Source organism: Veillonella sp. CNR 79/14 (assembly GCF_003992185.1).
In the GTDB taxonomy this organism is placed as follows: domain Bacteria; phylum Bacillota; class Negativicutes; order Veillonellales; family Veillonellaceae; genus F0422.
In genome coordinates, this window is record NZ_RQVH01000010.1 from 1 (window position 1) to 57,671 (window position 57,671).

Annotated in this window: 49 protein-coding genes (1 of these 49 running past the window's edge); 8 read left to right on the forward strand and 41 right to left on the reverse strand. The window is 39.7% G+C overall.

Translation table 11 applies throughout. The annotated features are described in order from the left end of the window. Positions 1 to 5: 5 nt before the first annotated feature. From EO119_RS04745 to EO119_RS04780, 8 genes are all read right to left on the reverse strand, one after another. Complete coding sequence (locus tag EO119_RS04745; protein WP_126940848.1) at positions 6 to 383, reverse strand: hypothetical protein; 378 nt, start codon at positions 381 to 383, stop codon at positions 6 to 8. 169 nt (positions 384 to 552) lie between these two features. Next, the gene (xerC, locus tag EO119_RS04750; protein WP_126940849.1) at positions 553 to 1,761 is read right to left on the reverse strand and encodes a tyrosine recombinase XerC; all 1,209 of its coding nucleotides are present in this window, start codon (positions 1,759 to 1,761) and stop codon (positions 553 to 555) included. Between the two features lie 29 nt (positions 1,762 to 1,790). Then, positions 1,791 to 2,537 (reverse strand): hypothetical protein, encoded by a 747-nt coding sequence (locus EO119_RS04755; protein WP_126940850.1) that lies wholly within the window; start codon positions 2,535 to 2,537, stop codon positions 1,791 to 1,793. A 3-nt stretch (positions 2,538 to 2,540) separates the two neighbouring features. Then, complete coding sequence (locus EO119_RS04760) at positions 2,541 to 3,470, reverse strand: relaxase/mobilization nuclease domain-containing protein (RefSeq protein WP_126940851.1); 930 nt, start codon at positions 3,468 to 3,470, stop codon at positions 2,541 to 2,543. Beyond that, positions 3,419 to 3,754, reverse strand: a complete 336-nt coding sequence (locus EO119_RS04765; RefSeq protein WP_126940852.1) for a hypothetical protein — start codon at positions 3,752 to 3,754, stop codon at positions 3,419 to 3,421. The genes EO119_RS04760 and EO119_RS04765 overlap by 52 nt, the downstream gene beginning before the upstream one ends. A 116-nt stretch (positions 3,755 to 3,870) precedes the next feature. Then, positions 3,871 to 4,074, reverse strand: a complete 204-nt coding sequence (locus EO119_RS04770) for a hypothetical protein (protein ID WP_126940853.1) — start codon at positions 4,072 to 4,074, stop codon at positions 3,871 to 3,873. Further along, positions 4,055 to 5,047, reverse strand: a complete 993-nt coding sequence (locus tag EO119_RS04775) for a toprim domain-containing protein (RefSeq protein ID WP_126940854.1) — start codon at positions 5,045 to 5,047, stop codon at positions 4,055 to 4,057. Before EO119_RS04775 ends, EO119_RS04770 begins: the two co-directional genes overlap by 20 nt. 300 nt (positions 5,048 to 5,347) lie before the next feature. Next, complete coding sequence (locus EO119_RS04780; RefSeq protein ID WP_126940855.1) at positions 5,348 to 5,539, reverse strand: helix-turn-helix domain-containing protein; 192 nt, start codon at positions 5,537 to 5,539, stop codon at positions 5,348 to 5,350. A gap of 189 nt (positions 5,540 to 5,728) precedes the next feature. Between EO119_RS04780 and EO119_RS04785 the strand changes: the two genes are divergently transcribed. Then, on the forward strand, positions 5,729 to 6,652 hold the full coding sequence (locus EO119_RS04785) for a helix-turn-helix domain-containing protein (protein WP_126940856.1): 924 nt from the start codon (positions 5,729 to 5,731) through the stop codon (positions 6,650 to 6,652). Positions 6,653 to 6,699: 47 nt separating this feature from the next. Next, positions 6,700 to 7,290 (forward strand): hypothetical protein, encoded by a 591-nt coding sequence (locus EO119_RS04790; RefSeq protein ID WP_126940857.1) that lies wholly within the window; start codon positions 6,700 to 6,702, stop codon positions 7,288 to 7,290. Positions 7,291 to 7,646: 356 nt separating this feature from the next. On the opposite strand, the gene EO119_RS04795 is transcribed toward EO119_RS04790, so the two are convergent. Further along, a complete protein-coding gene (locus tag EO119_RS04795) occupies positions 7,647 to 8,105 on the reverse strand; it encodes a low molecular weight protein-tyrosine-phosphatase (RefSeq protein WP_126940858.1) in 459 nt (152 codons plus the stop codon). Between the two features lie 67 nt (positions 8,106 to 8,172). Beyond that, a complete protein-coding gene (locus EO119_RS04800) occupies positions 8,173 to 10,416 on the reverse strand; it encodes an autotransporter outer membrane beta-barrel domain-containing protein (RefSeq protein ID WP_126940859.1) in 2,244 nt (747 codons plus the stop codon). A 588-nt stretch (positions 10,417 to 11,004) separates the two neighbouring features. On the opposite strand from EO119_RS04800, the gene aroF reads away from it, so the two are divergent. From aroF to EO119_RS04830, 6 genes are all read left to right on the forward strand, one after another. Further along, positions 11,005 to 12,012 carry a 3-deoxy-7-phosphoheptulonate synthase gene (gene aroF / locus EO119_RS04805; protein ID WP_126940860.1) on the forward strand — a complete coding sequence of 336 codons (1,008 nt, stop codon included), beginning with the start codon at positions 11,005 to 11,007 and terminating at the stop codon, positions 12,010 to 12,012. A gap of 9 nt (positions 12,013 to 12,021) precedes the next feature. After that, complete coding sequence (gene aroB / locus EO119_RS04810) at positions 12,022 to 13,077, forward strand: 3-dehydroquinate synthase (protein ID WP_126940861.1); 1,056 nt, start codon at positions 12,022 to 12,024, stop codon at positions 13,075 to 13,077. Positions 13,078 to 13,216: 139 nt separating this feature from the next. Further along, entirely contained in the window at positions 13,217 to 14,482 is a 1,266-nt protein-coding gene (aroA, locus tag EO119_RS04815; RefSeq protein WP_126940862.1) for a 3-phosphoshikimate 1-carboxyvinyltransferase, read from the forward strand. A 26-nt stretch (positions 14,483 to 14,508) separates the two neighbouring features. Beyond that, positions 14,509 to 15,633, forward strand: a complete 1,125-nt coding sequence (aroC, locus tag EO119_RS04820; RefSeq protein ID WP_126940863.1) for a chorismate synthase — start codon at positions 14,509 to 14,511, stop codon at positions 15,631 to 15,633. Beyond that, positions 15,634 to 16,869 carry a shikimate kinase gene (locus EO119_RS04825; RefSeq protein ID WP_126940864.1) on the forward strand — a complete coding sequence of 412 codons (1,236 nt, stop codon included), beginning with the start codon at positions 15,634 to 15,636 and terminating at the stop codon, positions 16,867 to 16,869. A 379-nt stretch (positions 16,870 to 17,248) separates the two neighbouring features. Continuing rightward, entirely contained in the window at positions 17,249 to 18,622 is a 1,374-nt protein-coding gene (locus EO119_RS04830; protein ID WP_126940865.1) for an amino acid permease, read from the forward strand. Between the two features lie 1,124 nt (positions 18,623 to 19,746). Here EO119_RS04830 and uvrC read toward each other — a convergent pair. The 31 genes from uvrC to hypD all read right to left on the reverse strand — a co-directional run. Continuing rightward, positions 19,747 to 21,561: an excinuclease ABC subunit UvrC gene (gene uvrC / locus EO119_RS04835; protein WP_126940894.1), complete on the reverse strand. Its 1,815-nt coding sequence runs from the start codon at positions 21,559 to 21,561 to the stop codon at positions 19,747 to 19,749. Between the two features lie 68 nt (positions 21,562 to 21,629). Then, positions 21,630 to 24,494, reverse strand: a complete 2,865-nt coding sequence (uvrA, locus tag EO119_RS04840) for an excinuclease ABC subunit UvrA (protein ID WP_126940866.1) — start codon at positions 24,492 to 24,494, stop codon at positions 21,630 to 21,632. An 8-nt stretch (positions 24,495 to 24,502) separates the two neighbouring features. After that, positions 24,503 to 26,611 carry an excinuclease ABC subunit UvrB gene (gene uvrB, locus EO119_RS04845; protein WP_126940867.1) on the reverse strand — a complete coding sequence of 703 codons (2,109 nt, stop codon included), beginning with the start codon at positions 26,609 to 26,611 and terminating at the stop codon, positions 24,503 to 24,505. 460 nt (positions 26,612 to 27,071) lie between these two features. Beyond that, positions 27,072 to 27,470 carry a hypothetical protein gene (locus EO119_RS04850; RefSeq protein WP_009353142.1) on the reverse strand — a complete coding sequence of 133 codons (399 nt, stop codon included), beginning with the start codon at positions 27,468 to 27,470 and terminating at the stop codon, positions 27,072 to 27,074. Positions 27,471 to 27,476: 6 nt separating this feature from the next. Next, on the reverse strand, positions 27,477 to 28,397 hold the full coding sequence (gene ftsY, locus EO119_RS04855; RefSeq protein WP_009353136.1) for a signal recognition particle-docking protein FtsY: 921 nt from the start codon (positions 28,395 to 28,397) through the stop codon (positions 27,477 to 27,479). Beyond that, a complete protein-coding gene (smc, locus tag EO119_RS04860; protein ID WP_126940868.1) occupies positions 28,387 to 31,950 on the reverse strand; it encodes a chromosome segregation protein SMC in 3,564 nt (1,187 codons plus the stop codon). The genes ftsY and smc overlap by 11 nt, the downstream gene beginning before the upstream one ends. A gap of 162 nt (positions 31,951 to 32,112) precedes the next feature. Then, positions 32,113 to 33,180: an elongator complex protein 3 gene (locus tag EO119_RS04865; RefSeq protein WP_126940869.1), complete on the reverse strand. Its 1,068-nt coding sequence runs from the start codon at positions 33,178 to 33,180 to the stop codon at positions 32,113 to 32,115. Between the two features lie 57 nt (positions 33,181 to 33,237). Further along, positions 33,238 to 33,969 (reverse strand): ribonuclease III, encoded by a 732-nt coding sequence (gene rnc, locus EO119_RS04870; RefSeq protein WP_009353573.1) that lies wholly within the window; start codon positions 33,967 to 33,969, stop codon positions 33,238 to 33,240. A gap of 2 nt (positions 33,970 to 33,971) precedes the next feature. Then, positions 33,972 to 35,216: a beta-ketoacyl-ACP synthase II gene (gene fabF / locus EO119_RS04875; protein ID WP_126940870.1), complete on the reverse strand. Its 1,245-nt coding sequence runs from the start codon at positions 35,214 to 35,216 to the stop codon at positions 33,972 to 33,974. Between the two features lie 24 nt (positions 35,217 to 35,240). After that, positions 35,241 to 36,197, reverse strand: a complete 957-nt coding sequence (locus EO119_RS04880; RefSeq protein ID WP_126940871.1) for a nitronate monooxygenase family protein — start codon at positions 36,195 to 36,197, stop codon at positions 35,241 to 35,243. Between the two features lie 70 nt (positions 36,198 to 36,267). Then, positions 36,268 to 36,498, reverse strand: a complete 231-nt coding sequence (locus EO119_RS04885; RefSeq protein ID WP_009353552.1) for an acyl carrier protein — start codon at positions 36,496 to 36,498, stop codon at positions 36,268 to 36,270. A gap of 44 nt (positions 36,499 to 36,542) precedes the next feature. Further along, complete coding sequence (gene fabG, locus EO119_RS04890; RefSeq protein ID WP_009353560.1) at positions 36,543 to 37,286, reverse strand: 3-oxoacyl-[acyl-carrier-protein] reductase; 744 nt, start codon at positions 37,284 to 37,286, stop codon at positions 36,543 to 36,545. 1 nt (position 37,287) lies between these two features. Continuing rightward, entirely contained in the window at positions 37,288 to 38,226 is a 939-nt protein-coding gene (gene fabD / locus EO119_RS04895) for an ACP S-malonyltransferase (protein WP_126940872.1), read from the reverse strand. A gap of 15 nt (positions 38,227 to 38,241) precedes the next feature. Continuing rightward, on the reverse strand, positions 38,242 to 39,186 hold the full coding sequence (gene fabK / locus EO119_RS04900) for an enoyl-[acyl-carrier-protein] reductase FabK (protein ID WP_126938133.1): 945 nt from the start codon (positions 39,184 to 39,186) through the stop codon (positions 38,242 to 38,244). 10 nt (positions 39,187 to 39,196) lie between these two features. Further along, positions 39,197 to 40,192 (reverse strand): beta-ketoacyl-ACP synthase III, encoded by a 996-nt coding sequence (locus EO119_RS04905; protein WP_126940873.1) that lies wholly within the window; start codon positions 40,190 to 40,192, stop codon positions 39,197 to 39,199. Next, positions 40,176 to 41,204 carry a phosphate acyltransferase PlsX gene (gene plsX / locus EO119_RS04910; RefSeq protein WP_126940874.1) on the reverse strand — a complete coding sequence of 343 codons (1,029 nt, stop codon included), beginning with the start codon at positions 41,202 to 41,204 and terminating at the stop codon, positions 40,176 to 40,178. The genes EO119_RS04905 and plsX overlap by 17 nt, the downstream gene beginning before the upstream one ends. Before the next feature lie 9 nt (positions 41,205 to 41,213). Beyond that, the gene (gene fapR / locus EO119_RS04915) at positions 41,214 to 41,768 is read right to left on the reverse strand and encodes a transcription factor FapR (RefSeq protein ID WP_126940875.1); all 555 of its coding nucleotides are present in this window, start codon (positions 41,766 to 41,768) and stop codon (positions 41,214 to 41,216) included. A gap of 103 nt (positions 41,769 to 41,871) precedes the next feature. Next, positions 41,872 to 43,020, reverse strand: coding sequence for a hypothetical protein (locus EO119_RS04920; protein WP_126940876.1), 1,149 nt, complete (start codon positions 43,018 to 43,020; stop codon positions 41,872 to 41,874). Positions 43,021 to 43,204: 184 nt separating this feature from the next. Then, entirely contained in the window at positions 43,205 to 45,466 is a 2,262-nt protein-coding gene (locus EO119_RS04925; RefSeq protein ID WP_126940877.1) for a TonB-dependent receptor, read from the reverse strand. Between the two features lie 143 nt (positions 45,467 to 45,609). Beyond that, positions 45,610 to 45,876: a 30S ribosomal protein S15 gene (gene rpsO / locus EO119_RS04930; protein WP_009353572.1), complete on the reverse strand. Its 267-nt coding sequence runs from the start codon at positions 45,874 to 45,876 to the stop codon at positions 45,610 to 45,612. A gap of 123 nt (positions 45,877 to 45,999) precedes the next feature. After that, the gene (locus EO119_RS04935) at positions 46,000 to 46,791 is read right to left on the reverse strand and encodes an ABC transporter ATP-binding protein (RefSeq protein ID WP_126940878.1); all 792 of its coding nucleotides are present in this window, start codon (positions 46,789 to 46,791) and stop codon (positions 46,000 to 46,002) included. Between the two features lie 15 nt (positions 46,792 to 46,806). After that, positions 46,807 to 47,706, reverse strand: a complete 900-nt coding sequence (locus tag EO119_RS04940; RefSeq protein ID WP_126940879.1) for an ABC transporter permease — start codon at positions 47,704 to 47,706, stop codon at positions 46,807 to 46,809. A gap of 35 nt (positions 47,707 to 47,741) precedes the next feature. Beyond that, positions 47,742 to 48,707 (reverse strand): ABC transporter substrate-binding protein, encoded by a 966-nt coding sequence (locus EO119_RS04945; protein ID WP_126940880.1) that lies wholly within the window; start codon positions 48,705 to 48,707, stop codon positions 47,742 to 47,744. Positions 48,708 to 48,920: 213 nt separating this feature from the next. After that, positions 48,921 to 50,261 carry a branched-chain amino acid transport system II carrier protein gene (gene brnQ / locus EO119_RS04950; RefSeq protein WP_062401853.1) on the reverse strand — a complete coding sequence of 447 codons (1,341 nt, stop codon included), beginning with the start codon at positions 50,259 to 50,261 and terminating at the stop codon, positions 48,921 to 48,923. Between the two features lie 12 nt (positions 50,262 to 50,273). Then, positions 50,274 to 51,902: a phosphoenolpyruvate carboxykinase (ATP) gene (locus EO119_RS04955; protein WP_126940881.1), complete on the reverse strand. Its 1,629-nt coding sequence runs from the start codon at positions 51,900 to 51,902 to the stop codon at positions 50,274 to 50,276. 224 nt (positions 51,903 to 52,126) lie between these two features. Then, positions 52,127 to 53,014 (reverse strand): UTP--glucose-1-phosphate uridylyltransferase GalU, encoded by an 888-nt coding sequence (gene galU / locus EO119_RS04960; protein WP_009353569.1) that lies wholly within the window; start codon positions 53,012 to 53,014, stop codon positions 52,127 to 52,129. 14 nt (positions 53,015 to 53,028) lie between these two features. Continuing rightward, positions 53,029 to 54,588: an LptA/OstA family protein gene (locus tag EO119_RS04965; RefSeq protein WP_126940882.1), complete on the reverse strand. Its 1,560-nt coding sequence runs from the start codon at positions 54,586 to 54,588 to the stop codon at positions 53,029 to 53,031. A 9-nt stretch (positions 54,589 to 54,597) separates the two neighbouring features. Beyond that, positions 54,598 to 55,704, reverse strand: a complete 1,107-nt coding sequence (locus EO119_RS04970; protein WP_126940883.1) for a hypothetical protein — start codon at positions 55,702 to 55,704, stop codon at positions 54,598 to 54,600. 57 nt (positions 55,705 to 55,761) lie between these two features. Continuing rightward, positions 55,762 to 56,208 (reverse strand): hypothetical protein, encoded by a 447-nt coding sequence (locus tag EO119_RS04975; RefSeq protein WP_062401864.1) that lies wholly within the window; start codon positions 56,206 to 56,208, stop codon positions 55,762 to 55,764. 102 nt (positions 56,209 to 56,310) lie between these two features. Continuing rightward, positions 56,311 to 57,318 (reverse strand): hydrogenase expression/formation protein HypE, encoded by a 1,008-nt coding sequence (gene hypE, locus EO119_RS04980; RefSeq protein ID WP_126940884.1) that lies wholly within the window; start codon positions 57,316 to 57,318, stop codon positions 56,311 to 56,313. Then, positions 57,319 to 57,671, reverse strand: the end of a protein-coding gene (gene hypD / locus EO119_RS04985) for a hydrogenase formation protein HypD (RefSeq protein WP_126940885.1). Its footprint extends 766 nt past the window's final position; the window shows 353 of its 1,119 coding nt (coding positions 767-1,119); its start codon lies beyond the right edge, outside the window; its stop codon occupies positions 57,319 to 57,321.

A 57,671-nucleotide genomic window follows, 5' to 3' on the forward strand; every position in this document is an offset into this window, starting at 1 on the left:
CCTTTTTATTTATTCTTTTCATGCAGTTGAAATATCTCTTCCTTAGAAAATACTTTTTTGTCTATTTTTTTAAAATAGGAATTATGTTCATCTATCAGTTTACTATCTTTTAAGTTATAAAATCCATTATTAATGGTTAATGTATTATCCTTTAGCTCTCCAAAATATTTTTTATTTGAATTTACATTGTTATCAAAAAAGAAATAATGATTCATTGTAAATGTTTTATCACCTGTCTTTTCTATGGTAATAAAAAATCCATTGCTATCTTTTTCGGAAGCCCATGTTCCCACAAATTCATCAGCAACACTTGATCCACATCCAGAAATAATTGCTGCCACAACTAAAATAACAGCTGCTAGTAAAATAGATAACTTTTTCATATCCTCTCTCCTTTTTAATAGATAACTCATAATCTCATTATATTAAACACCCTAGATAAAATCAAGGTTTCTAATACGTTAGAGAGCTTATCTAGGGTGTTTTTAAATTCGTTCTTCTTTATGTAAATTTCTTAAAGAGTACATATTTCTGATCTACGTTCATAGACTGTTAGATGTCTTTAGAGTTATCCATCATAGTATCAAGCGCCTGAACTGCACTTCCTTGGTTAGCTAATGTCAAATGTGAATACGTATCTAGTGTCATATCTATACTTGCGTGTCCTAATCGTTCTTGGACTACTTTTGGATTAATGCCAGATAAAAGTAACAATGTGGCATGTGTATGCCTCAAGTCATGAAAACGAATATGTCTTACAATCTGTGCCTTTTTTATTAGTCGTTGGAATTTTCTAGAGCTATAATGTCGTTTGTTATAACCATCACCAAACAAACCACCTATAATCCATCCATAATCTTGGTAAAGATTACCTAGTATCTTTTTATATTCTTGCTGTAATCTTTTATGTTCCAATAATGCTTCTAGTAATGCACTTCCGATTTGTACTTTTCTGCCTTTTCCTGTTTTAGGGCTTGTAACCGCTTGCCCTTTCACATCAGATTTAGAACGTTGAACCGATAAAAATGATGTAGAAACACTTAAATCACTCCACTTCAAAGCCATAATCTCACCCAATCGCATTCCTGTAAATACAGCAATCATAACACCTATGTAAAGATCCTGTGCAGACATGGTTTCTCCGATATTCCCTTTTTCTTTCGCCACTTCTACATCGTTCAATGCAAGCTCTAATACTGCCTTTACCTCTGTCTCAGATAAAGGATAAATTTCCTTTTTTTCAACTTTGGGTGGTAGAGTTAGTTTGACTGGATTTTTATTGGTTAGCCCTAAACGTATAGCCATATCAAAGCATGAAGATAAATATCTACGTTGATTCCTCACAGTGAGTGTCGATAATCCTTGTCCCTGTTGTCCACCATTAAACAACTGTTGTTGAAAAAACTGCTGTAGTGCAATTGGTTCTATTTTGCTAAGCCTAATCCCTGAAAAAGCATTACAGACAGGCGTTAGACAGCTCGTATACTTTTCTAGTGTTGATGGTCTTACAGTGTTTCTCATATACAAGTTTAACCATGTATAAATCCATTCATCAAGAGGTGGATTTATATCCTCACCTTTATTAGTATCTTCATAAAAGTCCAACCATTCACGTGCTTTTTTCTTTGCCTGAGATGCTTTCGGTGCATAAAATGATTTCCTACATGTCTTACCATCTTTATTTTTGTAGGAAACTCTATATTGATACCGATCACTATCTTCTAAATACCGAAGTGATCCTTCGCCATTTCCTTTTGCCATATTATCATTCCTATTATTTACAAAAATAGTTATTTTTTATTTCTTTCCTGATGAGACTTAACAGATTCAACATAAGTAATCTGATCATTGGCATCAAACCAATATTTGCTTTCACCTTTGTAAACACTATGAATTAAGCCCACTTGCTCATTAAGATTTTCTAATTTTGCTGTCATTTTATAATTGTAATAAATCTGAAATGAAAGCATTCCCAAAAGGATACATAAAATAATTTTCTTCCCTAATGACCAAAACTCAAGCGCCTCTTCACCTTTATAAATCGTAGCTTGAACCTCTTTAATACTTTTATCTAGTCGTTCACACAGCCCTTGTCCATATCTCCTACCAAGTTCCTCAGCATTATTAAAAAGGCGTTTAACCTCATACATTATTTGTCCTTCAACTTTATCAGGTATGTCAGATACCGATTCTCCTAATGTACTAATATTTTTATCTACGCTTTGTCTCCACTTCTGTTCAGCACTAGCGTCTGCCTCTAGCCTTTTATTAATTTTATTAACGTCAGTATCAACTTCATGAATATGACTAGCAGCATTTTTTATTCTACCGTCAATATCCCATAATACTTTATATAAATTGAAAGCATCATCCATGTTATTGTTGATACTTTTAGGCATTTTCACTTCATCTACATTCTGTGCCATAGGCGCAGGAGTTTCAACTGGTTTATTCTCTTCACGTTTTTCTTCCATTTGATACTTCCTAGTATATTTTCTTTCATTGCTAGGTTTTTGGTCGATATTATTTATATTCATAATTTACCTCATCATTCCTTTTGTTTTATTGCGTTTAAATCTACTATGAGGAACCTCCCTATCAACATTTATTTGCTTATCTTCTCTTGGCATTCCTCTATATTCATCTAGTAGTGCATTGTTACGATCTCTATTTTTAAAAAAAATCTTTTCCATACTTTCTTTCGATTCTAAATCCGATAGCGTGAAAGTTTTTGCTAAATTACTACCACGAGCTTTCTTTTTAGAATCATTTATATATGAAAATGTCACATGTTTTCTAGTATCTTCCCAACTACATTGAATCCCCCTCTCATTACATCCCGTGATAAAATCGTCCCTCCCTGTAGATTCATGTAACGTCTCAAGAATATCTTTTGCTATTTCTAACTTCCACGATTCTCCTCGCTCTATCAGTTTATACTCTGCAATATTATGTGTAACTACACGTCCTTCTTCTTGAATATGCTCTCCAACTGGTAACACCTGATCAAGGCCTAATTCTTTGCATCTGTTTTGTACTTTTTCCATAATTTCATGCATTCCTTTCCGACCAGCAATCTGCATTTTCTTTCCATCTTCCAGATTTACTGAATTGATTACCATGTGCACATGCAAATGGTCAGTATCATCATGCATACCTAACCACACCTGATAATTAGGAAATGTATTTTTAGCAATATCAACTGCTTTTAAAAATAGCTCTTCTTCCGTATACCTTTGCTCCTCATTCTCTGAAAAAGATAGCACCATATGATGTGCTTCACGTCCATTATGTTTCTGAAATGTCTCTCTTACACATTTAAAATCTTGTATGGCATCTTTATAATATGGACTACATTCAATGCCCTCTGAAAAAACAATTCTTGGCTTAGTGCTTTTCTTTTCAAATTGTACATATTTTATAGATCCCGCTGCGCTATGGGAACCTTTGCCTGCGCTAATAACTGCCATAAGGTTTCTAACTCCTGTTTGTAGGAATCACTCAATATAGGATTAGAATAATTATGTTCAATCATCCAATGACGGATCGTATTATAATGCCTTTGTAAACCTAACAAAGGTTTCAAAAGTGCTTGCGTATCCATTTCATTGATTGTAATTTTACTCTCTAATACCGACTTAATTACATAGGCTGATATTGTCATTCCTGCTCTATAGGCTAGTTCATTGATGATGTACCATTCATCTTCTGTCAGCCTAATATTTAGTCGGTAATTTTTTCTTTGTTTACCCATAGTTAGTTTGCTTCAAGGGGTGCAGGGTTCTCCCGCCCGTCGGAGACGAACCATCCTACTTTACTTACAATGCGACAGCTTTGTACGTACAAGTAGTATGGTTCGTACCGTAGAAGCTACTCCTCCCATCGTTTCATAGTTTCGTATAACAACGATTCCAATTCTTGAATCGTTGTTATACGATAACGTTCCTCAAGATACGCACCGAGCTTGCTTCTACGGGCTTGGATTCGCTCCTTCTCCATAGAGAGGAGGGAATCCAATTCTTCTTTCCGCTTCTGTATCTTTTTCTGTAACTCTTCATCCGTCAATCTCTTCATGACTGCCTCCATATAACTCTTTTAATCCATCCAAACATTCCTCTAAAATAGAGCGATGTTTTATTAAATAATCATTGATATCTTTACATGATGTATCAATAGGTTGTCTTATACAGTCCCATAAGTTAATAGGCTTTCTCCACCCAATTGTTACACATGTATTAATTAAATCCTGCATCCATTTTCTACCAGCAGTATCCAGATCAACCGCTATGATAACATCTAAATCTGTAGTTGCTACGATTCCTTCATAAACATTTATTAAGTTCACAATTGAGCCCAATGAAATCACATTAGGATATCCAGCTTCTATGATAGATAAGGCATCTATTTCACCTTCTGTAAGAATAATAGGAAGCTTTCTATTCATGTTTTGTGATCTAAAATAATCTCGTAATCCTGAAGATTTCATATAGCGGTATGAACTATGCTGTAAATATCTTTGAACATATCCTTCTTTTCCAAATGGAATCACAAGGGCCCTCTTATTCTCATCATATGTTAATCTATACTCTAAAATAGTTTTTTCTGTTATACCTCGTTCCTTCCAAAACGGAATCCCAGTCATCTGATTGCACTTTGAAAGATATTCTTCCACTTCGTCTACAGTTAATTTTTGTTTACTTTTATTTGCTTCCTTTTCTCTCTCCTCTTCAGTAGTAATATTTTCACCCAATACTTCACATAGTCGATAGTATTGTTCTTTTAATCCCTTCACACCTTCTAATGCAGCTACTAAATCATAAACATCAAATGAAGCTCCACAAGAAAAACATTTAGCTTTTCTAACTCCAGTATTTGGATCATTGTTAAGCCAATACGATTTCAATGATGGGCGTTTTTCATCATGTAGTACACAAAAATATGTATTCTTTTCACGTAATGCTCTACCTTTAATTCTCATATAATCATCAAGATATTTTTTCATTTCTTTAATTTTGCTTGGATGCACTGTTCCATTATTATTTTTCATTCTATAGCTCCTTACCTAATACCTTGTACTTGTACCTGTACTCCTACCTATACCCTTTCCTCTACCGGTCATATAAACCGGTACCTATACCGGTGGGTCAAACTAAGAAAGTAATTAAAAAAGGGTACACCTATCCCATGGACTTTGGCATACCCTAAAAAAGGTATGCAAGAAATTTCTCCTTGCATACCTACATAGCTAGCATATATAATGAATTATGCAAGGAGTTATTATTGTCGGGCAGACAATTATTTCTTGTTAAGCCTATTTCAGCGCCAACTGAAATGGGCTCTTTTTTTATTATAAGGCATACATGGCCTCCATTTTATGAGCATCAATTAAGATCCTACGACCTACTTTAATCGTTGGTAATTGTCCCTCACGTGCTAACCGATATAAGGCAGCTTCTGTAATACGTCCACAGAAAAACTTTTCAGCAGCTTCAGCTACTGTGATATACAAGTTTTCCGTAGAATAATCTGTTTTCTTCATAAAACCATCCTTTCTGTAAAATACATTTAAGTGATATAATATAATAGAATATTTTATTATTAAGACAATATATCTAACAAAGACATTGATCATCAATATGTCGATATTATTCCTTTATAGTATGAAAGTTAAATTAAATTGTCTAAGACAATTATATACGATATTAAAAATTATTTCAAGAGGAATACAATGAGAGATACAAAATTTTCTATAAACCTGAAAAAATTACGGAAAGACTACAATCTAACTCAAGTAGAGTTAGGTAAAATACTTAACTTAACAAAATCACAAATCTCATTCTATGAAAAAGGTGCCTCCTATCCTAGAATTGATTTAGTGACGAGACTTGCCCAATATTTTAATGTTCCATTAACACAGTTAATCGAATCTTCAGTTCGTGATTACTTTTATTTTAGAGAGGTTGTCACTGGTGAAGAAGTACATATAGAAAACATTCCAACTACTAGTGGTACAGAAAACTTTTTAGGTATTGCTGGACTTATTAAAAACCCTATTTTTCTAAAAAATAAGAAAATAGCAGTAAATAGTAATGAACATCGTGAGTATTCCAACTTTATGTTACTTATTCCTGAAAAAAATAGCGAATTAACAACATTCTTTTACAAACATTTAAATGATTTGCCCATTCAATCTTTAGAAGATATATATAACTATAACACTTGGTGTTTTCCTAAAAATACTGACCAATATTACGATGGTTATCCTTTGTTATATCAATTATTGAAATCTAGCCATAAAGGCGCATGGCTTAACGCCCCTATCGCTAAACCAGCTACTGATCATAATATTCTAGCTTTGGTACTACCAGAGTGTGATGAAATCATTCGTTTATATATCTTGCCTGAAAAAAAAGGCTGTAAGCTGCATGCAGTTCGTAATCCAGATTTACAAAAAGAAATCGAAGAATGGCTTCAAAAAGATCCCAAGGAGCGAAAAAAAATAGGTTGTAGTTATTGTTTAAGTACTAACGATGAAGAAACTGCGTTTGAGGATATGATTGACGATAATTGTACAAACACTGATGAGTACGATTCTAAGTATAATCTAAAACGCTTCCTAAAAAATCGCGGCATTGAAATGGATGAGGATTAATTTTTTACTCAACATTGTTTTTAATATCCTGAAATGAGGTATGTATCATGAACACTCTAAAATCCCCTGTAAAACGTTTTTCAGTAGCCTGTATGGCATTATGTATCACACTACTCTCTTATGCGCAAATTGATGCCTTTGATGCAGTTAAAGAGGCAAAAGCTATTAGCTCTAATCCTGAAAATATCTATACCATGTATGTTGGTATGCCAAAAAGCGAATTAGAACAAAACTTTTCCAATATTAAAGGTTGGGAAATTATGAATGAACCTGAAATTTTTAATATTCAAAGAGAATATTCAGGCTGGGATACTATAAAGGCCGGTTCAACTTTGACTCAAATGGCATTTGTTACATATGATAAAACTCATCATGTTAATGAAGTAACTAGTAGATTTAATGTAGATAGTCTCCGCTACGCAACGGAAATCTACGATACCATGTATAAAACATTAGAAACTAAATATGGAATGCCAGAAAGTTCCCTCTATCAAGCTGCAAACACAAAATCTGCCTCATGGGTATATGGAAATCATGAATACTATTTAAGTTTAGGTACCGTTTTTCATTACAATCATAAAGTCAACTACTATTCAGTGGATTTAATAGTTCATCCTTATAGATCGTTTAAGAATTAATATTTTTTCTTGTAAAATGAGCCCAATTTTAATTCAAAACTACATCAAAAATTATATATCGAAGGATAAGAACCTACTGTAGATTCACTCCATTCAATGGTGCACGCCTAGTAATTATGCGATTTTTATATCTTAATTAACTCTATTAAGACAATAAAAAACGTTTCTAAAACTCCGGAACCGGGTGCGCAGGTTCGATTCCTGCTAGGCGCACCATTGATATCACTGGATTCTCATCGTTTTTGAGAATCCATTTTTTGCATTTGAGCCCAATTTGAATTTCCATAAAAACCGAACCCCCCAATGTTATATCTAATTCAGATACCATTGAAGGCTTATTACATTATATTTTTTTCTTAAAGTTGCTCTTTGATCAACTCTAATAAAGCATCACAGCTACGGCTTATATCATCATAGGTTTCGTCAAAATTTCCTGTATACCAAGGGTCTTTTACGTCTCGACTTTCTCCAACAAAGGCCATAGCCTTATACACCTTATGGTCAACATCATCATCGATAATGAGACGCAAGTTTCGTGCATTATTTTCATCCATGATAATGAGGTAATCAAAGTTACGATAATCATCCATCGTCACTTGGCGGGCCTTGCGACGAGTATAAGGAATATCCATTTCATCTAATTTTTGTTTAGTTCCATAATGGGTATCGTTTCCTATCTCCTCACGAGATGTAGCTGCGGACTCAATATATATAGAATCGGTTAACCCCGCCTTGTTAACGATATGCTTCATATAAAACTCTGCCATCGTAGAGCGACAAATATTACCGTGACAGATGAATAAGACTTTTATCATACTGACCTCCTTACATACTAATAGTCCTTACAGCATACGCTATAAGGACTATTAGTGCAAGATTTAATTAGAAGTTATGTCGTACTCCCGCATCAATACGCCATGTATTGTCTATAGTAGCACCAAAGTTTTTAGTGAATGTACCATATACATATGTACTTGGGCGAATGCTCCAGGAGCCCCCGATTTCGGCATCAAGCCATGTATCTTTCAAATCAAGTTCTGTATGTACCGTTGGATTACCTGGTGCGGAATATGTCGTATTGACCTTACTAGAAAATTCATGAGCCAATGCGAGTTTTGCAAAGATGTTGGATGTTTCTGTTTCTCTGCCAATACCAAATCCCAATCGACCTACTGCAGAGTTAACAGCATCAGCTTTCACATGCATAGATCCACCATTAACAATATTAGCATCATAGGATACGCCGTTCAAACGACCTACAATCAATTCTACACTAGGATCCATGTAGAAACCATGTTGTTTCTTAATACGTTTACCGTATTCAACACTGAAAGAGGTACCAAATGTATGATAATCACCACTCAATTGTTGTTTCTCTACGAGATAAAGTTTGTAATTATTGGACAAGCGGTTTACACGAGCAATGACATCTAAGTAACTTCCATCATCATGTTGCTTGGTACCATATAATCCAATACCACCGATTTTACTGTCTCCATTACCAATACCATAAGAGTTGCTAGACGTACTGTAATGTAGAGCGCCACCTAGAGTCCAACCATTGGATACCTTATGATCATACCCAATTTGTACACCATTATATCTCATATGAGCATCGGTACCCTCTGTCATTTTAGATTCGCCTCCAATGTATTTGGCCCATACACCATCATGCATAGTAGCCAAACGAAGATCCCCTAAACGACGTTGTAAATCGTTCGTAGTATCACTCCAAGCCATCGCTGTAGAGACAAGAGCAGATTTCGTACTATTTACTACCGAAGATTCACTAGCATGTGTTACAGTCGCCGTATCAGCAACAACAAGATTACCTTGTGCATCAAATGCATTTGTACCAAGTTCAATCATAGCAGCCGGTCTTGTAATACCTTCATTAACTTGAACGGCAGCAGCTAGTTTCTTATCATTCCCAGTATATTGTAATTTAGTGGCTAACGATTTCATTTCTGCACGATAACTTGCATCATCAGTCAAATTCTTAGCACTATCACCTTGTACAGTGATGTGGCTATGATCAGCAGCATGTTGGATAATGATTTGTCCATTGCCAGCTTCGCTCGCTGGCACACCTGTTTTATAATTAGCATTTACAAAACCGCTATAGTTTTGAATCGTAATAGGACGAGCATCGATAGGATGAATCATACCTACTGCAGTTGGATTTGCACCACCTACAAGATTACGAACTTTACTGCCTTTATATAAGTATGCTGCATCATCTCCTGATGGACGTGGTTTTCTTGGTGTAGGTCGTTCCTTACCAATCCATTCATTATTCCAAGTAGCACCATTTTGTAAATATATATCGGCACCAGAATTATGCGGATTTTTATTACTTTCAGCATATTCATTTAACACAGCACCAGTAAGACTAGAATTAGAGGTTGTAAAAGCTAGTCCGATATTTGCTGGCGCTTCATTAAGATTTGGATTCTCACCATAATCTTTATTAATTAACCCTACATTACCAACAGCTACTAAATCCTTCATACCTGGGTGTTTACCATCGGTACCTGCATTCACATATACATCGCCCTCCTCTGCCACAACAGAATAGGTATCTGATGTTTTAAGAGGATAGGTTATAATACGACCACCTCCATCAACGATAATATGACCTCGGTGATTCGCTTGCAATCCTACCCCCACAGCGTCAATATCTACATTGCCTTTCACATGAATATTGCTATCACCATAGTCTCTGTCAGGATTATCGTTATGATGTGGCACCTTACCACCAAGACCAGCATAGACAGCACTCATATAATAATGCCCCAAATCTTTTTTATCTGCTGGTGCATCATTTTTTAATCGTACAATAAGATCTTTATCTATAGTCAATTGAGATCCAAATACAGTATAAATCCCTGTTACATTTTTAGATTTACCTGTGTCCATCAAGCTTTTACCATGTACATTTACGGTTAACGTGTCTTCTATATGCTTAACCTCAGGTTCCGTTTGCTTTTGATTGCCCAACGATAAACCAATTAAGTTTTCTGCTTTATCACTATACTTAGTAATATCTGTAGCCATTACGGAATAAGACATTCCTGTTACTACTAATGCAGCCATCACTGCTGATACATGACGTGTAAATTTCATAAGAACCCCCACAACCAATAATATATATCAATAAATATACTGTCATTATACATCGTTATTTGCACTTCGTACATACTTATATGCCTATAAGCAAGGTATTATGCGTACTTCATATAGTAAAGCATTATTATGCCAATTAGTTATAATTGATAAAATTATCATAAAGACTAAAAATCTAAAACACTATGTAGAGATACAACCCCCAATAATCATATCACTGGATTCTCAGCCTTTTTGAGAATCTATTTTTACATTTGCTTCTAATTTTGAGCCCAATTTGAGTTTTTTCTTGCCAAACTTAAATAAAAGGAGTATACTAAACGCAATTATTGAAAGAAAGGAGTCACTACAATGATGAACCAAATCAATCTAGCTACAACAAATGCAAATACATTTTATTGGTTCTTTATCCACACTGCGGGTAAAGGACTATTTGAGCTACACTAATTTAGGTATCATCACTGAGTGGCTTTAAATAGTGATAAGGGCTACCCGTACTAGGTATAGGCGGGTAGCCCTTTTTGTATATCTTCCTATACCACCACTCACGAATACCTACACATATACGATTTAATATAGGAGGACATTATGATTATTCGATTACACACTACAGCAACTGAAGCACAAATTGCAGAATTACGTCAACAATTAGAGGCTACTGGTGTTACATTACACCCAGTACACGGAGAACAACAAGATATCATCGGTTTAATCGGTGATACATCCCGTGTCGACTTACGTGCCATTGAATCCCTTCCTTACGTGGAAAAAGTAATGCGTATCCAAGAGCCTTTCAAAAAAGCAAATCGTAAATTCCACCCACAAGACACAGTGGTCACTGTAGGTGATGCTAAAATTGGTGGCGGTCACTTCGCTATCATCGCAGGCCCTTGCTCTGTAGAAACACCAGAACAAGTCATCGAAGTAGCAAAAGCTGTGAAGGCAGCCGGTGCTGGCATTCTTCGTGGTGGTGCTTTCAAACCTCGTACATCTCCTTACTCTTTCCAAGGTATGGGCCCAAGTGGTTTAGCGTTACTAGAAGAGGCAAAAAAAGAAACTGGTCTACCTATTGTGTCAGAAGTTATGGATATCTCTCAATTAGAATACTTCGACAATGTAGATATGTTACAAATCGGCGCTCGTAATATGCAAAACTTCAATCTTTTAAAAGAAGTAGGTAAATTACGTAAACCAATCTTATTAAAACGTGGTTTATGCGCAACCTACGAAGAATGGTTAATGGCTGCGGAATACATCATGAGCGAAGGGAATGAACAAATCGTCCTTTGCGAGCGCGGTATCCGCACATTTGAAACACGTACACGTAATACATTAGATGTAACCGCTATTCCAATGATGCACGAATTATCTCATTTACCAATCATTATGGACCCTAGCCATGCAGCTGGCATGAGCCGTGTAGTTCCATCTTTATCCTTAGCCTCTGTTGGTGGCGGTGCTGATGGTTTAATGATCGAAGTGCACAACAATCCTGAAAAAGCATTATGTGATGGTCCACAATCCTTACGTCCAGATCAATTTGTCACTTTGGCTAGCCAAGTGTTCACTCTTCGTGATGCATTAGGTCATAAATAGGTTACACCTATGGATACGATTCATATTCAAGCCTCCACAGCTTACAATGTCATTATCGAACGGAATTGTTTGGCTCGCATCGGCGAGCTTTTGCAACCTATCAAATCCGCTTGTTCCGTCATGATTGTCACTGACGACAATGTGGGCCCTCTCTATGCATCTACAGTTTCTAAATCTCTAGAAACAGCTGGCTACACCGTTCATACCTACACATTCCCTCATGGTGAAAGTGAAAAAAACGGGCATCGTCTCATGGACCTTATGGAAACATTAGGACAAGCAAAGCTAACTCGTAAAGACCTAATCATCGCCTTAGGTGGTGGCGTCGTCGGCGACCTTGCGGGGTTCGCTGCTGCCACCTACTTACGGGGTATCGATTATGTGCAAATACCTACGTCACTGTTGGCTGCTGTCGATTCCTCCGTAGGCGGTAAAACAGCTGTTAACCTAGAGTGTGGTAAAAATTTATGGGGTGCTTTTAAACAACCTATCCTCGTTCTCTGTGATCCAGAAACACTTTCTACCTTACCTAAAGAGGAATGGATTAATGGATGTGGGGAAATCATCAAATATGGTTTCTTAGACCATCCAGAGTTACTAGATCAACTTCGAGAACGACCGATCTTACAACATCCAGAAGATGTAGATACTATCATCACTCAATGTGTACGTATCAAAGCCCATGTGGTGGAAGTAGATGAAAAGGAAAGCGGCCTTCGTACGACATTGAACTTAGGTCATACCTTTGGACATGGTATCGAGCACGGTAGTGCTTTCGCTATCCCGCACGGCAATTCCGTTGCTTTGGGACTCCTCATCATGGCAAAAGGTGCAGTAGCCAACGAAGAGCTAGATCCTACCATTGTTTCTAGTATTGAACAGTTGCTAATAGCCCATGAATTACCCACCACAACGACGATATCAAAAGATGTAATCTTAGAAGAAGCTAGTCACGATAAAAAAGCCTCTGGCTCTTCCATTACCATCGTAGTTCCTACAGGGTATGGCACGTCGGTGCTAAAAAAAGTTACCTTCTCTGAATTGGCTACCTACTGTAGAATATAACTACCATTTCTATTCTGTATATCTATTACGTATAACAATATTATTTACATGTAAACTAAACAGATTCTATATTTACCTTTTATCAGTATCCTTATACGACTTCCCAGTGGTTATGGTAATGATACCAGAAAGGATTTCTATGCAACATGTTTCCAATGTGCTCTTACGTGGCACAATCCCAGCCATACCGGCTAAGGCCCATGCTCATCGGGCACTTATCTCAGCGGCCCTTGCCACGAGTCCTAGCTCGATTTTAATTTCCCACTCTTCCAAGGACATTGATGCTACCATGGATTCCTTGCGAGCCCTTGGTGCAACGATTACCCATGAAAATGGTGTGGCTCATATTACTCCTGGCCCTTCCCCTTCTATAGGACAGGTATTACCCCACGAATCAGGTACAACCTTACGCTTACTCTTACCTGTGTCCGCCTCGATTTGTGACACTGTGAAAGTAGATGCCAAAGGACGTCTACCAGAACGACCACTAGAACCATTGTTGAGCGAAATGAAAGACCACGGCGTATCGTTTTCACAAGACGCACCGCCTTTCACTATGACAGGTCGTCTGCAAGGTGGTACCTTCACCATGACGGGGACCATAAGTTCTCAATTTTTCTCAGGTCTTCTTCTGGCAGCTCCACAACTGGGGCATACCACCGTTAATTGCACAAGTCCCTTACAATCGAAAGACTATGTGACATTAACCATAGAAACGATGAAAGACTTTGGTGTGCAAGTAATAGAAGGCACTACCGAAGAAGGATATCCAAGTTTTATTATCGAAGAGAACCAACACTTCCACGGTAATGAGAAATATCTGATTGAGGGAGATTGGTCTAATGGTGCCATTTGGCTAGTAGCAGCCGCTATGACAGGACAATCTATTTCTGTCACAGGTTTACGTCCTGATTCTGTACAAGCAGATAAACGGATTCTTTCCATTTTAGAAAGCGCTGGTGTCACTTGTACGTGGAATGGATCTACTATCACGATCACTGGCAAAGCACATAAGCCAATCCATGTAAATTTAGAACAAATGCCAGATTTGTTACCTATTTTATCTAGCTTAGCTTGCTCCATAGAAGGAGAATCTACTTTCATCAATGGAGCTCGCCTTCGATTGAAAGAGTCAGATCGTTTAGCAGCGGTGGCACAACTTGTTCGTGATTCTGGTGGTATCGTGCGCATGGAAAGGGATAACCTGTATATTACAGGAACAGGTACGCTTGATGGTGGCACTGTAGACTGTGTGAATGACCATCGCCTCGTCATGGCTGGTGCCTTAAACGCACTCATCGCTACCTCCCCTATAATCTTGCAAGACAGTGAAGCCATCAGTAAGTCGTATCCTCACTTTTTTGAAGACTGGAAACGATTAGGTGGGCAGACACATACTATATAAATGTATTTAACAAGTAAGGAGTAATTATGGCATCCTATTTCGGTCGCACTGTGAAAGTCTCCACCTTTGGAGCTTCTCACGGTCAAGCTATTGGCGGAGTTGTAGACGGACTTCCTTGTGGGTTTCCAGTTAATCTAGAAACCTTGCAAGCCTTCCTAAAACGACGAGCTCCAGGGCATCATCAATTACAAACACAAAGAAAAGAAGCAGATATCCCTGAGTTTCAATCAGGCCTCGTACAAGGAAGACTGAGCGGTTCTCCTTTGGCTTTCACTATTCAAAATACATCACAACGAAGTGGGGATTATGATAACCTACGAGATGTACCACGCCCATCTCATGCAGATTACACCGCTCGCATGCGCTATGGTGAGTATGTGGATATGCGTGGGGGCGGTCATTTCTCTGCTCGCCTAACAGCCCCTGTTTGCGTAGCTGGTGGCATTGCTATACAACTATTAGAATCTATCGGCATTCATGTGCGTGCACACTTAGCACAAGTTGGCACTGTCCCAGATACATCTATCGATTATACTAACCCACCTATGGACAAGCTCGCTAGTATCAGCACTGAAGCGATTCCTATGTTAGACCCTGTGCAACGTCATACAGCAGAGCAACTTGTATTGGAGTTAAAAACATCTGGCGATTCCACTGGTGGTATCGTAGAAGTCTTCGCCACTGGTTTACCTATTGGCATGGGAAATCCCAATTATGATGGTATTGAAAATCGCTTAGGCGCTACTCTATTCGGCATGCCTGCAGTGAAAGGTATTTCCTTTGGGTCTGGTTTCCCTGGCTGTGCGTCCCGTGGAAGTGAGCAAAACGATCCTTTCATCATCACTGAGGAAAGTGTTCGCACAGAAAAGAATAACAGCGGTGGCATCCAAGGTGGTATTACCAACGGTATGCCCCTTGTCATGCAAGTAGGGATTAAGCCCACACCGTCCATTTATCATGAGCAAAACTCAGTATCCCTCAGTAACCATAGTGCTGAAGTATTACAAATTCAAGGTCGCCATGACCCTTGCGTAGCGCTACGTGCCGTTCCTGTAGTAGAAGCTCTAACGGCTCTTGTCCTCTTAGATTTTGTACTAGAACATGATCCACATGTATTCCGTCATTTCAGTCATCCTGCGTTGGAGGTGTAAATGTTTGGATTATTAGGCCGCACCTTGGGCCACACCTACTCCCCCATGATTCATCAAGCCTTAGGAAATACATCCTATGACATATTTGAAATGGAACCAGACCAACTACAAGATTTTTTTAATCGTTCTGAATTACAAGGCTTAAATATTACCATTCCCTATAAAATCAATGCCTTACAGGCTTGTCATCACATCAGTGATATTGCAAAAGCAATTGGTTGTGTCAACACTATGGTTCGCCAAGCAGATGGTTCTTGGTATGGGACCAATACGGACTATGATGGCTTCCTAGCCACCTTGGATTGGTCTAGCATAGAAGTGACAAATAAGCATTGTTTAATTTTAGGTGATGGAGCCTCGTCCAATACAGTGCATGTGGCATTAGAAAGATTAGGCGCCGCCTCTATTACCCATATCAACCGCCATCGCTTTCCTACATATGGGCACATTGCACAATTTTATGAACGAGCACAGATAATTATCAACTGTACTCCAGTTGGTATGTATCCTTATTGTCCTGACCAAAGCATTCAATTAGCCCCTTTTACTCACTTAGAAGGTGTTATCGATTTGGTCTACAACCCACATCGCACTGCCATTCTAATAGAAGCGGAATCCTTAAATATACTCCATGTGAATGGCCTTGTATTTCTATTAGCCCAAGCTATAGCAGCCAGCGCTTTGTTTTTACATCGCACCTATGATGAAAGTATCCTTTCAGACTTATATAAACAATTCCGACGAAACCAAGAAAATATTGTTCTCATCGGTATGCCCGGATCCGGTAAAAGTACCATTGGTGAAGCTTTAGCAACACTAACTGGACGGACACTTGTGGACATAGACCATCGCATTACTGAGGAGGTCGGTGCTATTAGCGATTATATCTTAACCCACGGTGAACCTGCATTCCGCGCCATAGAATCTAGGATTATCACCGATGTGGGTAAACAGACAGATTTGATCATCTCTACCGGTGGCGGTGCTATCACCATACCGGAAAACTATGCCCCCCTTCGTCAAAATGGACGAATCTATGAAATCTATCGTCCCTTAGAAGAACTTGATACAACAGGACGTGTTCTCTCCTCTGGTGGCATAGAACGATTGCAAGAATTGTACACAGTACGGGCTCCCCTATATGCACGATTCCGTCAAGCACAAGTTCTAAACACTGGTACTCCTGAAAGCGTGGCTCAACACATCCTAACGGACTTATATAGCAATCTAGTATAACTTGCTATTAAGATATATACTATATCAGTCTTTCTTTTCTTATATCTACTCATCACTATTGGGATTCAAAGTTGAATGTATCAGGTAATTTTCTTATAGATGAATATATGCTACTACAATATATATACAAGCTATTGTCTACATCCTCTAGAAAAAATATATAAAATCATGAGATTATATAAAAGAATGTAATCTATTTTTAAGCATACGCTAAGATATTAAATATACGTAATCGGCTTTCAAAGGTGTTTCTTAAAAACACATGAAAGCCTTTTTACTGTCTAACCATAGTAATTCACTAGCTTTAATTGACATTCTATAGAAAATAGTTTAGTATTATCAAATATAAAAGTTTATATTGTATTAAGGAGGTTTTACTATGACGGACTCGCAACAAGAGTTAAAGCGTGGTCTTAAAAATCGCCACGTTCAATTATTAGCCATCGGTGGTGCTATCGGTACAGGTTTATTCCTCGGCTCTGGGCGATCTATTAGTTTAGCGGGCCCCTCTATCCTCCTCACGTATCTGATTACAGGTATTATCTGTTTCTTCATGATGCGTGCTTTAGGAGAGTTATTGCTTTCCAATTTAGATCACCATTCCTTCATTGACTTTGTAGAAGAATATTTAGGTGACCGAGCGGCCTTCATTACAGGTTGGACCTATTGGTTCTGTTGGCTTTCACTGGCCATGGCGGACTTAACTGCGGTCGGCTTGTACATGCAGTACTGGATACCGTGGATGCCACAATGGATACCGGCCCTCATCGTACTAGGCATATTACTAGTTATGAATTTGACAGCGGTCAAACACTTTGGTGAAATGGAGTTTTGGTTCGCTTTAATAAAAGTAATCGCCATCGTATCACTCATCATTATCGGGCTTATCATGATTCTTACAGGATTCACTACCAATGCTGGAGCGGCTGCCTTTGATAACCTATGGAATTACGGCGGTTGGTTTCCAAATGGAACCATGGGCTTTATCTTATCTTTCCAAATGGTAGTATTTGCTTTCACAGGCATTGAACTAGTAGGCCTCACAGCTGGGGAAACGGAAAATCCAAAAAAAGTTATCCCTATGGCCATTAACAATATTCCATTGCGAATTATTCTATTCTATATTGGATCTCTGGCGATTATCATGAGTATTTACCCATGGATTGCAGTAGATCCAAATTCTAGTCCCTTCGTGGCTGTGTTTAATGCAGTGGGTATCCTGGCTGCTGCGAGCATCGTAAACTTCGTTGTTCTAACATCGGCAGCATCTGCTACCAACTCCGGTATCTTTTCCACTAGCCGTATGATCTACGCATTATCAAAACGCGGACATGCACCGAGTCGAATGAAACGATTGACGAACCATGCTGTACCCTATCAGGCAACACTATTCTCCGCTGCAGCTTTACTATTTACCGTAGTCTTGAACTATGTCATGCCTGAAAGCGTATTCATCATGATTACATCTATCTCTACATTCTGCTTTATCTATATTTGGGCCATCATCGTCGTATGCCATCTCAAATATCGCAAGCAAAGACCAGAACTGGCGAAGCAATCTTCTTTCAAAATGCCACTGTACCCATTCATGAATTACCTGATCCTAGCGTTCTTCCTATTTATCTTGGTGGTACTAGCATTACAAAGTGACACACGCATCGCCCTCATGTTTACACCATTCTGGTTCATCCTACTATGGGCCTTCTACTCCATGTTGGCACCTAGCGATGACGATGAAAGCAATAATAACTAATACAAAAACATAAAAGAAGATCACGATGTACTCCAAATACTATGACTTATCATTTGTGAGGAGAATACCGTGATCTTTTTGATTGTACTATGCTTTGACAAATTCATTTATGTGTATACCATAACAATATCATATGTCGTTCATAGCAACAGAGAGTTATACATAACAATTTTTGTAATTTCTATAAAAATATGGTATACTATATGTAATAAAAAGAAGGGCCACCAACGTGTCGAAGGCGTTAGGCTCATCTCTAAAGTGCTAAAGTAGATACGCCTAACGTATTAAGGTCTAGGAAACCTTATGTCGTTAGGCGTTATCATTAATTATTTGAACAAATCAATGATTTGTACTAGTAAGTCTAAAATTAAAATCATTAAATAGATTTTTTCATACTTCGTCATAGTACCACCTCCTCCTATAGTTAGGAAGAGATGAGCCCAACTCACGTCGGTGACCCTTCTGTATTTTCATTATAGCATAAACTATGCAAAACGTTATCTTTTGAAAGATATTTTTTTAGAAAATAGATAATCTATCCATAAGGAACGCAGCACTAGCGTAGAAGATCCTGCGGCGCCCTTATTGACTAAATCAAACAACACCAAAAACGAGCAACATGTTCCGGAGCAAACCTAACCACTGTATCAGTTTGTGGAGGAATATGTTGCTCGTTTCCTTTGCTATATAAACAAGCACCACAAGATTTCATAACAAAACAAGTGACGCCCACCTGTGGATGAGTTCATTCCGTGTGGTATCAAAATTAATCCACGTAAGAAACGAGCAACAATTCCTTAAGATACACTACCAATGATAGCGTCTCTGTGGCGTTTCTTTATTACCTAAATACAACAAACACAAGAAGAGCACGGTGTGCCCCGAACAAACATTATGAAATACCGTTTGTGAGGGGTATACCGTGCTCTTCCCTTTGCTAGCTTAAATCCCGTACGCCACAGACTTCATAGAGAAACAAGTATCCATTCTCTCCTCGGCGCCCCACCTGTGGATGAGTTCTTTCCATAGGGCATCAAAATCAATCTATGCAAGAAACGAGCAACATATTCCGGAGCAAACCTACCGTAGGATCAGTTTGTGGAGGAATGTGTTGCTCGTTTCCATTATTTCAAACGCCGAAAGAACTCATACACAGCAAGCGCCGCTTTTTTGTTCATCCCCTCAACGCTTTCCAATTCTTCCAACTCTGCTACTCGCATAGCATCTAAATTACCAAAGTGCTTATACAGCGCTTTTCTACGTTTCGGACCGATCCCCTCAATATGGTCGAGAACGGATTCTAAGTTCCGCTTTCCACGCAATCTACGATGGTAGGTAATAGCAAATCGATGGGCTTCGTCACGTATTTGTTGGAGCAATTGTAATTCTGGCGTATGGTGTTCTAGAATAATACTTTCTGACTCCCCTTCGACGAATACTTCTTCGATTCGTTTTGCCAAAGATATGACAGGTACATCAGTAACTCCCATAGCACGGATGACTGGTAATGCTGCATTTAACTGACCTTTACCACCATCAATAATAATCAAATCTGGCATAGGCCAATCTTTTTCATTACCGTAGCGCCGTTCCATAATCTCCGCCATGGACGCAAAATCATCAGGCTTCCCTTGTACTGTTTTCAGCTTGAATCGACGATACTCTCGTTTCGCTGGCTTTCCACCTTCAAAGACCACCATGGATGCCACCGTTTCTGCCCCTTGCATATGAGAAATATCGTAACATTCCATACGCTCTGGCAATCTTGGCAAGTCGAGTACTTCTGCTAATTTTTTCACGGCCCCACCGGACTTATCTATTGTGTATTGCCACTGACGACGACGTTCTGCCAAGAAGTTCTGAGCATTTTCCTCCGCCATCTTGATAAGGTCTTTTTTATAGCCCCGTTGAGGTACAGATACGTCCACTTGTTGACCTTTCATAGAGGTGAACCATTCACTAAATAATTCACGGTCCACACTGTCCATAGGTAATAGCAATTCTTTAGGAATGAATGTAGATCCTCCATAATACTGTTTGATGAACTCCGTCATCACTAGCTCTGGGCTATCCCCTTCATGTTGGACAAAGTAATTTTCTCGTCCCAATAAACGACCACTGCGAATGAAAAACAGTTGAATACAAGCCATTGGACCATCGATGGCCATACCTAGTACATCCATATCGCCTCGCTGTGTGACCATGCGTTGCTTTTCTTGTACCTTTTGGATACTTAACAAGTCATCACGGTATTTTGCCGCTAACTCAAACTCCAGATCCTCTGAGGCTTGCTCCATCTTGGACGTAATCTCTTGGATCACTTGGACTTGTTTTCCTTCAAAAAGGGCTACAATGTCATCTATGTATTTGCGATAGGATTCTACCGTCACATAGTTCATGCAAGGACCTTCACAATAGTGCATATGATATTGCAAACAAGGTCGTTCTACTTTCATACTTTTACAAGTGCGCAATGGATAATAGGAACGCAAGATACGCAGTACATGATGTACCGCTGTAACGTCCGTGAAAGGTCCAAAATACTTGGCTCCGTCGCGTTCTAAGCGACGAGTCATAAACAAGCGGGGATACTCTTCTTGGACCGTCACTTTCACGTAAGGATATGTCTTGTCATCACGAAGCATAATATTATATTTCGGATGATGCTCCTTGATTAAAGTCGCCTCTAGGATAAGAGCTTCCATTTCTGTTTTCGTTTGGATCGTCTCCACATCCCACGCACGACGCATCATAGCGGTCACTTTCACGGAGCGATTCACATCTTGCTGCACATAAGATCTCACTCGATTGCGCAAGTTGATGGCCTTTCCTACATAGATGATGCGCTGGTACTTATCACGCCATAAGTAAACCCCTGGCGTGGTAGGTAGATGACTGACCTTTTCCAGTATATACGCTTGCTGTTCTAAATCTCCCATCATCATATCTTTCTGACTAGAGGCATTAAAATTCACTTCTTCTGCTTGCAACTGTGGATCTATGGGATTCATAGTATTTCCTCATCAACCAAAAGATGTTGTTCCATATAGTTCCTAGTTTTATCTAACACAGGACCTAAGAATTTACCCGTGTAACTTTCAGGCAAAGCAGCAATCTCCTCAGGTGTACCAGTACCCACAATGGTCCCCCCACGGAAACCACCTTCTGGACCTAAATCAATAATATGGTCTGCTGTTTTGATCACATCTAAATTATGCTCGATAACCACCACAGTATCCCCACCATCTGTGAGCTTTTGCAATACCTCTAAAAGCTTGCGGATATCTTCTACATGTAATCCAGTAGTCGGCTCATCCAGAATATATAAGGTTTTCCCTGTACTGCGCCGAGCCAGTTCAGTGGCTAGTTTAACCCGTTGTGCTTCCCCACCAGACAAGGTAGTCGCCGCTTGACCTAAGCGAATATAGCCTAAGCCCACCTCTTGTAAAGTTACCAATTTACGGTGAATTTTTGGGATAGCGCTAAAGAAATCTACCGCTTCATCCACGACCATGTCCAATACATCGGCAATGCTTTTACCTTTGTACTTCACTTCCATCGTCTCTCTATTGTATCGAGCTCCTTTACATACCTCACACGGTACATACACATCTGGTAAGAAATGCATTTCGATTTTGATGATACCATCACCACGACACGCTTCACAGCGACCGCCTTTGACATTAAAGCTAAAACGCCCTGCTTTATAGCCACGAATCTTCGCTTCATTGGTTTGACTATATAACTCACGGATCGCATCGAAGACCCCTGTATAGGTAGCAGGATTAGAACGTGGTGTTCTACCGATTGGACTTTGGTCAATGTTGATGATTTTATCCACATACTCTAAACCACGAATCTCCTTATGGGCTCCTACCTTATGATGACTTCTGTAGAGTGCATTGGCTACACCTTTATATAAAATTTCGTTGATCAATGTCGATTTACCGGATCCACTCACACCGGTCACAACAGTAAATAAACCGATAGGGAATTTCACATTCACTTGTTGTAGGTTGTTCTCTTTAGCTCCACGAATCTCTAAACAAGCTTTTGTTGGTTTTCTCCGTTCTTTTGGTAATGGAATATACTTTTGACCACTTAAATATTGACCAGTAATGGATTCTTTCACAGCCATTACCTCTGGTACTGTACCTTGCGCCACGATTTGGCCACCATGTTCACCTGCCGCAGGCCCAATATCTACCAAATAGTCCGCTGCTAGCATCGTATCTTCATCGTGCTCTACCACTAATAAGGTATTCCCTAAATCACGCAAACCTTTCAGTGTTTCAATTAAGCGGTCATTATCTCGTTGATGCAAGCCAATGGATGGTTCATCTAAAATATATAAGACCCCAACGAGTCCCGAACCAATTTGTGTGGCCAAACGAATTCGCTGTGCTTCCCCACCAGATAAGGTGCCGGCACTGCGGTTCATCGTCAAATAATCTAAGCCCACATTGTTCAGAAATCCTAGGCGAGCATTGATTTCTTTCAAAATTTGAGCCCCGATAAAAGCTTCTCGTTCCGTTAACTGTAGATTGCCAAAATAGTCCACCGCTTCACTAATGGTTAGCTGTGTCACTTCATCTATATTTTTATCCCCTACACGGATGGCAAGGGATTCTGGTTTCAAACGAGCACCCTTACAAGCTGTACATGGTTTAATAGACATATAGGATTCGAACTCTTCCCGCATGCTATCCGTAGTAGCCTCTGCATGACGGCGTTTCACCATTGGCAAAATACCTTCATATTCGGTATGGAATGTTTTTACCTCTCCACGCATATTTTCGTAGTCGAAAGTCACTTTCTCAGTACTACCATACATGATTTCTTTTTGTAAGGCTGTAGGTAGTTCTGAAAAACTTGCTTCTAGTGTATATCCATGCGCTTTCAACAAGCCCTCTAATTGACGCATGAACCACGCATTAGGATTCGAACTCAATGGGGCTACTCCCCCATCTATAAAAGGAACCGTTGGATCTGGAATGACACGATCTTCATCTACCTCCATGGTACTGCCTAATCCCAAACAGGATGGACAGGCACCAAAAGGACTGTTGAAAGAAAACATACGAGGTTCAATTTCTGGCAATGAAATGTGACCATTAGGACAGGTGAAATGAACACTGAATTGGTGGGCTGGGCCGTCTACCTCTTGAATGATAACAAAGCCTTCCCCATGATGAATGGCCGTTTCCAAAGAATCCGTTAAGCGGCTTTCTAAGCCTTCCTTAATAACAAGACGGTCCACAACAATTTCAATATTGTGTTTCTTATTTTTATCTAAATTAATTTCGTCCTCAAAGGTATGAATCTCTCCATTGATGCGAACGCGAGCAAATCCATTTTTACGAATTTGTTCCAACACTTTTTCATGGCGACCTTTTTTACCTCGCACCACTGGTGCCATCACCATAATCTTAGTACGTTCCGGCAATTTCATGACTAAGTCTGTTATTTGCTCAATAGTCTGTTGGGCAATCTCTTCTCCACAAGTAGGGCAGTAAGCTCGACCAATGCGAGCAAATAATAATCGCAAATAGTCATAAATTTCTGTCACCGTTCCCACCGTAGATCGAGGATTACGGCTCGTCGTTTTTTGGTCGATGGATATAGCCGGTGAAAGCCCCTCAATGTAATCTACATCAGGTTTATCCATTTGCCCTAAGAACTGGCGAGCATAAGCAGATAAGGACTCTACATATCTCCGTTGGCCTTCTGCATAAATCGTATCAAAGGCTAGGGATGATTTACCAGATCCACTTAATCCTGTTAATACGATGAATTGATTTCTTGGTAGAGCCACGTCAATATTCTTCAAATTATGTTGACGGGCTCCTTTAATAATTAATTGATCTTTCAAAATAACTCCTATTCTTCATTCATGTCTGACCAAATTTGGCGCAATCTGCCCAATTCATCACGCAACTCTGCAGCTCGTTCAAACTCTAATTGTTTCGCCGCTGCTTTCATGAGGCGTGTAGTCTCTTCAATGGCATTGAATACATCTTCTTTCGTTTCGTACTGTATTTTCTGTGAAAGTGGCTCAACCGTTTCTGCCACCACTTCTGTCGGCGCTGTGCTGTCATACACCACAGGCGTTTCTACTTTAGGCTTGCGACCTTTTTTAGGTGCAGCAACTTCACCTTCTACTTTGGTCAACTCAATTAAATCTTTCACTTCCTTGCGCACTGTGCGTGGTGTAATACCATGTTCTGTATTGTAGGACTCTTGCAAGGCACGACGACGTTCTGTTTCATCCATGGCGCGTTGCATAGAGCCTGTAATACGGTCAGCATACATAATAACTTTCCCTTTTTCATTACGAGCCGCACGGCCTATGGTCTGAATCAAGGACGTATCACTGCGCAAGAATCCTTCCTTATCTGCATCTAAAATAGCCACTAAGGATACTTCTGGCATATCTAAGCCTTCCCGAAGTAAGTTAATTCCTACGAGGACATCAAAGACACCGGCTCGCAAATCACGAATAATATCAGCCCGCTCAATGGTGGCAATGTCGGAGTGTAAATAGCGCACTCGAATACCCATTTCTTTTAGATAATTTGTTAAATCCTCTGCCATTTTCTTCGTTAACGTCGTTACTAACACCCGTTCATCCGACTTCGCACGGTCTTTAATTTCCCCTAACAGATCATCCATCTGCCCCTTAATAGGTCGGATTTCAATAATAGGATCTAGCAAACCTGTTGGACGAATGATTTGTTCTGCCACATTCGTCTGTACTTCCATTTCATAGGGCCCTGGTGTAGCAGATACATAGACAATTTGGTTGATCCTCTCTACAAACTCTTCAAATTTTAACGGTCGATTATCCGCTGCCGATGGCAAGCGGAATCCGTAGTCGATCAAGTTATGTTTCCGAGCTTGGTCACCATTATACATGGCACGAATTTGTGGCAAGGTCACATGGGATTCATCAATGATGATAAGGAAATCATCTGTAAAATAGTCGATAAGGGTCATTGGTGCTTCTCCCGGTTGACGGTTAGACAACAGACGGGAGTAGTTTTCAATCCCCGAGCAATAACCCATTTCCTGCATCATTTCAATGTCATATCGTGTTCGTTGCTCCAATCGTTGCGCTTCTAAGAGACGGCCATTTTCATTAAAGTATGCCAAACGTTCAGCCAATTCTGTCTCGATGCGCCCAATGGCAAGGTCTAACTTTTCCTTCGTCGTTACATAGTGAGAAGCTGGATAGATAGCCACGTGTTTACGCTCTACGATAACATCACCTGTAAGCACATCAATTTCCACTAAACGATCGATTTCATCACCGAACATTTCTACACGAATGGCTCTTTCACTGTTGCCAGCTGGGAAAATTTCCAACGTATCCCCTTGTACTCGGAAAGTACCTCGCACAAAGTTCATATCATTTCGGGTATATTGGATGGATACTAATTTACGAAGTATATCATCACGACTATATTCTTGACCTTGGCGCAAAGAAACACAGAGAGTACTATAGTCCTCTGGGTCCCCTAAGCCGTAGATGCAGCTGACAGATGCGACGATGATTACATCTTTCCGCTCAAATAAGTTCATTGTCGCCGAGTGGCGCAATTTATCGATTTCTTCATTAATGGACGCATCTTTTTCAATGTATGTATCCGTAGAGGCAATGTACGCCTCTGGTTGGTAATAATCATAATAAGACACGAAATATTCCACTGCATTCTTAGGGAAAAAGCTTTTGAACTCACTGGCCAATTGGGCTGCTAATGTCTTATTGTGGGCGATGATCAAAGTCGGCTTTTGTACGGCTTCGATGAGTTTGGCCATGGTATATGTTTTTCCTGTACCTGTAGCACCTAGTAATACCTGTGCCCATTCCCCTCGTTCAATTCCCTCTGCCAAGGACTGGATGGCCTTTGGTTGGTCACCCATTGGGGAGTACGGCGCTTCTACTTGAAAGGGTATTCCTTCTTCAGGAAAATGATGCAATCCGCTCATAGTCACTCCTTATATTCTCTATCTGTAAACAAGTAACATTCACTTGTATCTATATCTAGTAACTTCTATATTATATCACGAATACAGAAAATATTATATCGTATGTTCGATACAATAGCATACTAGAGTCACATACGATTTTCTCACCCTTGTAGGATATTGTGATATTATATTGATCTCTCATCAAATAATACAATACACCTGAATATAAATAGATGATTACATAAAGATTAGATATAACCAGTAACAGTAGATAAAAAGAAAAAGCTGAATACAAGATTCAACTTTTTACTTATCTGTTATACTGTCCTACCTAAGAAGTTCTACACTCCTAAACAGACATTACAATATACCATTCATTTTGTGCATTTCAGTCTTATAGCGGTTTATTCATGCCACTATCACAAGGTAATAGATACCCCATAAATGTTACAGTAGTACTCATGCGCACTCTGTAAGACTATCCTTTGCCACGAATCCGACGCAGTTCTTCTTCTGTGATAGGTGTATCCCCTTGTAAGGTTTGTGTCGCGGTGTCATCCCCCTCTAACATTTCAATGAAGATGGCAATACCACAATCAGATAAATGATGAGTTTCATCACCATGATCATGTTCTAGAGAGTCCTTCATGTTCTCAGCAATACGATGGACAAAATTCCATTGCTCATCCGTATAACTTTCAATACGGCTAGCAATTTCTTTCCAATTACTTAAGAGTAAGCGTGTGAGAGGTCTGTACAAATCACCGCCTACAAATTCCATAATATCTACAGCACATTCAATACTGTCTCTATCGATACCATAACCATTCATCTCATTTTGGTCCACAACGTATTCATATAATTTATTTCTAGTCATGGTCCACTATTCTCCTTTGTCAAAAAGAGCATTAGCAAATTCTTTTGCATTGAAAGGACGCAAGTCATCCATTTGCTCACCCACGCCAATCCAACGCACAGGAACGCCCAACTCTTCTTTGATAGAGATAACTACACCACCTTTTGCGGTACCATCTAATTTGGTCACCACAATCCCTGTCACAGGTACTGCTTCACCGAATAGTTTTGCTTGACTCACCGCATTTTGACCTGTAGTGCCATCTAATACTAATAAGGTTTGATGCGGTGCACCTGGAATTTGTTTGTCTGCTACACGGCCGATTTTTTTCAATTCTTCCATAAGATTTACTTTTGTATGCAAACGCCCTGCTGTATCTACAATGACTAAGTCTGCTTCTTTAGCAACGGCTGAGGCACAGGCATCGAATACCACTGCTGCTGGGTCAGCACCTTCCTTATGTTTTACAATGGATACTCCTACACGGTCTGCCCAGATAGATAATTGTTCAGAGGCAGCTGCCCGGAATGTATCTCCTGCTGCAATGATTACTTTTTTACCTTGCTCTGCATAGTAATGCGCTAATTTCGCAATAGTTGTCGTTTTACCAACACCATTGACACCCACCACCAAGATCACTTCTGGTTTGTGAAGCTCCAACACTTCCTCTTGAGCTCCTAGCATTTCTGTAATGCGCTCTTCCATAAAAGGCATCACTTCACCAGTATTATTGATAATCCCTTCTGTCACACCTCGGCGGATTTCTTTCATCAAATAGGCCGTTGTTTTAGGTCCTAAATCACCCACTAGCATAGTGGCTTCTAAATCATCTAAGAAATCATCATCGATTTCAGCATAACCAATGACAATGGTTTCTACTTTTTTTACAAAATTATTTTTTGTCTTTTCTAAGCCCGCTTTCACACGGTCAAAAAAACTAAATGCCATAATCACTATTCTCCTTTACTTCATCAAAGGCTACTGTTAATAAACGTGATACACCTCGTTCCACCATAGTCACCCCTTGTAAGACATGAGCTGATTCCATAGTCCGTTTACGATGGGTCACCACGATAAATTGTGTGGCATCCCCCAAGTTATGCAAATATTGGCTAAATCGTTCCACATTGGCATCATCTAAAGCGGCATCTACTTCGTCAAGTACACAGAATGGAGCTGGTCGATAATCCAGCAATGCAAACAATAATGCAATGACCGTCAACGCTCGCTCCCCACCAGATAATAAGCTCAATTGTTGGCGCTTCTTTCCTGGCGGTTGGATATAAAAATCAATGCCACTTTCTAAAATTAATTCTGGATTCGACGCTACAATCTGCGCTGTACCGCCTCCAAACAATTGAGAGAATACATGCTGAAATTTCTCACGAATCTCTGTAAGAACTCCTTGTAGTTGCTCAGACATCGCCCCATCAATTTCAGCAATCACACCTTCGAGTTGTTCTTTAGCTATCACTAAATCCTCTTTTTGTGCATGATAGAATGCTAGCTTTTCTTCCGCTTCTTCATATTCCACAATAGCATTAGGATTGATAGCCCCTAAGCTTTCAATCTGCCTTGTCAAGTTCATCTGTTGTTGTTTCCACTCATTCACGGAGCCACCTAAGTGTATATTCTGTGCCTCTTGTTTAGTATACCCTAAAGCGCCCAATTGTTCCAATGCTTGTTCGCCTTGTAGTTGATATTTTGTTAACCCTTCTTGCAGGTCCACTAGTTTTTTCTGTACAATTCGTTGACGCTGTTCTTGTTGATTTCGTTCTTCTTGCAATTGACTTAATTGCAATTCCCAAGTACGTACTTTTTCTTGTCCACCTTTACGAGCTTCTCCAATAGCTGCTACCCGTTTTTCTATTGCTTGTTTTTCTGATTCTAATGCTAAAGCTGGTTCACAACCTAAGCGTATGACATCCTCACCTAATTGGCTTAACCGTCTATCTAAGCTTGCAATATTTACTTCCTTATCTTTGATATATTGTTCTAATTGAGCTAATTCTTTTTTGCTTTGTTCTAACAACAATCTAGATTGTTCCCATCGTAAGCGTACTTCTTGCAATTCTTCATTTTGCTCACGTTCTCGGTCTTGTAAAGTTTGCTCTCGGGCAACCAAAGTCATAACTTGCTCTTGATGTCCTTCTCGATTCTCTAACTGTGAAAGTTCATCTGCTAGACTTTTAATGTTCTCCCCTAAAGTTATTTGCTTATCTTGAACCTTTTGTACTTCCTCATGATAGGTCTGCACCATTCCACTTAAGTTAATTTGCTCTCCTTGGGAGCGTTGTTGCTCTTGCTGTAAGCTACGTAACTGCAATTCTTCTTGTTCATAAGTTTGACGTAATCCCTTACCAGACTGTGTTAAAGTTTCTATTTCTTTGTCTAGTCCTTGTAAAGTCTGTTGTAACACCTGTGCTGTATCTCGTAATACATGAATATCTTGCTGTAATGTGTCTTGCTCTTCTTTACGGGACAAGATAGACACTTTTTTTCGTTTTGTAGCACCACCTGTTAGAGCACCACCTGGTTGCAATTGCTCTCCTGTTAAGGTAACAATCCGCAATTGTTGATGATATTCTTTTTGCAATGCTAATCCATGGTCCAAGGTATCTACAATAAGAGTACGCCCTAATAGCTGATTAAATACGCCTGTATATTGTGTATCAAATTGAATGCAGTCTACACCTAATCCCAATACATAAGGCGATGTTAAGGCTTTATGATCGAGTCGTTTTCCTCGTACCATATCCATCGGTAAAAACGTAACTCGACCACCTTGTGTGCGTTTTAAGTATTGTACTGCTTCAGAAGCAATCTTTGCAGTCTCTGTGATAACTTGATGAATAGCACCACCTAAAGCAGTTTCAATGGCCACTAAGAATTTTTCTTCTACAGTGAATACATCACCAATAGCTCCACGAATATGAGAAGACCAAGTTTCTTTTGCTTGTAATACATGTTTTGTGCCTTCCAAATAACCTTCATGCAGCTCTTCCCAACTATGTAACAGTTCTAAACGACCTTCTTTAGCTTGCAGTGTTCTTTGTACTTCTACTAATTCCTGATTTTTTTGTCGGCGTGTATCCTCTAGCTGTTGTAATGATTGACGTGCTGTCTCCAACGCTTCCTCTACTTCACTAACAACCTGTTGTTGCACCTCTAATTGCCCTTGTGTTTCTTCTACAGATTGTTTTATATCTTGTAAAGTAGCCTTTAAACGTTGTACATCATCGTTCTTTTGTGTTTCTAACTCTTCCGCTCTTGCTAATTGATGGCGAGCTTCTTCCAATTCACGAACAACACGAATATGACGCTCATGAGCATGCTGCTCCGCTATGCGCATACCATCTAAATTAGCCTTCACTTGACTAAGAGAGTCTCTAGTACTTTGCAAATTAGATTCCGCTTGTTTTACATCTTTGCCAATGACTTCTAAAGTATTTTCTTCCTTTTTCAAGGATGCTAAATCACGGTCATACTGTTCCTCTTTTTCTTTCAGTTCTTCCTTCCAAGCTGTTAACTTTTCTTCTCCATCTTTTAACTCTTCTACCATATTGGCTTCTTTTAAGCGAGCTACTTCAATTTGTCCAGTTAGTTCCCCTAATTTACCTTGTAAAGTGGCATATTCATCTTCCATACTTCGGTGGGTTTCACGAAATGATTGAAGCTCATTTTGTGTGGTCTTATAAGTCTCTTGAATTGTATCTAAGCTAGTTTCTAATTCTTCTTGCTCACGAAGGTAGGATAAGTTTTCATTTTCTTGGCGTGTAAATAAACGATCTGCCGTTTTATATTCATGAAAAGCAATAGCTCCATCATAGCTACGCTTATCCTGTGATAATGTATTGTACTCACGTGTTACATTAGCTTTCGCCTCTAATTCTACTAATTGATCTCCTAGGGTACTCATCACATCATCTAATCGTTCCATATTACGATCTGTACTATTGATACGCCGAATAGCATCTTCTTTATTCATTTTAAAGCGAGAAATACCTGCCACATCTTCAAATATTAAGCGACGTTCTTCTGGTTTACTATTCAAGATAGCATCGATACGATTCTGCCCGATGATGGCCATAGAATCTTTACCTAAGCCTGTATCAGCCAATAATAGATGAATATCTTTTAACCGGCAATTTCTCTTATTGATTTGGAATTCGCTTTCACCATTGCGATACATACGGCGTGTGATAACAACTTCTGCTAATTCTTTGCCCAAAGTGCCATCACTGTTATCAAAAATTAAGTTTACCTCTGCCGTATTGTGAGGACGACGAGCTTCTGTGCCAGAAAAAATAATATCTTCTGCTTTTTGTCCACGCAAATGGCGTACATTCGATTCCCCTAAAACCCAGCGAATCGCATCAGTAATATTACTTTTACCACTACCATTAGGGCCTACAATCCCAGTCATGCCTGGAGAAAAAGACACTACCGTTTTATCAGCAAAGGACTTGAATCCTTTCATTTCTAGTCGCAATAATTGCATGACTGCTTCCTTTCTATGTATACATAGGTATGTTTCAAATTTACACAATATAATATATTGTTCATACTATATCCTAACCTGACACCTATTTCCAACCTCTCATCACATACTCTCTCTACAGAATATTAGTTAATCCATTGTTGTATAACCATAACCCACTATTTAAAGAGGCAAGCTATATAGTATATGATCTATCATGACATGCAATACTCCAGTATTATTATTTTCCTGTTTTTCTTGCCAAGTCCATTCTATCTGCTTATATTCCTGTCCAAAATACTCTATATTTCTGTTCTTCAATCCACGTATCTTTGATGTGAAAGGTCTTGGATATTCTACAATGACCTTATGAATCACACCAAATACTTCTAGGTGTTCTTCTATGGTTTGCTGGATAGCTTGAAGCCATTCATAATTGACTACCAATTCTCCAAAGGCAGGAGCATAGGGTCCTCCTACAATACCACGACCAGCATCAAAATCTTCTGTACTTTGTAATCCTACACGTATGATCTGTGTACCTTTGCCTTCTAAATAGGATTTTAAAAAAGCACTATAGGCTACCGCTTGTTCTATTGTTAATGGTACATAACTACCTTCATGAACACGATCAGCTAGTTCTGTATCTTCAATGACAATCACAGGATAAATGCGACATAAGTCAGCCTGCAATTGACCGGCTTTCACCGCCGTTTTTACTAAAGTAGTCCAGGTTTCGCCAGGTAACCCAGGGAGTAATTGTATACCTAAAGTTATTCCTTCTTCACGTATCATTTTACACGCCTGTTCCACATCTTCTACCGTATGCCCTCGTTTAGCTTCTACTAGCATGGATTCCTCTAATGTTTGTACTCCTAATTCAATGGTTCTTACACCACTAGTAAAGAGCTCTTTCAATCGATCTTCTCTGATAGCATCAGGACGAGTAGACAAACGAATTCCTTGAACTATTCCTTGTTGAAATGCTTCTTTAGCTGGTTCCAATAATGTATCTTGCATTTCTTGTGGTATCGCCGTAAAGCTACCACCAAAGTAAGCTACTTCCCATTGTCCACTATATCCTTGTTCTGATACGGCTCTTTGTATGGAAGAACGAATGATTTCTGGACTGACCATCTCTTGTTGTCCTGATATACGTGGCTGATTACAAAATACACAAATATATGGGCAGCCAATATGAGGAATAAAAAATGGAAGTAATCTAGTTTTCTCTTTTTTGCTGTTCCTCATAACTGCCTCCTATGTATCATATAGAAAAAGGAGTGGTTCCCCACCCCTCAATCCTTACTATTGTATAAGCTTTTCATAAGCCTCTTTAGCTGCTGCTTGGGCTGCCACTTTTTTATTTCGCCCAGAACCTACACCTGATGGGACTCCATCGATGACTACTTCCATAGTAAAGAATTTATCATGATCCGGTCCCTCTTCATCGATAACATGATACCGTATCACACATTCCCCTTTTTGTTGTACTAACTCTTGGAGCAATGTTTTAAAATCTTTTCCTACTTTCCCGGAAAGTGCCATATTCATATATCCATGCAAATGACTCAAAACAAACTGTTTTCCCACATCATAACCACACTCTAGGTAGATAGCCCCTAAGACAGCCTCAAAAGTATCTGCCAAAATGGAGTTTCTATTGGCTCCACCACAATGCCGCTCGCCTCTACCTAAGCGTAAATATTTTCCTAAGTCTAGAGTACGACTACATTCTGCTAAAGAACCTTCACAGACGGTGCATGCTTTTAAACGGGTCAGTTCACCCTCAGTCATTTCTGGATATGTAGTAAATAAATATTCTCCTATAATAAGATCTAACACTGCATCCCCTAAAAACTCTAATCGTTCATTATGATATTCATGGGATAATTTATGTTCATTCGCATAGGAAGAATGTGTCAAAGCACGATTTAATGTACTTATATTGCGTAAAGGCAAATGTAAATTCGCAATAAGCTCGTGAAGTAATGCTTCACGAGCCTTGCTAGTTACTTTGCTACTTTTAGGAGCATTCACAATTACGCCTCGTAACGACGAACAACGATAGTTCCGTTGTGTCCACCAAAACCGAAGGAGTTGGAAAGAGCTACATCAACTTTCATATCACGAGCTCCATCAGATACATAATCTAAATCCAATTCTGGATCTGGATTATCAAGGTTAATTGTTGGATGCACTTTGCCAGTCTCAATAGCCATTGCCATAACAATTGCTTCAATAGCACCAGCAGCACCTAATAAGTGACCTGTCATAGATTTTGTGGAGTTTACTGCTAATTTACTAGCATGATTTCCAAATAATTGTTTGATTGCCAATGTTTCATTTGCATCATTGATGGATGTAGATGTACCATGGGCATTAATATAATCAACTTCTTCAGGTTTGATACCTGCATCATTCAATGCTAATTCCATGCATTTGCGAGCTTGTGTACCACCTGGTGCTGGAGAAGAAATATGATATGCATCACCATTTGTACCATATCCCACTACTTCTGCGTAGATATGAGCACCACGTGCTTTTGCATGTTCTAATTCTTCTAATACAACGATACCAGAACCTTCGCCCATTACGAATCCATCGCGATCAGCTGCAAATGGACGAGATGCTTTTGTAGGTTCATCATTACGTGTAGACATAGCTTTCATAGATGCGAAACCAGCTACTGCTGCTGGAGAAACTGCCGCCTCTGTACCACCAGCAAACATTACGTCTGCTTGACCATGTGCAATCATGCGGAATGCTTCACCAATCGCATTTGTACCAGAAGTACACGCTGTAACAACAGTTTCTACTGGTCCTTTTAAGCCTAATTGAATAGATACACGACCAGATACCATGTTTGCAATCATCATAGGTACTGCAAATGGACTTACACGACCTGGACCTTTTTCAAATAAAGTCACATATACATCATGGATAGAATCAATACCACCAATACCAGTACCAACTACAGTACCACAACGATCTGCTTCTTCTTTGTCTAAATCTAAATCAGCATCTTTTTGCGCAAGCACTGCCGCTGCAATGGCAAATGCTGCAGAGCGGTCCATACGGCGCGCTTCTTTTTTATCAATTCCAAATTGTGTTGGATCGAAATCTTTAATTTCACCTGCAATACGAGTTGCATAATCACTTGCATCAAATCGAGTAATTGGACCGATACCAGATTCGCCACGTAGCAATGCATTGTAAAAGTCATCTTTACCGATTCCCACTGGTGTCACAGCACCTAAACCAGTAATAACAACACGTCTTTCCATTATTCCACCTCTTTATAATCTCATTTAATCAATGGCTGCTGCCTCTGAAACTAGGCGAGCAAAAATCTCTTTCACAGGTAATATGGAGTCTACTTTACGCATATTATTACCCGAGAACACTAATCCCGTTTCCACGTCACCTTGTTGAGCACGTGAAAGGGCTTTAATAATACAGAATTTGTGAGAACAATGCTTTAAGCATCGATGACACTCTGTAGGTGGCGGTACTGTACCGTCTAATACTGTTTCTGCAAACTTATTACGCAACGCTTGTCCTGGAAGTCCTACTGGACTTTGGATCAAGACAATATCATCTGGAGCATCTGCACGAACGTACATTTTTTTCAATTCATCAGAGGCATTACACTCCACACTAGCAGCAAAACGGCTTCCCATTTGCACTCCACTAGCACCGAGCTTAATCATCTCCACAATATCTGCTCCATCAAGAACCCCACCAGCACCGATGACTGGAATATTTTTCACAGCTGCCACTACTTCAGGTACTAATTCACGAGAGGAGCGATCTGTACCTAAGTGACCACCTGCTTCACAACCTTCCACGATCACAGCGGAGGCTCCTAATCCTTCAGAAATACGAGCTAATTTAGGAGTGGATACGATTGGTACAATAGGTGTACCAGATTCACGACCTAAGGCAAACATATCTCTGGAAAATCCAGCGCCAGCTACTACGAGGTCAATACCCTCATCAATGGCCGTTTTTACAAGACCTAAAAATTCTGTAGCGGCTACCATTGCATTTATACCGATAATGCCCGTAGGCGATAATTTTCTTGCTAATTGTATTTCGTATCGTAATTCATCAAAAGGCATGCCAGATGCTGCAATCAGGCCGATACCACCTTCATTTGCAACTGCTGCAGCCAACCGAGCTGTAGACAATCGGATTGCCATTCCACCTTGAATTACCGGTACTTTGGCTACCAATTTCCCTATTTTAAGTTCAGGGAGTTTCACTATTATTCCTCCTATGTGCAAATCCACTCAGGGAGCCGAGGCCCCCTTTGTGGTGCATAAGTGCTTAGACTTATTTTGTAGAATCGATGTAATCAACTGTATCTTTTACAGTTTTGATTTTTTCAGCAACATCATCAGGGATTTCAATATTGAATTCCTCTTCAAATGCCATGATCAATTCAACGATGTCAAGAGAGTCAGCGCCCAAATCATCGATGAAAGTGGAATCGATAGCCACTTCAGATTCGTCAACGCCCAATTGTTCAACAACAATAGCTTTTACTTTGTCAAATGTGCTCATTACGTACACCTCCTTTCATGTAGTCTATGTATAGAATCTTGCGTTTACATCACCATTCCGCCGTCTACATTGAGAACTTGGCCAGTAATATAACTTGCAAAGTCAGACGCTAAAAACGTTACTACACTAGCAATTTCTTCCGGTTGACCCATGCGACCAAACGGCACAGTAGCTGCAATACCTTCTTTAATTTTTTCAGGTAACACATCTGTCATTGCTGTTTCAATAAATCCTGGTGCTACTGCATTTACAGTAATACCACGAGCTGCTAATTCTTTGGCACAAGTTTTGGTAAAGCCAATTACCCCTGCTTTAGCAGCGGCATAATTGGCCTGACCCACATTACCAGTAACACCAGATACAGATGTCATATTGATAATGCGACCAGCACGTTGTTTTACCATAAGCTTAGCAACTGCTTTAGTCACAAGGTATACACCTTTTAAGTTAATGTTTAATACTTCATCCCAATCGGAATCTTTCATGCGAATCAATAATCCGTCACGAGTGATGCCTGCATTATTTACAAGAATATCGATATGACCAAATGTCGCAATTGCTTCATCTACCATGGCTTGTACATCGTCTGCATCGCCTACATTAGCTTTAATTTTGATAGCCTTACGGCCCAATGCTTCAATTTTTTCAACAGTTTCTTGTGCTACTGCTTCATTACCAATAAAGTTTACAACTACATCTGCTCCAGCTTTTGCTAATTCAATAGCAGTGGCTTGTCCGATACCACGGGAAGCACCTGTAACTAAAGCTACTTTACCTGTTAAATTCATTTTATTCTCCTTGTAAGAATGCAATCGCTGCTGCTAAGGATGCTTCATCTTCAACATTGGCTAATTCCATTGCTTTGTTAATTTTTTTAGTGAATCCTGTTAACACTTTACCAGGACCTACTTCTACAAATCTTGTAGCACCAAAGTCTACCATTGTAGCTACACAATCTTCCCAAAGTACTGGTGCTGCTGCTTGTTTTACTAAGGCCGCTTTAATAGCAACTCCATCTTTTAAGATTTCCCCAGTAATATTCGCTACAACTGGAATTTGAGCATCTTTCACTTCGATTTTGTCTAATTCTTCTTGTAAACGTTTTGCTGCTGGTTCCATTAAACGACTGTGGAAAGGAGCACTGACTGGCAACATAACCGCACGTTTAGCACCAGCTTCTTTCATTTTTTCAGCTGCTACTTCTACGGCTTTTGTAGCACCAGCAATCACGATTTGTCCTGGACAGTTGAAGTTAACCGCTTGCACAGAGCCTACAGTATCGTTCACTTCTCCACAGATGCGAACTACGTCTTCACGAGGTAATGCTAAGATCGCAGCCATTGCGCCTTCACCCAATGGTACAGCTTCTTGCATATATTCTCCACGTTTATGCACTACGTATACAGCATCTTTAAAATCAAGAACACCTGCTGCTACTAAGGCACTATATTCACCAAGGCTATGACCACCTACGATATCAGGTGTAAAGCCTTTTTCTTTTAAAATTTCATAGCATGCCACACTAGCTGTTAAAATCGCAGGTTGTGTGTTTGCTGTTTTTACTAATTCCGTATCTGGACCTTCAAAACATAATTGTGAAATAGAATATCCCAATGCTTCATCTGCTTGTGCAAAACGCTCTCTTACGATAGGATACGCTTCGTACAAATCTTTCAACATACCCACTTTTTGAGACCCTTGACCAGGGAATACAAATGCTGTTTTCATAAGGCTTCCTCCTGCTTATCGGATAACAGATTTTAAGTTCAACATTACTTCTTCTGCTTCACGAACAATATCTTGAATGATTGTTGCGCAAGGTTTAATGTCAGTCAACATACCTGCAATTTGTCCAATCATAACGGAACCGTTTTTAGTTTCCCCTTCAATGGCAGCTTTTCTAAGTGTACCAGCACCTAGATTTTCAAGAGCTTCTTTTGGTGCGCCACTGAACTCAAGGGATTGATATTTACGAGCTAATAAATTCTCAATGATACGAACTGGATGACCTGTTGTCAAGCCGGTCATCACTGTGGAACGATCTTTTGCTTTCAATACAGCTTCTTTATAGTTTTCATGGGCAATACATTCTTCAGATACTACGAAACGAGAACCCATTTGAACTGCACTAGCGCCCAATGCTAAGGCTGCTGCCATACCACGACCATCTGCAATACCACCAGCTGCAATAACAGGTACGTCCACAGCATCTACGATTTGAGGGATTAAGCACATAGTTGTAATATCTCCTACGTGACCGCCAGACTCAGTACCTTCTGCAATGACTGCATCGATACCGCCACGAAGTAAACGTTTCGCTAATAATACAGAAGCTACTACGGGAATTACTTTTGTACCGATTTCTTTGAAAGCTGGTACCCATGTAGATGGATTACCGGCCCCTGTTGTGATTACTGGAACACGTTCTTCTAGAGCAACTTCCATAACTTCGTTCACAAATGGAGACATTAACATAATGTTACAACCATATGGTTTACTTGTACGTTCTTTTAATTTATGAATTTCAGCACGGAATACGTCTGGAGGCATATGTCCTGCACCGATAATTCCTAAACCGCCTGCCTCAGATACTGCAGCTGCTAATTCAGCTGTACCTAACCAAGCCATACCACCTTGAAGAACAGGATACTCTATCCCTAATAAATCACAAATATCAGTCTTAATCATCTTTTCCTCCTTAGCACCATTTCATTACTAGACTTGCCCAAGTTAATCCTGCACCAAATCCAGCAACGGCAAGATTATCTCCTTTGTGTAATTTTCCTGCACGCACTGCTTCATCTAAAGCAATCGCAATGGATGCTGCTGATGTGTTTCCATACTTAGGTAAATTAATAAATACTTTATCTTCTGTCAGATGCAAACGATCTGCTGCAGATTTGATAATGCGAGTATTCGCTTGATGTGGAATGAAGAAATCTAATTCTTCCAGTTCCATATTTGCCATTTCTAGGGCTTTCAATACAGTTTTACCCATAGTTTTTACAGCAAATTTATATACTTCTTGTCCATTCATATGAATGAAAGTTAATCCCTCTTCACGGCGCTCTGTAGTCGGTGGCAATGCCGTACCTCCAGATGGAATGCATAAATTCATTCCACCACTTCCGTCAGCACCCATATCCATACCGAGCATACCATACCCTTCTTCTACTGCAGACACTACAGCAGCTCCAGCGCCATCGCCGAAAAGAACACATGTATTTCGATCTTCCCAATTTACTACTCGAGATAATACTTCAACGCCTACAACAAGGACATTTTTAAATAATCCTGCATTAATATAGGAACTAGCCGTAATCAAAGAGTATACATATCCTGAGCAAGCTGCCGATAAATCAAAGGCTGCCGCTTTTGTAGCTCCTAGATTCGCTTGTACTAAACATGCCGTAGATGGAATTGCCATATCGCCTGTTAAGGTAGCAACAATGATGCAATCGATATCTTCTGCTGTTAACTTAGCTGCTTCTAAGGCTTTTTTTGCCGCTTCTGTAGCCATATCTGAAGCATTTACACCTTCTGGTGCGATACGTCGTTCTTTAATACCTGTTCGTTCTTGAATCCAAGCATCGCTAGTATCCACCATCTTTTCTAAATCTGCATTTGTAAGAACTTTTTCTGGCACATAGCTACCGGTACCAATAATTCCGACTGGCTTATTCAGCATTGTCATATGTTAGGGTCCCTTCTTCTTGAATACTTGAGGAAATATGCTCAATCAATTTCCGCTCTACCAAATCTCCAGCAATTTTAATAGCTGTCATAATTTCCTTAGACTTTGAGCTACCATGGCAAATGATAAATACACCATTGACGCCTAATAGAGGAGCTCCGCCATTTTCTGTATGATCTAGTCGTTTTTTTATTTTCTTAAACACAGGAACAATCAATAAGGCTCCCAGTTTAGAGATAATACTACTTTGTTTGATGCCCTCTTTTAAAATATCTTGTACCACAGTTACAAGACCTTCTGCAAACTTGAGCACCACATTACCTACAAATCCATCACAAACTACTACATCTACTGTTCCTTTGGGAATATCTCGACCTTCTACATTGCCTTTGAAAGGAATTGTTTTTAGCTGTTGCAATAAAGGATAGGTTTCCAATACAACTTCATTACCTTTAGTCGATTCTTCTCCAATATTCAACAAACCTACCGTTGGGTTAGGTTTACCAAGCAACAATTGTGCATAGTTATATCCCATGATAGCGCCTTGCACTAAATGTTTCGGTTTACTATTTGCATTCGCACCAGAATCGAGCATAATGGTCACTCCATTCGCTGTTGGTAGTGGTGTTGCAATACAAGGACGTTCAATCCCTTTAATTCTTCCCAATCCTAACAAGGCTGATGCCACAGCTGCCCCAGTGCTACCTGGTGCAATGACCGCATCACATACCTTATCACGAACTAAACGTGTAGCCACTGCAATAGACGCATCTTTTTTCTTGCGTAACGCAATACTTGGATGCTCATGCATTTCAATGACTTCGCTGGCATGATGAATGGAAATTCGTGGATTATCCAGTTCACCTTCTGCTTCTAATATTTCTTTTATTTTACTTTCATCACCGACAAGCACGATATCCATCGTATCGTATTCGTGCACAGCGGCAATAGAGCCTAAGACTATTTCGAGGGGAGCAAAATCGCCACCCATAGCATCTACTGCAATCTTCATAATTCACCTTTATTCTACCACAGATTCCATAATGAATTTAGCGCGAAACACTTCTTTTATGTTATCTTTGATTGTTACTTTTATAAAGAATTTTTCTCCTCGTTGTCGCACTAACTCTGCTTTCGCCGCCAAATTGACATCACTCTTAACGAGACTTTTATATTTAATGTTACCAACTCCAGCGATTACCGTAGGTACACCTACAATGGCTCTCGCTAATGAGTTCGCTTGCGCATATAAATATTGTGCCTCCACGTAACCAGAGCGATCCAGCATGTCTTTTGTAGTGCGAAGAACACTGATGCCGTATTGTCCTACTGCTAAATCAATGACATCTCCTACCACATCTGCCCGATCAATATGCTGTCGATCATCAGAATGCTCTTGTGCCATTGCCTTAATCCGTTCACGTAATTCAGGAATGCCTAGAGCCAAACGATCCAATCGTATGGTCGGAACACTAACTCCAAAATATGTGGCCAATTCCTCATCCGTCGTGAAGGGACTTATATTCAGTTTTTCGCGCAATAACTGTTGTCGTTCTTCCTTCTTTATACGACTCATATAACCACCTTTTATGACCAAGTAATAATACTTCCATACAATTATACTCTAAAATGATAATAGTATGCAAGCTTTTCTTGATTCCTATGCAAAATATGCATACTTATTTGAGAATGGTAAGTTGTCCTCTATTGCTTATCACTCGAATGGGCGCAGTTGTATTTGTTGCATTAGGCCTACGATCTACTATTTTTACATACCCCTGCAATACATCTACTACAATAGGTTCTGTATCTTCTTGGTAAATAATACCTGCCGTTTCTGGCGTATCACCGCCGATTAATGTTTGAATATGACTACCTGTAAAAGTATATCCTTTGCCAGTTGCTAGCAGTAATTCTTCATGTCCACTGCGATGTCGCTTAGCTCCTATCCATCGATTATGCCACGTTGCCTGATTTTTCAATTCTAGTGTAACACCAGACTGATGAGGGTTATTTCCACTTTCAGCAAATTCATTTAATGCTGCCCCAGTCCACACGGAGTCCTTCGTCCCTAAATTCATCACAATATACGAACCATGACGTCCAGGATTAGGATTCAATCCATAGTTTTTATTCAATACCCCTACATTGCCTGTCACTTGTACCCTTGCATATTGGGATGGCTTCGGAGTAGGTACAAGGGCTGTACCCGTATAGGCATCAGCCAACCGACTAGTGCCAATACCAATGCTACCTTCTTCGACAATAGCAGCATACACATCTGCTTGCTCAAATGGCACAGTTTCAATTTTCACAGGACCGTCTAAGGTAATATAACTATCTTTATTAGCTTGTACCCCATTGCCAACGGCTTGAATCACCGTGGGCCCATGAACGACCACCTTTGTATCATATTTCGGGTCATCAACATGTTTTCGACCAAAGCCGGCATAGATACCACTCATGTAATAATGTGCCATTTCATCAGGTTGATCATAGGGCTTAGCATTACTTAGATCTACTTGCAAGCCCTTGTGGACAGTTAACTTAGTACCATCCAATACATAAATACCAGTTACATTATGGTGCTTCTGCTGCACCGTGTCATACCCTACACCATTTACTTTAATATGCAGTCCCTCTGGATAGTTGAGCACCTCATGGTATTTGCGCATCGCCACAGCTCGCCCCGCTGTGCTTACCTCAATGAGCTCCGGTTGTGTCACAACCTGTTGAAAGCCTACCTCTGCCGACGCTCCATACACAAATGGTACAGTACTCAAACATGCCATAACAAGTCCTGCTAGTACATTTCGCTTATCATTCATACATACTCCCCTTACGAATCACTTGGACCTCTACTATGAATATCTTTATATCCTCTTTAGTATACCATTGGTAAGAGCCATTGCCTATGGTAGTGCTATTCCAATTGGTCATACAACATCTAGTAGGTAACAAAATGAGACGCCCCTCGTCGGAACGTCTCATATTATTAATATTATAGTTGTATTAGAATTTGAATTTCATGCCTACATTATACGTACGGCCACCTGTTGCTTCTCTCGCATAGTATTCACGATTGAAGATATTTTGTACTCCGAATTGCAATGTTGCTTCTTTGGATACTTTGTAATTTACGGACGCATTAGTCAAGAAGTACGCATCTTCTGACTCCGGCTCGCCACCTGCCGTATCTTTGCTGTTGCGGGAGCTTACGTATTGCATATCCCACAAGGCATTCCACTTGCCACTATTGTATTCAAAACCACCATGGAATAAGTGCCTTGGAATTTCAAAGTTTTGTTCTTTTCCATCACTTTGATCTGTATTGGTCAAAGCTTTACTTTCTATATATCCCATTTGCCATGTATAGTTTCCAAAGACAGACCAGTTGTTAGACAACTTGTGACGAAGTTCTAATTCTACACCACGGCGTGTTTCTGATCCTACATTGATATATTTTTTGTAATTATCTGTACCATCTGTCTTTTTAAATGTAACATATTGAATTTTATCCTTTGTATTCACATAAAAGGCTGCTACGTTTAATTTTGTACTTTCATTCCAAGATTTTTTCAAACCAAGTTCAAAGGTATCGGAATGTTCTGGATCTAACTCTGGATTTGCATGAATAGGAGTTTTAGATGTTTGACCGAAGCGGTACACTTGGTACAAGGTTGGCGGTGCAAAGGAGTGACCATAGGATGCATAGACGTTGGTAGAATCATCAAGGTATCTTTCTACGGACAACTTAGGACTCAACTCCGTGTAAGATCCATCATTATGATGTGCAACATCGTAGGACTTTGTTTTCTTATTGTACTCCCCGTGGGACCCATCGTACTTTTTAAAATGATCAAAACGAAGTCCGGCATAAATAGCCCAATCATCGTTAGGGCGATACGTATCTTGTACAAAAACTGCCATCGTGCGAGATGCCCCTGTATTCGTTTCACTCACACCGTTAGGGAATACCTTAGTATCTTTAGAGTTTTTATCTCGCCAATATTGCAAAGAAATCTTTTCTTGATCAAACCGCTCTTGTTTCCAATTCAATCCCCCTACAATTTGATGTTTTCCTTCAGGTTTCCATGCTTTTTGCACATCTAGATTGTACGCTTTGCCTGGATAGAAGGAGTGCGTCCCTGGACCTTCATAATCTCCTGAAGTTGCTTTTGTTGGCACAGAATAGCCATCTTTCTTTTTATCTAAATAACCCAAGGAAATCTGTAATTTGTTCGCTTCATTTTTATATTGCAAACTATGAGAATGATATTCTCGCTCTGCATCATGACCTAAGAAACTATTGCCATTAAGAGATACATATTTTTTATCACTAACCTTGATATCCCCTGTAAAAACGGTCTTTCCATTTACTGTAACCGCACTAATTGGATTGTGGTAAGAGTACTTATGGTTCGCATATACATAGCGATAAGTTAGCGTTTCTTTGTCGCCTAGGTTCATCGTAATATAAGCAGACAAATTCTTATTATGCAAAGATTTATCCCCACGATTCCCTACCACATATTTACCACTTGTCAACTGTTTTAATGGCGTGTCAGGAGATACAGCTTTTACATCTTCTTTGATAGCCTTGCTTTTTTCCGTCACAAAAAATCCTGGGAATCCATTTGTGCGACGTTCTTCTGCAGATACACCAACGGCTACCTTATCCGACACGCGAGCATCAAAACCTAGCTCATTGTTCCAGGTGCCATAAGTCCCACCATTGACCTTACCATGCCAATGAATCCCTTGACGATTTGCCTTCGGTGCCACTTGTTTCGTTGTAATACTTAATACACCTGCTACCCCTTTACCACCATACAAGGAGGAACTAGCACCACGCACCAATTCAATTCGATCGATGGAATGCACGGGAATCACTTCCCAGTCCACCTTATTATTGAAAGAATTATTCATCGGCACGCCATCAACGAGTACCGATATATTTTTAGAATCGAATCCACGGATTTGTATTTCACCTGCCGAAGCTTGACTTTTATACACCCCTGGTAATAATTGTATCGCATCTGCAACCGTATCCACCTTGCGATTTTCAATATCCTTCGCTGTCACCACAGACACAGAACTAGGCGTTTTTGAAATATCTTGTAAGGTTCTCGTTGCCGTTACCGTTACATCTGGCAAGGTCACCGTTTCTTCTACCGCTTGCGCATCATGAGCATACCCTGTATAACTGCCCAACGCTACCGTAACCATAGATAATAATAGTAACCGCGTTGCATTTCGTTTAACTTGTTTCATTCGTACTTCCCTTCTTACTATAAAACAAACATCAAGTTTCCTATTAGTATACCATTCATTTTCAATATTGCAAATCATTTTGTGAAAATATCTTCATATATAACAAAAAAGCGGCCGAAGCCGCTTTTTGTAAATACGTAAAATTATTTACGTAAGCCTAATTTTTCTAAGATCGCACGGTAACGTTCGATGTCTTTACGACGAAGGTAGTCAAGCATGTTACGACGTTGACCAACTAATTTTAAAAGACCACGACGGGAATGATGATCTTTTTTGTGCTCTTTTAAATGCTCAGTTAAGTATACAATGCGGTTAGTTAAAATCGCGATTTGTACTTCTGGGGATCCAGTGTCACCTTCGTGAACAGCAAATTCTTTAATAATAGCTGCTTTAGCTTCTGTAGTTAACATATTTCATGTCCTCCTAAAAATTACAATTCCATAGGCCAAAGTAATGGGCGGAGACTCAATTACCTCGCCTAGGTTAATACATCGGTATCTATAATACTATACTTTCATATAAATGTAAAGTATTTACCCTAACATCATGCGGTCACTGAGGGTATTTTCGCTGGCTACTTCAAAGCGCTCTAATAAATCTTGTACCGTTAAGCTAGCCTTCTCTTCTCCTCGTACATCATAGATAACTTTACCATTATCCATCATGATCAAGCGATTGCCGAATCGCAAGGCATCACGCATATTATGGGTAATCATCAAGGTAGTCAAATGATGTTCTTTTACTAGTTCATCTGTGAGCTGCAATACTTTTTCTGCCGTTTTAGGATCTAAGGCTGCCGTATGTTCATCTAGTAACAGTACTTCTGGCTTCAACATAGTGGCCATCAACAAAGTAATAGATTGACGTTGACCACCACTTAATAACCCCATACTGGATGACAAACGATTTTCTAAGCCCAAATCCAAACGAGCTAATTGCTGTTTAAATAATTCTCTTTCATTTTCTTTGAATGCCCAAGACAATCCCATTTGTTTTCCGCGACGCAAGGCAAGAAGCATGTTCTCCTCAATTTGCATATTTCCTGCTGTGCCCAACATAGGATCTTGGAAGACACGACCAATGTATTTGGCCCGTTTGTATTCCGCCATATGAGTGACGTCTACATCATTAATATGCAATGTACCTTCATCGACGGAGAATACGCCAGCGATGGAGTTCAACAACGTACTTTTACCAGCTCCATTACCACCGATAACAGTCACAAAATCTCCATCTTCTAATCGTAAGTCAATGCCACGAAGAGCTATTTTTTCATTCACAGTGCCTTTATGGAAGGCTTTCACAATTCCTTTTAATTCCAACATGTGTATACCCTCCTCTTAACCACGACGAAATTTACCTTGCCACGTTGGTAAGGATAGAGCTAAGGCTACTAAGATAGCAGTAAATAATTTTAAATCATTTGGAGGCATACCTAGATATAGTACAGTAGCAATAACAATACGGTAAATAATGGAACCGAATACAACGGCTACTAAGCTCAACACGAAGGAAGAATTACCAAATAGTTTGCGCACTACCGAAGAAGAAGCAAATAATACTTCTCCAATAATAACTGATGCGAGGCCGATAACGATGGTTCCTACGCCCATACCGATATCCGCAAAGCCTTGAGATTGAGCAATTAACGCACCCGACACAGCTACAAAACCATTTGATAATAGTAATCCAAGAACAATCATGGAATCTGTGTTTACCCCTTGGGCACGAATCATTTGTGGATTTACCCCCGTAGCGCGGATAGATGTGCCTAGTTCAGTACCGAAGAACCAGAATAAGAATAATCCTACTACCACCGTTACCACTACACCAATGATAGTCAATGCTACCGCATTGGAAATACCCATGCTATGAATGGCGGAGTACACCGTATCCATGCGCAATAAGGAGATATTTGCTTTCCCCATAATATGTAAGTTCACAGAATACAAGGCAATCATGGTTAAGATACCAGCTAGTAATGCAGGAATTTTTAATTTGGTGTGTATCCACCCTGTTACAGCTCCGGCAATCATACCACCAATACCTGCAACTATCACTGTGATCCAAGGGTTCACACCCATGGTAATCAATACTGCAGAAATAGCAGCTCCCATAGGGAAACTACCTTCTACTGTTAAATCAGCTACATCTAAAATTCTGAAAGTAATAAACACACCCAATGCCAACAATGCCCACAATAGGCCCTGTGCAATGGTACTAATAATTAAGTTTGTCATAGATCCTCCTACTCGGGGTTGCCCCCACTACTATACTACTGTTGTCGCAATGACTCTGGAATCTGGATATGCAAGCGATCCGCTTCGTCTTGATTGAATACAAATTTAATAGGCTCTTGCATCTCGATTGGCATGCTATCCGGTGTGCTTTCACCACGAAGCACACGGGCCGCCATATGTCCAGTTTGAACTCCTAATCTATAAAAGTCTACAGAATAGGCTGCTAGTCCACCTGTTTTTAACCATGTCTCATCAGAGGGAAACACTGGTACGTTAGCGCTACTAAATATAGTGACGATGTTTGCATAGGATGAAGCAATGATATTATCTGTTGGAAAATATACTGCATCAATACCCATAATAGCTAATTGATTCGCTGCTTGCGGCACATCATTCACGTTGGAGACGGTTATTTCTACTAATTCCATACCGTATTTTTGCGCTTCTTTTCGAAAACTCTCTGCTTGTAATTGTGAATTCACTTCACTGGATGAATAAATAGTACCGATTTTTTTCGCATTCGGTAATAATTGATGCACTAATTCCACTCGTTTTTCCATAGGCACCATATCTGTGGTACCCGATACATTACCACCCGGATGTTCATCACTATCCACAAGTCGTGCTGTGGTAAAGCTCGTGACCGCAGTGCCTAATACAGGAATATCCTTCGTAGCATTCGCCATAGCCTGTACCGCTGGGGTCGCAATGGCCACTACTAAATCGGAATTACGCGCCACAAATCGTTGGGCAATGGTGTTTAGATTAGATTGGTCTCCTTGCGCATTTTGCTGGTCAAGAATCACATTATCTACAAATCCCTCTTCCCGTAATCCATCTACGAAACCTTTATTTGCTGCATCTAGTGCGGGATGCTCCGCTAATTGCAAGATACCCACTCGGTACATCTTGCCTCCTCCTGGTGCTTCTAGTGAAGATTCATGCCATAGTAAGAATCCCACCAGACAGACCACCAACAGGGCCAGTCCTTTTTTCCACATAAAAATCTCCTTTCTACTATACTACATGGTAGCCACGCGCCACCGCCTACAGTCTTTCTATGGGAAAGATATAGAGATTATACCACATGTGAAAGTAATAGAAAATATATAAATTAAAATTTCTATAGAATCTAATGTCGTCACGAGACATTATCTTCACAGATAAACAAAACGACTAGATTATTACAATCTAGTCGTTTATCTTTAATTCTACTATTTACGTACTAATGCGATATGCACCATACCGATAAGGAAACCGATAATGGACGGCACAATCCAGCCCATACCGATAGAAGCAAATGGAAGCATTCCGTAATATGGCAACGCCCATTGGACAAATCCAGATTGATTGATAAATGCTGGTGCTGTTGCCATAGCATCACCTAATGCCGCAAAAAGGGCAAAGGCTGTTGTCCACGCATACACAGCTTGTCTGCCTTTGAAAATAGGTGCTGCAAAGGATAACAAGATGATTGTAATAGACAATGGATACAAGAACATCAACACAGGGATAGCTAATTCGATGATTTTTGTTAAGCCTACGTTAGCAATTAAGAAACCCACTGCTGTTGTTAAGTATGCATAACCACGATAACCCAATGTGTTTGGGAACATTTCATCAAAAGTTTCACCACAAGCACCAATCAAACCTACGCAAGTTTTTAAACATGCTAGTGTAACAATGATGGCCAACAAGATAGCCCCTACATTGCCGAAGTAAAATGCATTCATTTGCGCCATGGTAATACCACCATTTTTAGCAAGGCCTAATGTTGTGACACTTGTAGCACCACTGTAGGCTAAGAAACCGTAGATAACAGCCATAATAGAGCATGCCACGAAGCCTGCTTTTACAAGTCCCATAGCAATGTCCTTAGGTTCTGTGACCCCCACACCTTGTAAGGCACGGATAACGATGATACCAAAGGCTAACGATGCCAATACGTCAAGTGTATTATAGCCTTCTGTAAAACCTTTGAAGAACGCATGGGTAGCATATTCCCCTTGTGGCGCTACTGATGCGTAATCTCCCATTGGCATAACCACTACAGTGATTAATAAAATGCTTAGGAATACTAAGAATAATGGCGTTAACACTTTACCAATGTATGTCATCAATTTTCCTGGATTCAAGGAGAACAAGATGGCAATAATAAAGAACACTGCAGAAAATACACCTAAGGCAAGATCAGGATTGACACTGCCAAGGAATGGTTCAAATCCGATTGTATAGGATACTGTACTCGTTCTTGGGATAGCAAATGCTGGCCCAATCGTGATGTACAATAACAAGGTGAAAATTTTACCATAGGTCGGGTGTACACGACTTACCAAGTCTTGTAAGCCATTACTACGAGATACACCCATAGCGACAATACCCAAGAATGGTAGTCCAATAGCTGTCGCTAAAAAGCCTAAAATAGCTGGCCACAACGCTTGACCTGCTTCTTGTCCTAAGTGAACAGGGAAAATTAAGTTTCCTGCTCCGAAGAACATCCCGAATAACATAGTTCCAATAAAGGCTACAGAACCCCAAGATAATGTTTGATTCATCACTATTCCCCCTTACATAATGATTTTTAATACATCTAGTACTTCATTTGGCAACTCATCTTTTGTTCCTTTTAATTTTTCAATGTAATCGTAGCGGAACTCAAATGCTTTGTGCAAAATATGATGGTACTCACGAACTGTAAAATCTGGTTCAAAACCTTCAACTTTTACATATTCTAAGTTTTCATATTTATAGAACGGTTCAAAGTTAAGGCTACCCTCAACCAAACCTTCTAACAAGCCTAATGTTACTTCTTTTGGAATTTTTTTGTCCAAGAAGAAGCCCGTATTCATAATGTAGCAATCTACACCAGATTGAGTGAATAGTTTTTTGTAACTTTCATAATCGGTACGTAAAGAATAGGTACGGAATGGATTAGCATAGGGTTCAATCACCAATGCATTAGGATCTACATTAGCATCCAATTTTTCTGCTGTAGAACGACGTGTTGCCAAAGTAGCTCCCATAGTAGCCGCTAAAATTGGATCATCAACTTTTAAAATTGGTGGCAATGTTTTATCTTTCATCAACCACACGATAGCATTCACAGGGTCTTTTACAAAGTTCACACGATTATCTGTCCAGAATTGTGATTTAATAGCACGACCATTGTTATTACGCACATCTTCTGCTAACACAACTTTGTTACCATCTTCATCTAAAGTAACACCCACATTTTGCAATGTTAATAGGTATTTATTAGCAGGATGTTCCATTGGATAGTCTTGCATTTTATCAAAATATGTTGGTTCTAAGGCAATGGAAGACAAATCGTCTGTATGAATGATATAGGCATCATCATGTAATACAGAAATATCATATCGTCCACCATGCTGTTCATGAGTCAATGTAGATTTACCAGATCCTGATAACCCAAATACGCCAATCGTATAAGAAGAACCATCTTTTAAATTGTATCGTTTCATACCACCATGGCATGCCACATAACCATAACGATTTGCCAAGGACCATCCTAATGTAAGAGTACCTTTTTTATGTTCCCCAAAATAACGCATACCTAAAATCATAGCACAGTTATGAGCAGGGTCAAAAATAGCCAGTCCACCTGGATGTCCTTCTACCACATAATCTGGATCAGAGTAAATAAAAATATCCCCTTCTGGAATCTCTTTACTACCTCTATAGAAGGCTTTTACTTCCTCATTGAAAAATTGGAAATTAATAGCCCAAGAATATAGGATCGATGCATGCTCTTTAGGAATCATCAAGTGCGCACGAGCAGTAAAAGCTTCATCCAAACCTACGATAGCTTGCGCTGAAATCCATTCTTTATGACGGCTATCATATACTGCATCCCGCGCAATATCACATAATTCTACTTCATTAATACCTTCATCGCCAATAATACGGCGAGCTTTTGCATAACGACCTGTTGTTTTACCATTATTTGTAACTAATACTTTGGCATCTTGCGGTAAACCTTGCTCTTCCGCACGGTATACGGGCATATCTAATACAACGACCCCAGGTTCTTTCGTGGCTAACTCATAAGCCTGTGCAATAGACTTCACCGGTGTTACATTATTTCCATAAAAAGCAGTTTCTATGGTACTTCTTAATTTGGAAAAGAGCGGATTCTCTTTAATTTCGGAATGTTTCCATTTTAATCTTGTTGCCATATGTTCCTCATTAATTCTAACTTACTATACTTATGCATATTCTTATATTCTAACATTTAATTAAGTATTTCACAATATGAGACCAATTATATATACTGCATCAGTCTAGCAAATACAGGCCTCTGTGATATGTATCACAATGTATTTTTACTATGCGATGAATAGTTATGAAAAAACGGATATCACAAGGCATTCACCTCACAATATCCGTTGATTCTATACAACTAAGATCTATGATTCATAATATAATCAATATCTAAGTCTTGCAAATACAATTTAAATGCCTCAGCCAACTGTGGATTTCGTAAGCCGTATTCTACAGTCGCTTTTAAATATCCTAATCGATCGCCTATATCATAGCGCACCCCTTCATAAGAGTAAGCTAAAATTCTTGAGGAAAGTCTAGCAATCGCGTCGGTCAATTGAATTTCATTGCCCGCCCCTTGGGGAGTTTTTTCTAATTCATCAAATATATCTGGCGTCAAAATATAACGACCTAATACCGCCAAGTTCGATGGAGCATACTCAAGTGGTGGCTTCTCCACCAAACCTGCTACTTCATACACATTCGGTTCGATTTCACTACCGGACACAATACCATAGGAGCTAACTTTTTCTGGAGCTACAAATTGAGTTCCTAAAATTGTTACACCATCATGGGCATAATGACAATCAATTAATTGCTTCAAGCACGGTCTTTGTGGGTTATAGACCACATCATCCCCTAATAGAACAGCAAATGGCTCATCCCCTATAAAAGACTTCGCACAATAGATAGCATCACCCAATCCACGGGCTGTTTTCTGACGAATGTAATGAACTTTAATATTCGCCAAATTTCTCACCATATCAAGATGTTGTTGCTTACCTTGTTGTTGCAATAATTGCTCTAACTCCACACTAGTATCAAAATGATCTTCAATCGCACGCTTATTGCGTCCCGTAATAATTAGAATATCTTCAATACCTGAATCGATAGCCTCTTGCACAATATATTGTATTGTTGGTGTATCCACAATAGGCAACATCTCTTTCGGCTGTGCCTTAGTGGCTGGTAAAAAGCGTGTACCAAAGCCTGCCGCTGGAATCACTGCTTTTCTAACTTTTTTCATGGTTTCCCCTTAGATTAAAAATCTTTCGCTACCAATGTATATTCCCATTTCTTTTGTTTTGTACGATATGTCAAGGATCCTTCAAAGGAATGTAAATCACGATGCCATGTAAGATCTACATACCGTAACTCATGAGTCTGCATATCTCGTTGTATCTGTACACTAAAGCGATCTAATCGAGTAGCTTGTACACTTAGCCCATAGTATAAATTATACTTCACATCAATTTGATCAAATGGATATGGAGAGTCGGCTGAGACAGATACATTACTTTGACGATATCCAGCCCAAGCTTTCACACGAGGTCCTAGGTTGGTGTTGGCAGCTACACCCCAATATGGCATAGAACGAACCGACGAATTATATCCGTAGTAATCACGTTGGTAACCACCATAGAAGGTAACCTCTGTATTAGGCCCTATATGAACTGGGTCATGAGATACTTCACCATACATCTTAGCATGAGTTCCCTTGATATGACCTTCATACCATTTACCATAGCTAACACCACCACGAATAGTCACAGGAGTGCTACCAAGATGATACGCATGCGTATCCACCGATAATTCAGGCTTCTTCTCGACCCATACTTTTTTCGCATTTAATGTAGCTGACTCGCGACTATACGCTATCTTTGCTTCTCCCCAAGGCAAGAAATGAACATACCCAAAGGATGGTTTAAACCCAATATGAGTTCCCCAAGTATAATGCAAGAAAAGTTCCCCATGTTTAGATACTGGATAGTCAATTTTACCATTTAAACTCAATCCATCAGAAGAATTATATTTCGGTCTTGGTACAAAGGAAAATACGCTCACTTGTCCTTGTTTATCTTGACGCAAAGACACCGTATATTTATTTACAGAAATAATCCGTTTATTTTTAATATAAAAGCTTGCATTATGAATGACTGCTTTATCTCCAGGGAATACCTCTATATAGTCCCCTTCCACACGATAATCAGGTGCCCCTTTAAAAGCAATGGCATGTTTTGTCGTTAACCAACCTTTTTCAATGCGCCCTGTTTTACCATCAAAGTCACCTACTTCTGCTTTTACCCAATAGGGATCGGCATAGCCAAATACATTTTTTGTGTGAGCTGCTCCAGTAGTAGCATTGTAGGTAATGTGAGAACCTTTTAAGTCCTTTGTATCCCCTTTATCTTCTAAAAAATGATAGTCCGATACACTTTCATATTGCTGGGTCTTCGTATTACCTTCTAGTCTTTCTGACAATAGTTGTTGATTGCCCCGTTCTACTTCTACAGCGCCATTGGCCCATACACGACCAGTAGTATCGTTATAATACATTTTATCTGCATCAATACGAACTGGTACAGCCGGTTTTTCTACCACTTGTTTGCCTTTTTTTTCAATTGCTTTAACCTGCAAATTTGGCGCATACTGCGTATCTGTAGATACTGTGGAAATCTTAGGCATTTGCACATACTGAATGTCGGCAACCTTTGGAGTAGCTTCGAATACTGGGGTCGTAGCATCTACTGTTTGGGCATGACCTTGTGTACATGCCAATGCCGTCAAAATAGCAGCGGCTGTTACAGAATATCTTTTCATGCTCATCTCCTAGTCTTTCTCACGTTTTACAATGATGACAGGTTTTTCAGTTAAAGAATCATCTGGTACCACTTGTACAGGTTCTTCTTTTGCTTTTACAGCCGGAGCTGGCGTTGATTCAGCTACTCCTTTTGATGCTGCTACTGGTTCAGCTGCTGCTTTTGGTGCGACCACTGGCTCCACAGGAGCTTTTTGCACAGCTCCCGTATCTACACCATGTACTTCCACCCCAGAAATAGTAACAGAGGATTCAGGCTGTACATACACAAGAGTTCCTACTGGTAAATCAATAGATTTACCTTTTACAAAGAAGCCCCCTACAAGGCCTACAGGTCCTAATAAAACAGCCCCTGCTACAGACGCACCAGCCGCTTTTAGTTCTCCTTTTGTTTTAGACTTAGCTTCTTCACCTTGGATGGCTGTGAAAACTGTACCATCAATACCTTGTAATTTATCAAATACAATGTTTAATTTTGCATTACGTCCAAAAGATCTTGCTTTTGTAATTTCCGTAATATGGCCAGTACCTACTGTTCCTTTAGGAATCAACAGAGTTTCCCCATCCATTACATCTTCTGCTACTTTGACATGAACTACATCATCTTTCACATTTTTTTGAGATGTTACTGGTTCTGTTAATTCTAGAGTAAATACTTGATCAGCCCCAATAGTTCCTAGTTTTGTTCGCAATGCTACTTGTGTTCCAAAAATAGATTGCTTTAATTTTTGTACACGACTTTGTAAAGAACCTTTTGCTTCTAGTCCATTCACACTGCGTTCCATTTCGCCAATGCGTTCTACGAGAGAGCCACTATGAACTTCATCATAATACATCCATTCCAAAGCATTGACTTCTTGATGCAATGTTACCTTTGTTCCTTGACCTTCCACAGATGTATACAAAGATTCCACTTGCCCTGTAATACTACCTTGTTGTTTTGTACCATAAATAGTATCTTGTAATTGATGTACTCGATCTGTTAATGCACCTACTTGTACTTTACCATACACAGTACTTTCCAAAGCTTCTGTTTTTTCTAATACTGTGTCTGGTGCAGCCCATACACTTGTTGCTAAAAGAGCAAATACAGCTCCTAATACAGCAGAACGTTTCATAGTATCTCCTCATCTCTACTAACACATAGATAGCACGGGCAAGCCCGTGCTAATCCATTAAATCTTCAAATCTATAATTGCGGATACGCCAACCCCTTGAATGCGATTTGCAGTCGTTGGGTTCGTACTGTCAATCGGTACTAGTCCTTTTACGCGAGCTACGGAATTAAAACTAGCCTCAATTTGTGCTACCGCTTCCACACGTTCCACTTCACTACTAGGTCCTGTTATCTGTGCTGCACCAATATGGCCACCTTTACCAAGACTGACAATAGGAACTACTTTTGTTGAATAGGTAGTACTCAAATTATTTTGCTTTAATAAATTGTTCAAGAAATTATTAATGGAGTCTCCATATTTATCTACTAGAAAGCCCACGCCTCCCACTTTCAAGGCGCCTCCTAATAAACTTCCTAAATTGAACGCCTGAGCTTGTTGCACTCCAACAACACCCACAGTGGCTACTGAGAATGCTACCATAGCAGCTACGATTTGTTTTTTCATCGTAATATCCTCCTTTTCCTTTCCATTGTATCAAAAAATAAATTTTTATTCTATACAAAGTATATGAGATATCCATGATTTTTTCGTGAAATCTTACATTTTTTAGCAAATCCGTGGAACTTGGTCTTCTCCGAGCATATCTAACAAACGAATTCCGCCTACTGCCGTTTGTAAACCTACTTTACCAGCATTACCATTCACTATATCACCAATGATGACAGCATCACAACCTTCTGTAAAAGTCCGCATCATCTGCACTACATCATCTGCCACATCAGCACGTACAATGACAATCATTTTACCTTCATTGGCTAAATACAATGGGTCATACCCTAATACTTGGCATACGGCTTGCACTTCCTCACGGACAGGAATGGCAGACTCTTGCAATCGAATCCCCTTTTGAGCAGAATTTGCAATTTCTTGTAATGTGGTGGCCAATCCACCACGAGTAGGATCTCTAAAAAAAGCAATATTTTTTCCAAATGTTTCCAATAAGGCATGGGACATAGTATGTAAGGGAGCACAATCTGTCTGAATTGTGTCTGGCAAATCTAATCCATACCGAGTTCCCATAACAGCAATGGCATGGTCACCCAAGGTGCCGGATACAATAACTTTCATACCACTTTCAATATAGGGAGTACCTAACTGTACATAGTCTGGTACAATACCTACACCGGCTGTATTGATATAGATTCCGTCAACAGAACCCTTTTCTACCACCTTCGTGTCTCCTGTAATGATAGAAACACCCGCTTGTTGTGCCATATCAGACATGGTTTGTAGCACCACTTCTAACGTAGGGATAGGCAACCCTTCCTCTAAAATGAGTCCACAAGACAAATACTGAGGAATAGCACCCATCATGGCTAAGTCATTCACTGTACCACATACAGCTAACTTACCAATGTTACCACCAGGAAATATATGCGGCGTCACTACATAGGAATCTGTGCTCATAGCCATACGCCCATTAGTAACGGGAAATACAGCCCCATCATGTAATTCATTTAATATTGGATTAGAAAAATATTTCACAATATATTTGTCCACTAGTTCGTGGCTAAATTTACCACCATTACCATGGACTAACCGAATCCGTTCCATTTATTCCTCCCAAGTCATTCCACCGCTGGAAAAACCGTATTTATACCAAGCTGAACAACTACCTTCTACGGATACCATACAAGCTCCTACTGGATGCTCTGGCGTACAAAGTTTGCCAAATAAAGGGCATGCATCAGGATGAATCATCCCTTGGATAACAGACCCACATTGGCAACCTTTCGGTCCATCACTAGTGGTAAACGGAGGCAATGGTAATTGTACTAATGCATCATAAGCAGACCATTCACCTCGCAACTTTAATCCTGATGCAGGTAAGGTACCAATACCACGCCAACCATCATCAGACGGCTCATACAAGGTATCCATTAATTGTTGTGCTACTGGATTTCCCG

Excerpts from the sequence above, each read along its gene's own strand:
- rpsO (WP_009353572.1), bottom strand. The coding sequence starts at position 45,876 with ATGTTAACTACAGAAGCTAAAGCAGCTATTATTAAAGAATTTGCTGTT.
- EO119_RS04825 (WP_126940864.1), top strand. The coding sequence starts at position 15,634 with ATGTTTGGATTATTAGGCCGCACCTTGGGCCACACCTACTCCCCCATG.
- fabG (WP_009353560.1), bottom strand. The coding sequence starts at position 37,286 with ATGAATTTAACAGGTAAAGTAGCTTTAGTTACAGGTGCTTCCCGTGGT.
- EO119_RS04755 (WP_126940850.1), bottom strand. The coding sequence starts at position 2,537 with ATGAATATAAATAATATCGACCAAAAACCTAGCAATGAAAGAAAATAT.
- fabK (WP_126938133.1), bottom strand. The coding sequence starts at position 39,186 with ATGATTAAGACTGATATTTGTGATTTATTAGGGATAGAGTATCCTGTT.
- EO119_RS04940 (WP_126940879.1), bottom strand. The coding sequence starts at position 47,706 with ATGACAAACTTAATTATTAGTACCATTGCACAGGGCCTATTGTGGGCA.
- EO119_RS04830 (WP_126940865.1), top strand. The coding sequence starts at position 17,249 with ATGACGGACTCGCAACAAGAGTTAAAGCGTGGTCTTAAAAATCGCCAC.
- EO119_RS04905 (WP_126940873.1), bottom strand. The coding sequence starts at position 40,192 with ATGACAATGCTGAATAAGCCAGTCGGAATTATTGGTACCGGTAGCTAT.
- uvrB (WP_126940867.1), bottom strand. The coding sequence starts at position 26,611 with ATGAGCGGATTGCATCATTTTCCTGAAGAAGGAATACCCTTTCAAGTA.
- EO119_RS04935 (WP_126940878.1), bottom strand. The coding sequence starts at position 46,791 with ATGTTGGAATTAAAAGGAATTGTGAAAGCCTTCCATAAAGGCACTGTG.
- aroA (WP_126940862.1), top strand. The coding sequence starts at position 13,217 with ATGCAACATGTTTCCAATGTGCTCTTACGTGGCACAATCCCAGCCATA.
- EO119_RS04765 (WP_126940852.1), bottom strand. The coding sequence starts at position 3,754 with ATGGGTAAACAAAGAAAAAATTACCGACTAAATATTAGGCTGACAGAA.
- brnQ (WP_062401853.1), bottom strand. The coding sequence starts at position 50,261 with ATGAATCAAACATTATCTTGGGGTTCTGTAGCCTTTATTGGAACTATG.
- aroB (WP_126940861.1), top strand. The coding sequence starts at position 12,022 with ATGGATACGATTCATATTCAAGCCTCCACAGCTTACAATGTCATTATC.
- EO119_RS04785 (WP_126940856.1), top strand. The coding sequence starts at position 5,729 with ATGAGAGATACAAAATTTTCTATAAACCTGAAAAAATTACGGAAAGAC.
- EO119_RS04865 (WP_126940869.1), bottom strand. The coding sequence starts at position 33,180 with ATGAGGAACAGCAAAAAAGAGAAAACTAGATTACTTCCATTTTTTATT.
- smc (WP_126940868.1), bottom strand. The coding sequence starts at position 31,950 with ATGCAATTATTGCGACTAGAAATGAAAGGATTCAAGTCCTTTGCTGAT.
- ftsY (WP_009353136.1), bottom strand. The coding sequence starts at position 28,397 with ATGGCATTTAGTTTTTTTGACCGTGTGAAAGCGGGCTTAGAAAAGACA.
- EO119_RS04780 (WP_126940855.1), bottom strand. The coding sequence starts at position 5,539 with ATGAAGAAAACAGATTATTCTACGGAAAACTTGTATATCACAGTAGCT.
- hypE (WP_126940884.1), bottom strand. The coding sequence starts at position 57,318 with ATGGAACGGATTCGGTTAGTCCATGGTAATGGTGGTAAATTTAGCCAC.
- EO119_RS04920 (WP_126940876.1), bottom strand. The coding sequence starts at position 43,020 with ATGAATGATAAGCGAAATGTACTAGCAGGACTTGTTATGGCATGTTTG.
- EO119_RS04760 (WP_126940851.1), bottom strand. The coding sequence starts at position 3,470 with ATGGCAGTTATTAGCGCAGGCAAAGGTTCCCATAGCGCAGCGGGATCT.
- EO119_RS04975 (WP_062401864.1), bottom strand. The coding sequence starts at position 56,208 with ATGAAAAAACAAATCGTAGCTGCTATGGTAGCATTCTCAGTAGCCACT.
- fabD (WP_126940872.1), bottom strand. The coding sequence starts at position 38,226 with ATGAAAACAGCATTTGTATTCCCTGGTCAAGGGTCTCAAAAAGTGGGT.
- aroF (WP_126940860.1), top strand. The coding sequence starts at position 11,005 with ATGATTATTCGATTACACACTACAGCAACTGAAGCACAAATTGCAGAA.
- EO119_RS04850 (WP_009353142.1), bottom strand. The coding sequence starts at position 27,470 with ATGACTAGAAATAAATTATATGAATACGTTGTGGACCAAAATGAGATG.
- EO119_RS04745 (WP_126940848.1), bottom strand. The coding sequence starts at position 383 with ATGAAAAAGTTATCTATTTTACTAGCAGCTGTTATTTTAGTTGTGGCA.
- EO119_RS04800 (WP_126940859.1), bottom strand. The coding sequence starts at position 10,416 with ATGAAATTTACACGTCATGTATCAGCAGTGATGGCTGCATTAGTAGTA.
- EO119_RS04775 (WP_126940854.1), bottom strand. The coding sequence starts at position 5,047 with ATGAAAAATAATAATGGAACAGTGCATCCAAGCAAAATTAAAGAAATG.
- uvrC (WP_126940894.1), bottom strand. The coding sequence starts at position 21,561 with ATGGGAGATTTAGAACAGCAAGCGTATATACTGGAAAAGGTCAGTCAT.
- fapR (WP_126940875.1), bottom strand. The coding sequence starts at position 41,768 with ATGAGTCGTATAAAGAAGGAAGAACGACAACAGTTATTGCGCGAAAAA.
- plsX (WP_126940874.1), bottom strand. The coding sequence starts at position 41,204 with ATGAAGATTGCAGTAGATGCTATGGGTGGCGATTTTGCTCCCCTCGAA.
- EO119_RS04970 (WP_126940883.1), bottom strand. The coding sequence starts at position 55,704 with ATGAAACGTTCTGCTGTATTAGGAGCTGTATTTGCTCTTTTAGCAACA.
- EO119_RS04945 (WP_126940880.1), bottom strand. The coding sequence starts at position 48,707 with ATGTGGAAAAAAGGACTGGCCCTGTTGGTGGTCTGTCTGGTGGGATTC.
- EO119_RS04965 (WP_126940882.1), bottom strand. The coding sequence starts at position 54,588 with ATGAAAAGATATTCTGTAACAGCCGCTGCTATTTTGACGGCATTGGCA.
- aroC (WP_126940863.1), top strand. The coding sequence starts at position 14,509 with ATGGCATCCTATTTCGGTCGCACTGTGAAAGTCTCCACCTTTGGAGCT.
- fabF (WP_126940870.1), bottom strand. The coding sequence starts at position 35,216 with ATGGAAAGACGTGTTGTTATTACTGGTTTAGGTGCTGTGACACCAGTG.
- EO119_RS04925 (WP_126940877.1), bottom strand. The coding sequence starts at position 45,466 with ATGAAACAAGTTAAACGAAATGCAACGCGGTTACTATTATTATCTATG.
- EO119_RS04885 (WP_009353552.1), bottom strand. The coding sequence starts at position 36,498 with ATGAGCACATTTGACAAAGTAAAAGCTATTGTTGTTGAACAATTGGGC.
- EO119_RS04790 (WP_126940857.1), top strand. The coding sequence starts at position 6,700 with ATGAACACTCTAAAATCCCCTGTAAAACGTTTTTCAGTAGCCTGTATG.
- EO119_RS04770 (WP_126940853.1), bottom strand. The coding sequence starts at position 4,074 with ATGAAGAGATTGACGGATGAAGAGTTACAGAAAAAGATACAGAAGCGG.
- galU (WP_009353569.1), bottom strand. The coding sequence starts at position 53,014 with ATGAAAAAAGTTAGAAAAGCAGTGATTCCAGCGGCAGGCTTTGGTACA.
- xerC (WP_126940849.1), bottom strand. The coding sequence starts at position 1,761 with ATGGCAAAAGGAAATGGCGAAGGATCACTTCGGTATTTAGAAGATAGT.
- EO119_RS04795 (WP_126940858.1), bottom strand. The coding sequence starts at position 8,105 with ATGATAAAAGTCTTATTCATCTGTCACGGTAATATTTGTCGCTCTACG.
- EO119_RS04955 (WP_126940881.1), bottom strand. The coding sequence starts at position 51,902 with ATGGCAACAAGATTAAAATGGAAACATTCCGAAATTAAAGAGAATCCG.